This window comes from Bdellovibrio sp., assembly GCF_047637665.1.
Lineage (GTDB): Bacteria > Bdellovibrionota > Bdellovibrionia > Bdellovibrionales > Bdellovibrionaceae > Bdellovibrio.
In genome coordinates, this window is the sequence record NZ_JBLJBT010000018.1 from 1 (window position 1) to 57,671 (window position 57,671).

At 47.0% G+C, this 57,671-nt stretch carries 54 protein-coding genes (1 of these 54 running past the window's edge); 23 read left to right on the top strand and 31 right to left on the bottom strand.

The window, feature by feature from the left end:
• The coding region (locus ACM64D_RS05130) for a hypothetical protein (protein ID WP_415062114.1) at positions 1-1,969 on the top strand (1,969 nt) is incomplete at its 5' end.
• 73 nt (positions 1,970-2,042) lie between these two features.
• Here the strand turns inward: ACM64D_RS05130 and ACM64D_RS05135 are convergent.
• Positions 2,043-2,594 carry an adenylate kinase gene (locus tag ACM64D_RS05135; protein ID WP_415062115.1) on the bottom strand — a complete coding sequence of 184 codons (552 nt, stop codon included), beginning with the start codon at positions 2,592-2,594 and terminating at the stop codon, positions 2,043-2,045.
• A 160-nt stretch (positions 2,595-2,754) separates the two neighbouring features.
• Between ACM64D_RS05135 and ACM64D_RS05140 the strand changes: the two genes are divergently transcribed.
• Entirely contained in the window at positions 2,755-3,207 is a 453-nt protein-coding gene (locus ACM64D_RS05140; protein ID WP_415062116.1) for an OsmC family protein, read from the top strand.
• Here the strand turns inward: ACM64D_RS05140 and ACM64D_RS05145 are convergent.
• Positions 3,204-4,778, bottom strand: a complete 1,575-nt coding sequence (locus ACM64D_RS05145) for an FAD-dependent oxidoreductase (RefSeq protein ID WP_415062117.1) — start codon at positions 4,776-4,778, stop codon at positions 3,204-3,206. The genes ACM64D_RS05140 and ACM64D_RS05145 overlap by 4 nt on opposite strands.
• Before the next feature lie 235 nt (positions 4,779-5,013).
• On the opposite strand from ACM64D_RS05145, the gene ACM64D_RS05150 reads away from it, so the two are divergent.
• The 4 genes from ACM64D_RS05150 to ACM64D_RS05165 all read left to right on the top strand — a co-directional run bounded on the left by ACM64D_RS05150 (position 5,014) and on the right by ACM64D_RS05165 (position 8,469).
• On the top strand, positions 5,014-6,126 hold the full coding sequence (locus tag ACM64D_RS05150) for a diguanylate cyclase (protein ID WP_415062118.1): 1,113 nt from the start codon (positions 5,014-5,016) through the stop codon (positions 6,124-6,126).
• 176 nt (positions 6,127-6,302) lie between these two features.
• A complete protein-coding gene (locus tag ACM64D_RS05155; protein ID WP_415062119.1) occupies positions 6,303-7,220 on the top strand; it encodes a S8 family peptidase in 918 nt (305 codons plus the stop codon).
• Positions 7,221-7,258: 38 nt separating this feature from the next.
• Positions 7,259-7,762: a thermonuclease family protein gene (locus ACM64D_RS05160; RefSeq protein ID WP_415062120.1), complete on the top strand. Its 504-nt coding sequence runs from the start codon at positions 7,259-7,261 to the stop codon at positions 7,760-7,762.
• Positions 7,763-7,809: 47 nt separating this feature from the next.
• A complete protein-coding gene (locus ACM64D_RS05165; protein WP_415062121.1) occupies positions 7,810-8,469 on the top strand; it encodes an HD domain-containing protein in 660 nt (219 codons plus the stop codon).
• 2 nt (positions 8,470-8,471) lie between these two features.
• Here ACM64D_RS05165 and ACM64D_RS05170 read toward each other — a convergent pair whose 3' ends face one another.
• From ACM64D_RS05170 to ACM64D_RS05200, 7 genes are all read right to left on the bottom strand, one after another.
• The gene (locus tag ACM64D_RS05170) at positions 8,472-8,957 is read right to left on the bottom strand and encodes a MarR family winged helix-turn-helix transcriptional regulator (protein WP_415062122.1); all 486 of its coding nucleotides are present in this window, start codon (positions 8,955-8,957) and stop codon (positions 8,472-8,474) included.
• 77 nt (positions 8,958-9,034) lie between these two features.
• Positions 9,035-9,715, bottom strand: a complete 681-nt coding sequence (locus ACM64D_RS05175; RefSeq protein WP_415062123.1) for an RluA family pseudouridine synthase — start codon at positions 9,713-9,715, stop codon at positions 9,035-9,037.
• Positions 9,712-10,302 (bottom strand): RlmE family RNA methyltransferase, encoded by a 591-nt coding sequence (locus ACM64D_RS05180; protein WP_415062124.1) that lies wholly within the window; start codon positions 10,300-10,302, stop codon positions 9,712-9,714. Before ACM64D_RS05180 ends, ACM64D_RS05175 begins: the two co-directional genes overlap by 4 nt.
• 68 nt (positions 10,303-10,370) lie before the next feature.
• Positions 10,371-11,633: an MFS transporter gene (locus tag ACM64D_RS05185; RefSeq protein WP_415062125.1), complete on the bottom strand. Its 1,263-nt coding sequence runs from the start codon at positions 11,631-11,633 to the stop codon at positions 10,371-10,373.
• Positions 11,599-12,438 (bottom strand): ABC transporter permease, encoded by an 840-nt coding sequence (locus tag ACM64D_RS05190; protein WP_415062126.1) that lies wholly within the window; start codon positions 12,436-12,438, stop codon positions 11,599-11,601. Before ACM64D_RS05190 ends, ACM64D_RS05185 begins: the two co-directional genes overlap by 35 nt.
• Entirely contained in the window at positions 12,438-13,262 is an 825-nt protein-coding gene (locus ACM64D_RS05195; RefSeq protein WP_415062127.1) for an ABC transporter permease, read from the bottom strand. Before ACM64D_RS05195 ends, ACM64D_RS05190 begins: the two co-directional genes overlap by 1 nt.
• Positions 13,259-14,137, bottom strand: coding sequence for an ABC transporter ATP-binding protein (locus tag ACM64D_RS05200; RefSeq protein ID WP_415062128.1), 879 nt, complete (start codon positions 14,135-14,137; stop codon positions 13,259-13,261). Before ACM64D_RS05200 ends, ACM64D_RS05195 begins: the two co-directional genes overlap by 4 nt.
• Positions 14,138-14,166: 29 nt before the next feature.
• Between ACM64D_RS05200 and ACM64D_RS05205 the strand changes: the two genes are divergently transcribed.
• Positions 14,167-15,180, top strand: coding sequence for an ABC transporter substrate-binding protein (locus ACM64D_RS05205; RefSeq protein ID WP_415062129.1), 1,014 nt, complete (start codon positions 14,167-14,169; stop codon positions 15,178-15,180).
• A gap of 3 nt (positions 15,181-15,183) precedes the next feature.
• Here the strand turns inward: ACM64D_RS05205 and ACM64D_RS05210 are convergent, their stop codons facing one another.
• The 3 genes from ACM64D_RS05210 to ACM64D_RS05220 form a co-directional block, all read right to left on the bottom strand.
• On the bottom strand, positions 15,184-15,447 hold the full coding sequence (locus tag ACM64D_RS05210; RefSeq protein WP_415062130.1) for a hypothetical protein: 264 nt from the start codon (positions 15,445-15,447) through the stop codon (positions 15,184-15,186).
• 149 nt (positions 15,448-15,596) lie between these two features.
• The gene (locus tag ACM64D_RS05215; protein WP_415062131.1) at positions 15,597-16,388 is read right to left on the bottom strand and encodes an alpha/beta fold hydrolase; all 792 of its coding nucleotides are present in this window, start codon (positions 16,386-16,388) and stop codon (positions 15,597-15,599) included.
• Positions 16,388-18,019: an ABC-F family ATP-binding cassette domain-containing protein gene (locus ACM64D_RS05220; RefSeq protein WP_415062132.1), complete on the bottom strand. Its 1,632-nt coding sequence runs from the start codon at positions 18,017-18,019 to the stop codon at positions 16,388-16,390. The genes ACM64D_RS05215 and ACM64D_RS05220 overlap by 1 nt, the downstream gene beginning before the upstream one ends.
• Positions 18,020-18,259: 240 nt before the next feature.
• Between ACM64D_RS05220 and ACM64D_RS05225 the strand changes: the two genes are divergently transcribed.
• The 3 genes from ACM64D_RS05225 (at position 18,260) to ACM64D_RS05235 (ending at position 21,840) form a co-directional block, all read left to right on the top strand.
• Positions 18,260-19,087: a hypothetical protein gene (locus ACM64D_RS05225; protein ID WP_415062133.1), complete on the top strand. Its 828-nt coding sequence runs from the start codon at positions 18,260-18,262 to the stop codon at positions 19,085-19,087.
• Positions 19,088-19,178: 91 nt separating this feature from the next.
• Entirely contained in the window at positions 19,179-20,996 is a 1,818-nt protein-coding gene (locus ACM64D_RS05230; RefSeq protein ID WP_415062134.1) for a DEAD/DEAH box helicase, read from the top strand.
• A 277-nt stretch (positions 20,997-21,273) separates the two neighbouring features.
• Complete coding sequence (locus tag ACM64D_RS05235) at positions 21,274-21,840, top strand: hypothetical protein (protein ID WP_415062135.1); 567 nt, start codon at positions 21,274-21,276, stop codon at positions 21,838-21,840.
• Positions 21,841-21,873: 33 nt separating this feature from the next.
• Here the strand turns inward: ACM64D_RS05235 and ACM64D_RS05240 are convergent, their stop codons facing one another.
• Positions 21,874-22,524 carry a cytochrome b/b6 domain-containing protein gene (locus tag ACM64D_RS05240; RefSeq protein ID WP_415062136.1) on the bottom strand — a complete coding sequence of 217 codons (651 nt, stop codon included), beginning with the start codon at positions 22,522-22,524 and terminating at the stop codon, positions 21,874-21,876.
• A 62-nt stretch (positions 22,525-22,586) separates the two neighbouring features.
• Positions 22,587-22,952 (bottom strand): STAS domain-containing protein, encoded by a 366-nt coding sequence (locus ACM64D_RS05245; RefSeq protein WP_415062137.1) that lies wholly within the window; start codon positions 22,950-22,952, stop codon positions 22,587-22,589.
• Between the two features lie 250 nt (positions 22,953-23,202).
• Here ACM64D_RS05245 and ACM64D_RS05250 point away from each other — a divergent pair, with 250 nt between their 5' ends.
• A complete protein-coding gene (locus ACM64D_RS05250; RefSeq protein ID WP_415062138.1) occupies positions 23,203-24,543 on the top strand; it encodes a TolC family protein in 1,341 nt (446 codons plus the stop codon).
• 34 nt (positions 24,544-24,577) lie between these two features.
• On the opposite strand, the gene ACM64D_RS05255 is transcribed toward ACM64D_RS05250, so the two are convergent.
• A complete protein-coding gene (locus ACM64D_RS05255; protein WP_415062139.1) occupies positions 24,578-24,883 on the bottom strand; it encodes a hypothetical protein in 306 nt (101 codons plus the stop codon).
• 246 nt (positions 24,884-25,129) lie between these two features.
• Between ACM64D_RS05255 and ACM64D_RS05260 the strand changes: the two genes are divergently transcribed.
• Positions 25,130-25,621: a hypothetical protein gene (locus ACM64D_RS05260; RefSeq protein ID WP_415062140.1), complete on the top strand. Its 492-nt coding sequence runs from the start codon at positions 25,130-25,132 to the stop codon at positions 25,619-25,621.
• Here the strand turns inward: ACM64D_RS05260 and ACM64D_RS05265 are convergent.
• Both ACM64D_RS05265 and ACM64D_RS05270 read right to left on the bottom strand, forming a co-directional pair.
• Positions 25,618-26,541 carry a hypothetical protein gene (locus ACM64D_RS05265; protein ID WP_415062141.1) on the bottom strand — a complete coding sequence of 308 codons (924 nt, stop codon included), beginning with the start codon at positions 26,539-26,541 and terminating at the stop codon, positions 25,618-25,620. The two genes, ACM64D_RS05260 and ACM64D_RS05265, sit on opposite strands and share 4 nt — an antisense overlap.
• 114 nt (positions 26,542-26,655) lie before the next feature.
• Positions 26,656-27,492 (bottom strand): S1 RNA-binding domain-containing protein, encoded by an 837-nt coding sequence (locus ACM64D_RS05270; RefSeq protein ID WP_415062174.1) that lies wholly within the window; start codon positions 27,490-27,492, stop codon positions 26,656-26,658.
• A 175-nt stretch (positions 27,493-27,667) separates the two neighbouring features.
• On the opposite strand from ACM64D_RS05270, the gene hflX reads away from it, so the two are divergent.
• On the top strand, positions 27,668-29,086 hold the full coding sequence (hflX, locus tag ACM64D_RS05275; RefSeq protein WP_415062142.1) for a GTPase HflX: 1,419 nt from the start codon (positions 27,668-27,670) through the stop codon (positions 29,084-29,086).
• A gap of 52 nt (positions 29,087-29,138) precedes the next feature.
• Here the strand turns inward: hflX and ACM64D_RS05280 are convergent, their stop codons facing one another.
• The gene (locus tag ACM64D_RS05280; protein WP_415062143.1) at positions 29,139-30,575 is read right to left on the bottom strand and encodes a nitronate monooxygenase; all 1,437 of its coding nucleotides are present in this window, start codon (positions 30,573-30,575) and stop codon (positions 29,139-29,141) included.
• A gap of 146 nt (positions 30,576-30,721) precedes the next feature.
• Positions 30,722-34,708, bottom strand: a complete 3,987-nt coding sequence (locus ACM64D_RS05285) for a DEAD/DEAH box helicase (protein WP_415062144.1) — start codon at positions 34,706-34,708, stop codon at positions 30,722-30,724.
• Positions 34,709-34,897: 189 nt separating this feature from the next.
• On the opposite strand from ACM64D_RS05285, the gene dbpA reads away from it, so the two are divergent.
• Together dbpA and ACM64D_RS05295 are read left to right on the top strand one after the other, a co-directional pair.
• A complete protein-coding gene (gene dbpA, locus ACM64D_RS05290; protein WP_415062145.1) occupies positions 34,898-36,289 on the top strand; it encodes an ATP-dependent RNA helicase DbpA in 1,392 nt (463 codons plus the stop codon).
• A gap of 117 nt (positions 36,290-36,406) precedes the next feature.
• Entirely contained in the window at positions 36,407-36,598 is a 192-nt protein-coding gene (locus tag ACM64D_RS05295) for a hypothetical protein (RefSeq protein ID WP_415062146.1), read from the top strand.
• Positions 36,599-36,601: 3 nt separating this feature from the next.
• On the opposite strand, the gene ACM64D_RS05300 is transcribed toward ACM64D_RS05295, so the two are convergent.
• The gene (locus ACM64D_RS05300; RefSeq protein WP_415062147.1) at positions 36,602-38,257 is read right to left on the bottom strand and encodes a methyl-accepting chemotaxis protein; all 1,656 of its coding nucleotides are present in this window, start codon (positions 38,255-38,257) and stop codon (positions 36,602-36,604) included.
• Between the two features lie 460 nt (positions 38,258-38,717).
• Here ACM64D_RS05300 and ACM64D_RS05305 point away from each other — a divergent pair, with 460 nt between their 5' ends.
• From ACM64D_RS05305 to ACM64D_RS05320, 4 genes are all read left to right on the top strand, one after another.
• Entirely contained in the window at positions 38,718-39,419 is a 702-nt protein-coding gene (locus ACM64D_RS05305) for a pseudouridine synthase (protein WP_415062148.1), read from the top strand.
• 108 nt (positions 39,420-39,527) lie between these two features.
• Positions 39,528-40,376 carry a hypothetical protein gene (locus ACM64D_RS05310; protein ID WP_415062149.1) on the top strand — a complete coding sequence of 283 codons (849 nt, stop codon included), beginning with the start codon at positions 39,528-39,530 and terminating at the stop codon, positions 40,374-40,376.
• 85 nt (positions 40,377-40,461) lie between these two features.
• Positions 40,462-41,052: a TetR/AcrR family transcriptional regulator gene (locus tag ACM64D_RS05315; RefSeq protein WP_415062150.1), complete on the top strand. Its 591-nt coding sequence runs from the start codon at positions 40,462-40,464 to the stop codon at positions 41,050-41,052.
• A 94-nt stretch (positions 41,053-41,146) separates the two neighbouring features.
• On the top strand, positions 41,147-42,337 hold the full coding sequence (locus tag ACM64D_RS05320) for a hypothetical protein (RefSeq protein WP_415062151.1): 1,191 nt from the start codon (positions 41,147-41,149) through the stop codon (positions 42,335-42,337).
• Here the strand turns inward: ACM64D_RS05320 and ACM64D_RS05325 are convergent, their stop codons facing one another.
• The 3 genes from ACM64D_RS05325 to ACM64D_RS05335 all read right to left on the bottom strand — a co-directional run bounded on the left by ACM64D_RS05325 (position 42,338) and on the right by ACM64D_RS05335 (position 44,738).
• Complete coding sequence (locus tag ACM64D_RS05325; RefSeq protein WP_415062152.1) at positions 42,338-42,796, bottom strand: hypothetical protein; 459 nt, start codon at positions 42,794-42,796, stop codon at positions 42,338-42,340. It abuts the gene before it with no gap.
• A 124-nt stretch (positions 42,797-42,920) separates the two neighbouring features.
• On the bottom strand, positions 42,921-43,862 hold the full coding sequence (locus tag ACM64D_RS05330) for a 1-phosphofructokinase family hexose kinase (protein ID WP_415062153.1): 942 nt from the start codon (positions 43,860-43,862) through the stop codon (positions 42,921-42,923).
• Positions 43,863-43,880: 18 nt separating this feature from the next.
• Positions 43,881-44,738 carry a class I SAM-dependent methyltransferase gene (locus ACM64D_RS05335; protein WP_415062154.1) on the bottom strand — a complete coding sequence of 286 codons (858 nt, stop codon included), beginning with the start codon at positions 44,736-44,738 and terminating at the stop codon, positions 43,881-43,883.
• Positions 44,739-44,889: 151 nt separating this feature from the next.
• On the opposite strand from ACM64D_RS05335, the gene ACM64D_RS05340 reads away from it, so the two are divergent.
• Entirely contained in the window at positions 44,890-45,483 is a 594-nt protein-coding gene (locus ACM64D_RS05340) for a hypothetical protein (RefSeq protein WP_415062155.1), read from the top strand.
• A gap of 107 nt (positions 45,484-45,590) precedes the next feature.
• On the opposite strand, the gene ACM64D_RS05345 is transcribed toward ACM64D_RS05340, so the two are convergent.
• Complete coding sequence (locus ACM64D_RS05345; RefSeq protein WP_415062156.1) at positions 45,591-47,768, bottom strand: hypothetical protein; 2,178 nt, start codon at positions 47,766-47,768, stop codon at positions 45,591-45,593.
• Positions 47,769-48,027: 259 nt separating this feature from the next.
• Here ACM64D_RS05345 and ACM64D_RS05350 point away from each other — a divergent pair, with 259 nt between their 5' ends.
• Entirely contained in the window at positions 48,028-49,455 is a 1,428-nt protein-coding gene (locus tag ACM64D_RS05350) for an alpha/beta hydrolase family esterase (RefSeq protein WP_415062157.1), read from the top strand.
• A gap of 44 nt (positions 49,456-49,499) precedes the next feature.
• On the opposite strand, the gene ACM64D_RS05355 is transcribed toward ACM64D_RS05350, so the two are convergent.
• Positions 49,500-49,940, bottom strand: coding sequence for a helix-turn-helix domain-containing protein (locus tag ACM64D_RS05355; protein WP_415062158.1), 441 nt, complete (start codon positions 49,938-49,940; stop codon positions 49,500-49,502).
• A gap of 116 nt (positions 49,941-50,056) precedes the next feature.
• Between ACM64D_RS05355 and ACM64D_RS05360 the strand changes: the two genes are divergently transcribed.
• Positions 50,057-50,728: a response regulator transcription factor gene (locus ACM64D_RS05360; RefSeq protein WP_415062159.1), complete on the top strand. Its 672-nt coding sequence runs from the start codon at positions 50,057-50,059 to the stop codon at positions 50,726-50,728.
• The gene (locus ACM64D_RS05365; protein WP_415062160.1) at positions 50,721-52,106 is read left to right on the top strand and encodes a sensor histidine kinase; all 1,386 of its coding nucleotides are present in this window, start codon (positions 50,721-50,723) and stop codon (positions 52,104-52,106) included. Before ACM64D_RS05360 ends, ACM64D_RS05365 begins: the two co-directional genes overlap by 8 nt.
• A gap of 81 nt (positions 52,107-52,187) precedes the next feature.
• On the opposite strand, the gene ACM64D_RS05370 is transcribed toward ACM64D_RS05365, so the two are convergent.
• The 6 genes from ACM64D_RS05370 to ACM64D_RS05395 form a co-directional block, all read right to left on the bottom strand.
• Positions 52,188-52,550, bottom strand: a complete 363-nt coding sequence (locus ACM64D_RS05370; RefSeq protein WP_415062161.1) for a KH domain-containing protein — start codon at positions 52,548-52,550, stop codon at positions 52,188-52,190.
• A gap of 137 nt (positions 52,551-52,687) precedes the next feature.
• On the bottom strand, positions 52,688-53,776 hold the full coding sequence (locus tag ACM64D_RS05375; RefSeq protein ID WP_415062162.1) for a hypothetical protein: 1,089 nt from the start codon (positions 53,774-53,776) through the stop codon (positions 52,688-52,690).
• Between the two features lie 46 nt (positions 53,777-53,822).
• Entirely contained in the window at positions 53,823-54,050 is a 228-nt protein-coding gene (locus tag ACM64D_RS05380) for a cysteine rich repeat-containing protein (RefSeq protein WP_415062163.1), read from the bottom strand.
• A gap of 22 nt (positions 54,051-54,072) precedes the next feature.
• Positions 54,073-54,318, bottom strand: a complete 246-nt coding sequence (locus tag ACM64D_RS05385; RefSeq protein ID WP_415062164.1) for a hypothetical protein — start codon at positions 54,316-54,318, stop codon at positions 54,073-54,075.
• 8 nt (positions 54,319-54,326) lie between these two features.
• On the bottom strand, positions 54,327-55,217 hold the full coding sequence (locus ACM64D_RS05390) for a hypothetical protein (protein ID WP_415062165.1): 891 nt from the start codon (positions 55,215-55,217) through the stop codon (positions 54,327-54,329).
• 92 nt (positions 55,218-55,309) lie between these two features.
• On the bottom strand, positions 55,310-57,671 hold the 3' portion of the coding sequence (locus ACM64D_RS05395) for a tail fiber domain-containing protein (protein WP_415062166.1). The gene runs 1,784 nt beyond the window's last position; only the last 2,362 of its 4,146 coding nucleotides appear in the window; the start codon falls outside the window, past its right edge; it ends in the stop codon at positions 55,310-55,312.

A 57,671-nucleotide genomic window follows, 5' to 3' on the forward strand; every position in this document is an offset into this window, starting at 1 on the left:
CGGCGGCGATAACGGCGGCGGCGATAACGGCGGCGGCGATAACGGCGGCGGCGATAACGGCGGCGGCGATGACGGTGGCGACGACAATGGTGGCGGTGATGACGGCGGAGATGACAACGGCGGCGGTGACGACGGCGGCGGTGACGACGGCGGCGGAAGCGACGACGAAGAAACACCAACCGATACACCTGCTCAAAAAGAAGAAAAGAAGAAAAAGAAAGAACTTAAAGCTAAGCTCTTACCTGCCTTCTACTTGGATTTTGATTCAGGAAATAAAATCATCAATAAGACTTCTCACGACGCAAGCCGTTCTGACAGAAGCCTTGTAAAATATGACTACAACTCAGCACGTGATACTTTGGTTTACGGCGACTATCGTTCTGGATTCCAAGTAACATCTTATAAGCGCTTTGAAGCAGGTCTTGGTGCTAACGTATTGTTCTTCTATGAAAATGCGACAGGACTTTCTAAGATCCTTTGGGCAAGTGTTGGATTGATCCCATACTCTGGAAGAGAGTTTGTATCTACACGTTCTGCAAACAGCCTTGAAGACGCTTATGCAAAACCAGCTCTTTCAATCCCTCTTGAAGCAGCTTCATTGGCAAAATGGACGCCTGGTGACAACGTAACTTATGCGTCTAAAGGTGGAATCATCTTCTTTGCTGGACCTGGTGTTGGACCTGCGGCTTTGAGCACTTCCTACGTAGCAACTGGTATCTACCAAACTTACGTAGAAAAAGTTGATAACGACAACGTCATTGTTCGTTTGACTGATATCAAAGTTAAAACTTTGAATCTTCAAGCTGGCGCGACGCTTGTGGCAACTGGAACTTCTAAGTACAGAAGCGTTTCTAACTCATTCTCATACTTGATTAACTTCAAGGATGCTGTGGGTGCACGTGCTTACAACGATCTTGTAAGAGGAAATATCGCTCCTATCCAAAAGATGGTGGCGCAAAAATCTTCTCCTGCAGTTCAAAAATGGGATAAAGTGACTCGCCAACAAGTTGGTCGTTTGACTCAGTTCTCATTCGGTTTGCCAGTTGTATTGAATACATCTTGGTCTTCTGGAAAAATCTATGAGCTTTCCAAGACTCAGACATTCTTCGACAACACAAACACGACTGTAAACTATGGTATCTACCTAAAAGATCGTCGCAACCGTGTTCTTAACAAACACTCTTCTATGACTGAAGCCTTCTACGGTGGAGTTATGAAGATTAAAGCGATCGGCGCGAAATCATCTACTAAAGCTTACTTCGGTCAATACAGCTGGAGCGCTGAAGATGATAGCACTAGCCACTCTGACATCCGTACGGACGTTAATGAGTTGATCCAAAAAACAGGTCTTCAAAAAGAACTTGCTGTGAACATTCCAAGCCTTAAAAACTTGGGCTTCTCAAGCGTAGCTTTGAAAATGAACCTGAGCGAAGATATGACTTTCAGATTGATGAAGAGAGTCTTGACTCTTTCTGCTGACGAAATCGGCAAAAAGGCTCAAACTAAAGCTGATAAGTACTTCAGCAGCAATGCGGATCCTTTGAATCTTTGCGGTACAACTGCTAATAGCGAAAACTTCAGCAGCTGTGTGAACACTCAGACTTCATTGGCTCGTCAGGCTGGTAAGGGTATCTTCAAAGCTATGGCTTCTATGGAGTACCACTATAAGAACAACTACGATAAAGAATTTGCTTTGGCATACGCTGACTTCGGTAAAGCGGTATTGACAAGCCCATTCGTGTTCCAAACAGTTTTGGATATCGCCGGTGAAGGTCTTGAGTTGGAGTACATCGTGAACAACACGTATTTCTCTTCATACCACATCAAGTTGTCTACAACGGCTCAACCTGGCGTGTTTGCGAAAACTTTGGTTCCTTACTATGACTTCATTGCTTTGACTCCTGCTGCGTCTGGAAGCAAAGCTGGTGTTATCGTTGGACCTGGCGTAAACCCACAAGTGACTCCGTAATTGAAGACTCGCAAGAGATTCTCTCAATAGCAAAAAGCCCGATCTAGTGATCGGGCTTTTGTTTTTTAAAGATCTACTCAATTCCTTTTCTAAATACCCTGTCCCAGTCCGCTTTAGTTCTTATATAGACCATCTTAGAACGAAGCTTTTCACGTCCAAAGATTCGCAGAAGCTCCGGTCTCATTTGCTTATGAACTCGCCATAAGGTTTTATACAACTTAAGAGTATGCGACAGATTCCGCTCTTCACAACCTTCAGGAAGCTCCTGTCTGCGTGACCACAGATTTTTAATCTGACGTTTGGTACACCACCAGTAATGACGCCATAGGGGAAAGTCGATAAAGACAACACGATCCGCCAAAAGAAAACGCTTTTCGATGATATCTAAAGGACCGTAGCCATCGACAATCCAAGAATCTTGAGTCTGAACTTGATTGAGAATTGCAATAGACTCGGCGTGAGGTCTGATTTTCATACCTGCAACAAACTGAATGGCATCAACATGAGTCAGAGGCAAACGATGAATTTCGGCAAGTCTTCGACTGAGAGTGGTCTTCCCCCCGCCCGCGTTGCCGACGACGGCGATTCTCTTCACAGCATTTCCCTTGGTTTCTTGATCTGTCATGGATTGATTCTATCCATTTATGCAAGAAAACATAAACATTTATTCAACGGAGGACGCTAACAGTTGGAGTCTTGCTTAAAAGAAACTTTGTTTTTTAGCGAGCTCCTGTCCTTACAAATTCCTTTCGGCATACAATCTCCTTCTAAAAAAGGAGGCATTCATGCAAAGAAAAGGATCCGCCATTTGGCGCGGGAACATGCAAACCGGAAAAGGAGAGGTTTCCACAGAAAGTGGCGCGGTAAAAAATGTACCCTACTCATTCGCAACACGATTTCTAGAAACTCCTGGAACCAACCCTGAGGAACTCATCGCGGCGGCTCATGCCAGTTGTTTCACCATGGCCTTGTCGGGGGCGCTCGCAAAAAAGGGTTACATCGCCGACAGTCTAGAAACATCGGCGACCGTCACCATCGACAAAAAGGGAGATGGATTTGCTATCGAGTCTTCCAGATTGAAACTCAGAGCGCAGGTCCCCGATATCGACGCCAAAACATTTCAAACCATCGCCGAAGATGCCAAGGCCAACTGCCCTGTCTCTAAAGCGCTGAACATCCGAGTGAATCTTGATGTCGACTTCCACTCGCCCCTCCACAGCACACGGGCTTCGCACTAAGCGAAGCCCTCGCGGCTGCGACGCTCGTATTCGCGCACAATTTCATGCACTTTCTTTTCATCAAAATGAGCCCAGGCTTCTTCAACACGAAGACTTTCTTGATCTCGCCCCACTGTTAAAAACGCGGCAATTCTTTGATCTTCATAATAGGCCACGGCGAAGCTTTCATGCTCCATATCTCCCAGCACTTCCATGCGATCAAAACGATCCGAATACCCCACATACCCTAAGGTCAGATCATAGTGTTGGGTCCAAAAAAAAGGTACCTCTTGAAAACGCTTCTGATCTCCCATCATATTGAGAGCCGCAACTTGTCCCTGCCGCTCGGCCACCTCCCAGTGCTCGACGCGAATGGCCCGTTGACTGTGGGGATCGGGCCATCGGGCAATATCTCCGGCCGCAAAAATTCCAGGCACACTGGTTTCGAGATATTCATTTACGAGGATTCCATTTTCCACCCAACATCCCGCTTGCTCGGCCAACAAAGTGTTAGGACGAATTCCCGCCCCCACCACGACAAAGTCACAATCAATACTTTTCCCGTCATCTAAGAGCACACTGCGATCGCGTATCTCTTTGACCGTATGACCTAAATGGAAATGAACCCCATGATGTTCATGCAGCTTTTTGAGGTGACTTCCTACATGCACCCCGACCACTCTCATTAAAGGCATGTCCTCGGGCGCAACCACATGCACTTCCATATTTCTTAGTCTTAAAGAGGCCGCCGCCTCTAAACCAATAAATCCAGCTCCGACAATGACCACCCGCGAAGCCCAGGAAGTTCTTGCGATAATACGTCGACAATCCTGCAAAGTCCTAAGAAGATAGACATGCCCCTTATCAATACCGGGAATTTTTGGCTTGATCGGATCCCCACCGGTTGCTAGCAAGCAACGATCATAACGCAAGGTTTTTCCATTCGACAAAAAGACGCTGCAACGGTGAGCATCCACCTTTTCCGCAGTCACTCCCAACTCCAAAGAAATTTTATTTTCCCGGTAAAATTCCTCTGAATAAAGAGGGATCCATTCTTCTGGAGCATTGCCTGCCATAAAATCTTTAGAAAGATTAGGGCGATCATAAGGCAAAGCTTTATCCTCGGAGACAAGCGTGATGCTGCCTTGAAAACCATGACGTCGCAATGAGACCGCGGCCGAGGTGCCCGCAGCGCCCCCTCCGATAATGACGAAACGCTCTGAGGCCGTCCCTTCACGAGGCTCTACCACAGGCGCTTTTTTACCGGCAACAAAGACATACTGATCTTTCACTTCCGTATACCAAGCTGAAATCGGATTCAAGGCCGGAGCTTTCAAAGCTTCCCCCGTGCGCAAATCAAAACAAGCGTGATGCCATGGACAATGAACTGTTTCCCCCACAACAAGACCCTCGTGAAGAGGCCCCCCATAATGAGAGCACTTTGCTCCCACGGCGAAGTATTCGCCATCCTGGCGAACCAACAAGACGGGCTCTGCCCCCACATGGCCTAAAAGACTTTCCCCGTCTTTAAGTAAATTCTCGGAAACACCTTTAGAAAAATCGGGCCCACTCAACTTTGCACTGACTGCCATGGGAAATCTCCTTGATGAATTCATCATAATGACAACCCTAAAGTCCTGCAGGTCGTGTCAGAAAGTTATGCATAAAAACATCAATGCGTCCTTGAGTCCACAGACGAAAAGTAAACATTCTTGTCAATTGTCTCAAGATGATACGAGATCTTCTTTAAAAATATTTGAACTGCCTTCACCGACGACGACAGAATTCCGATGAGAAGATGTTAGATTGTTTATCCAGGAGGAACACTTGAAGCAGTGGATGAAAAAACTTGTTGAGCAGTTTGATATGGATTGGGGAACAACTTCCCAGGACAGCGCCAGAAGCAACGAGACTCCCTCTTTGACTGAAGATCGTGCGACTCTTTTGTACATTTTGGATATTTACAATAAACACCTTTTTGAAATCCAAAATCATTCCGTGCGAAAAGTTCGCGCGAAGCTGGATGCTTTTGCCAAAGAACTCGTGCAAAAAGATACTGAAGCCACCGAAAAGACTCTTTTCAGATTGCGCCAGTTTATTTCAAGCTACCGCATTGATGAGTACACCTTCGTTCAAAATACTTTTGATGATTTTAAACGTATTATCTGGGACTTTGCCGATCACCTTAGCGAAGAGGCCCAAGTTGAAGACGCTGCTCAAGGAGACATCAATCAAAGCCTTGAACAGTTGCGTGAAGCTGTTGAGTCCAACTCTATTGACGAACTGCGCGCCAAATCCCGGGAGTTCATCAACTTCTATCTTAAACATCAAAGTTCTAAGAACGAACGACGCTCTAAACGAATGGAGTCGATCAAAAAGAATCTCACCACCGTTAAAAAGCAGCTCATGGAAGCGAATCAGACCATGCGTCGGGATCACCTTACGGGGGCTCACAATCGACGCAGTTACGATGAACAAGTCCGCCGCTACCTGCAACTGCACGAAATCGACAAAGATCCTATGACTCTGATCTTGCTTGATATCGACTTCTTTAAAAAGATCAACGATGCTTATGGACACGATATCGGTGACTTTGTTCTGCAAGAATGTGTGCGCCTTCTACAAGAAAGCTTTTCCCGCGAAGAGGACTTTATCGCCCGCTTGGGAGGAGAAGAGTTCGCAGTGATTCTGCCTGGCTGCAATGTCGAGGCGGCAATTAAGATGGCCGAAGAGGCCATGCAACGCATTCGCAAAGAGGTCTTCGTTCACGAGAAGTTCGAGATTCGCTTTACGGTCTCTCTGGGGATCGCCGAAATCTCTCCCAACGAAGGAGCCGACAGTTGGTATAAACGCGCTGACGAGGCCCTGTACGAATCCAAACAAACGGGCCGGAACAAGTACACCCTGGCCAAGTCTTCTCAGATCAAACGCGTCGCCTAAGCCTGTGTCGAAAGTTTAGACACCCGTCAATAAATAGTTAGTGACCAGAAAAGCCTGAACATTCGTTCGGGCTTTTTTGATGTTTAGAATTTTCTGATCACTCGCAGTGATTTTCTGATTGAAAACGATTTTACCTAAGCGACGCATTGGCTTCGCCTTTGCTTTGTGTGTTTGTCATGAAGACACGCGCACTTTCCCTAAAAATATTATTCTTGGTTTTGACTCTGACCCTTTCAGTTTCCGCGTTAGCCGAGGAACCTCGCGATATCGTGGTGGCGATCATCGACACCGGCGTCGACATCAGTCACCCCCTGATTCGCAATCATCTTTGGGTGAACCCTCGTGAACAGAAAAATGCTTTTGATGATGATGGCAATGGATATGCCGATGACCTCCATGGATGGAATTTTGCTTCCAACAACAATGACCTTTCCGACAACCACGGCCACGGAACTCATGTGGCGGGAATTATTTTACAAAAGGCCCGCTCTCAAAGAGTCAAATTCATGATTCTTAAGTATTATGATCCTCTTAAATCGGGTGACGACAATCTTTTAAGCACCGTGAAGGCCATTCGCTACGCGATCAAAATGAAAGCCGATATCATTAACTATTCAGGTGGTGGCGACGAAAGAAGCCCGCTGGAAGAAGCCGCTATTCGTGATGCACAAAAACAGGGGATACTTTTTGTGGCCGCGGCCGGCAATGAGGGGCGCAATACCGATCGCGTCGGCTTCTATCCAGCGGGCTACCGTTTAAGCAATATTATTTCCGTCGCGGCTATGGATTCTCGCAAACGACTTCTGGCCAGCAGCAATTATGGATCTCAATCCGTGGATATCGTCGCGCCAGGAAAGAACGTCTTTTCGTCCCTTCCCGGAGGCAAATACGGTTTTATGACGGGCACCTCTCAAGCCACAGCTTGGGTGAGTGGCCTGGCGGCTTCTTTACTAACCCAGTCCGACAGATCGTGGACCCCTGAGACGATTAAGAAGTTTCTAGAGCAAAATGCCGTCAGGGATCGCCAACTGTCTAAGAAAATTCGGTCTCAAGCTCGTATTTCGAATCTCGCCGCAATGACTTTCAATCAATAGCATTGACCGCCCTGCTATTGGACACTTATCCTGAGGGAATGAATCCGCACCTTCGAATCTTCAGACTCATTCCCTTGCTGTTTCTTTGTTCTTTGGCTTGCTCCGACAGATCTCAAGCGCAAAATACGCCCCCGCAATGCCATCACGACGACACCACCTTTCGCTGCGTGAAGGTTTTGAAAAACTATGATGGTGACACCCTGACAGTAAATATTCCCGATGTTCCCGCGCTGATCGGAAAGAACATCTCGGTGCGTGTCTTGGGGATTGATACCCCCGAGATCAAAACCAAAGATCGCTGTGAAAAAGAAGCCGGCCGCATCGCCCGCAACCTGGTGGCCAGCACCCTGAAAAATGCCCAGAGTGTGGAACTACACAATATTCAGCGAGACAAATACTTCCGAATTCTTGCGGATGTCATGGTGGATGGACGTTCGCTTAAGGAGATCCTGCTAAAAAACAATCTGGCTTATTCTTATGATGGCGGCACCAAAAAGCACCCTGATTGGTGTAAAGTTCTGCGCCAACCCGCTGGTCGCTAACCTGATCAATTTGCCAGAACCCGAATAAGTGGATTAAGCTAAGGGCTATGGAAAAAACCAAAGAACCCCTCGCCTCTTCTGAAAAAAAATGGTTTGAGCTTTTTAGCAATAAAGCCCGAGTTCTTTATCCACACACGGATCCTGCGCACGACTATCTACACATTATGCGCGTTGTGAATACCGCCAGGAATCTTTGCCTCGCTGAACACGGCAACTGGGCCGTTGTGATGCCCGCTGCCTTTTTTCATGACTACATCAACGTCCCGAAAGGGGATCCCCGTCGGCCCTATGCTTCCCAACTCTCGGCCGAAGCCACGGTTGAATATTTGAAACATGTTGGATATCCCGAAGAGCACTACGAAGCCATCCGCCACGCAATCGAAGCCCACAGCTATAGCGCGAACATTCCCGCCGAAACCCTCGAGGCGAAGATCGTACAGGATGCTGACCGCTTGGATAGTTTAGGAGCCATTGGTATCGCGCGCTGTTTTGCCACCAGCTCTATGATGAGCCGCCCTTTTTATTCCGAGGAAGACCCCTGGGCTGAATCCCGCGATCTGGATGATAAGAACTTCGGCATTGATCACTTCTTTCAAAAGCTCTTTAAGCTTGTTGAACACCTCAATACCGAGACTGCAAAAAAAGAAGGCGAGCATCGCATCGCCTTCATCAAAACTTATTTGGATCAAATTAAAAGAGAAATCTAAAGCTATTTTTCGTCAAACATCGAAGCCACAGGGCTATCGACAATTCCAGATCCAGTGACAAATTCTTTCATCAAGGATGCAAGCATAGCTGATTTTTCGGGAGTCATCTTTTGAAGAGTATCAATCATCTGTTCTTGGATCGTGCGGGGGATTTCTTTAAGTTTGCCTTCACCTTGAGGAGTCACAGATACGACTACGCGGCGGGAATCTTGAGGGTCCGTCGTGCGGCGAACCAACCCTTGCTCTTCAAGCTTTTTAACAACCACCGACACAGAGCTTTGATGAGTGGTGGTTCTTGCTGCCAGGTCGTTGATGGAAAGACCGGGCTCTTGGTAAACCTTTTTTAAAACGAAGATCTGAGCGGCGCTCAATCCCAATTCTTTTTCAAAGTGACTTGAAGAAACTCGGAGAGCCTTGAAGATGTAGCGAATGCAGTCCATGACTTCACTGACTTCCGAACGATACTCTGTAGCGGATTGTTTATTCATATTTTTATTAAGGACGATAGATTAAAAACATGCAACTCAATTTTTATATGTATATTCATATATGACGTTTTGCAGAGCTAGATTGAGGAAATCTCAAGCTCGGCGGGCAACCCTAGTGTCATTGCTCCAGGAGCCTGAGAGAAGTCGATTTTATAGGCGCGAAGGGCAATCCGATGCTCTCCCCACTCCACAGAAGATCCGTAGAGCTTGTCTCCGACAATGGGAAACCCATGGCGACTGAGGTCGAATCTCAACTGATGAGAACGTCCTGTGACAGGCTGCACATCCCACATACGATACCCTTGAGAATCAACACCCAAATACTTCGCCAAGGTTCGACTTGGTTTTCCTTGAGGGCTTTCGTAGGCCCTTCTTTTTCCTCTTAAGATACGTGAGTTCCACTCAAATTCACAAACCTCCTGCAGAGCGATCTGAATTCGAGGGTTCGCAATGTTTGCGGGAATGTGCGAGTAGTCTTGCCCCGTCGTGAGGGCGCGATAAGTCTTTGTGACCTGCTTATTCTCAAACCAAGCATTCGCCTTACGGTGAGCCTCTGCATTCTTCGCATACATCACCAGGCCTGAGACCTCATAATCCAAACGATGGACCGGATAGATCTGCATTTTGAGAACCCTCTGCAGCTCTGTCCCTAAACATGAGCGAGCATCGTCTTCTTCAAAACGACTGGGGGTCGAAAGAACTCCACTTTGTTTATCGCAGATAACGAAGTTGGCATTTTCAAAAACAATCTGAATCATTTTTTACTGAGACCTACTAAGAAAATCTCTTTTGAAATCTTACGTGTCGAATCCGGCTTCACGGCTTCGAATTTTTGGAAAGATTTTTTTATCTCGTCGCGCAACTTTGTGAAATCGTCGCTATGAAAAAGTTTGCAAACAAAGTGACCGTCTTTTTTCAAAAAGCGGCGCGCGACATCCAACGCCAGTTCACACAGTTCCATTGAACGAGCTTGATCTGTCATGCGAATCCCCGTCGTCTTCGGAGCCATATCAGAAAGAACCAAATCAAAGGGCGGCTCAAAACCATGCTCTTTAAAGATCTCTTCCAGATTCAAGTCACGAAGATCTGCCTGGATAAAAACGGCGTTCTTCATCTTGACCGTGACCGGACTGAGATCCACACCCAGAACACGTCCTTTTTCTCCCACTTTTTGAGAAGCATATTGGGACCACGACCCGGGAGACGCCCCCAGATCCAAAACCGTCTGGCCCGGCTTAAAAAGTTTGTATTTCTTGTCGATCTCTTCCAGCTTAAAAACTGAGCGCGCGGCGAAGTTTTCTTGTTTAGCTTTTCTGAAGTAGTGATCCCGAGGATTGTAAGTCATATCGGTGATTTATGTCGCTTTCCCCGGGCAAAGTCCAATAGAAATTTTTTGATGGAAAAGATTCCTGCTTAGGCGTGATTTGCGGGCTCTTTTACGAGAGCCAAAAGCCCCCCGCCGATTACAAATAGCACCAACAAACCAATCATTCCCAAGCGAGAGTTCCCAGTCACAAGAACACCCAAGGCCACCACCAAAGGGCCCAAAATCGAGGCAAAACGCCCGACCAGATTAAAGAGCCCAAAGTACTCGCCGCTTTCTTCCTTGCGAATCATGCGACCGAACATCGAGCGACTGAGGGACTGCACTCCGCCTTGCACCATCCCGATCACCGTCGCCAGAATATAGAAGTGCCATGCCGTTGCCATAAAGGTCGCCGCAACCACAGTGATTCCATAAATGACGATACAAATAAGAATCGGCATTTTCGTTCCCCATCTTCGCGTTAAAGTTCCAAAATAATAAGCGCAAGGGAAGCCGATAAACTGCGTAATCAGAAGGGCGGCGATCAGATCCTTGGCCTCAAAGCCGATCGAGATCCCATAATCAACCGCCATCGTCATGACAGTGTAAACTCCATCGATGTAAAGCCAATAAGCGACCATAAAAATCAAAAGATTGCGCTCTTTCATCAACGACGCCAGAGTTCGCTTCAACGTGTGCAAACTTTTTTGGGTCAGCTGCCAAATATTATGCGGGGAGGCCTCCACTGGAGGTTCGGGAACATTCTTTGCCAAGGGTAAAGAAAAGACCAGCCACCAAACAGCGACCATCACAAAAGAGATTTTGATAGCCGTCACGCCGTCAGAAATACCGAAGGTCGCCGGAAAGAGATACATTAAGACGTTGATAAGAAAAAGGACACCCCCACCCAGATAACCTAACGAATACCCCAACGAGGAGGCATAATCCATCCAACGGCCTTCAGCCACATAGGGTAGCAACGAATCATAGAACACACTGGCAGCGTTAAAGGCCATCATGGCAATTCCATAAGCCAACATCGCACTGGTCCAATCCCCGCCAGGAATAAAACCCATCCAAGCGCAAGACAGAACCCCCACCAAAGTGAACATCAAGCAAAAAAGCTTTTTAAAACCTTTGAGGTCGGCAATCACACCCAATGTCGGACTAAGTAGGGCAATCAAAAGACTTGAAACGGAAATGACTGTTCCCAGGCGCGCTGTTGTAATGACAGCATCCGTCCCCTGACTCCAATACTGCTTGAAAAAAATCGGAAAGAAACCAGCCATGACGGTCGTCGAATAAGCGCTATTAGCCCAGTCGTAAAAGGCCCAGCTAAAAATCTTCTTCTTTTGCGTTGGTTCCATCATTCCCCCGAGCTCCCTCAAAGAGAACACGGAACGCCGAGGAACGGAAGAAGAAAATCGAAACCAAAAGGGTCAATAAGAACATCATCGTCGAGAGCGCATTCAACTTAGGACTGACCCCCATTTTCATCGCCGCATAGAGCTTCACCGGCAACGTATCCTGCCCCACACCATTGACGAAATAGGTGATGAGAAAGTCATCAAAGGACAATAGAAAGCTCATAATGAAGCCACCTAAAATGGCGGGACTCAGCAATGGCAGCAGCACCGTTTTATAAACTTGCCACTCACTCGCACCCAAATCACGAGCTGCATCCTCTAAAGAGGCCTCCAAAGTCGCCAAACGCGCGCTCACGGTCATCATGACGTAAGAAATAGAAAAACTCACATGAGCCATCACCACCGTCGCCAATCCCAACTCGAACTTAAGCAAAAAGAACCAGGACAGCAGTGACAACGCAAAAACGATTTCAGGAAATATCAAAGAAGCCACCGATAAGGCATCAAGAGTCTTCACCCAAGCCCCGCGGTTTTTATAAAGCCCCAACGCCCCCAGGGTGCCCAGCACCGTCGCAATGCTCGCTGAACAGATGGCAACCACGACGCTATTAAAAAGAGCTCCCATCCAAGCCTCATCTCCTAACACTTCACGAAACCAGTGAAAGGAAAGTTGCAAACCCGTTCCCTCATTCCAAAGAAGGCTGCCTCCCATCATGACCGCGATGGGAAGGTATAAAAAGACGAGCGTACACCAAAGAACCACTTTGGCTGTTTTGGGAGCTGCAGGGCGCGATCTTTCTTGTTTCATCAAGACGTCCGCTTTCTTTTTTGGACAGCAAACACCACCAAAAGTAAAATCACCATCATCACAACCGACAACGCTGATCCAAAGGGCCAATCCCGCGATTTTAAAAATTGTTCGGTAATCAGGTTTCCATACAGCATGGTTTTAGCTCCCCCCAAAAGATCGGGAATCAGGAACTCTCCCAATGAAGGAATAAAGACCAGCAAGGACCCGGCCCACAGAGCTTTTTTTAGATTGGGCAAAATGACGGAAAACAAAATTCTCCAACTTCCCGCCCCTAAATCCTGAGCCGCTTCAACCAGATTAAAATCAAATTTCTCAAAGGCGCCATAAAGGGGCAACACCATGAAAGGAAGATAAGTCGTCACCATGCCATAAAGAACCAAAAACTTATTTTGGGTCCACGCGAATGAATCAAAAGACACGCCCATCATCTGCAGCGCCCCTTGTAAAGGCCCCTCCGCACCGACAAAAACACGGATGGCATAGATACGAATCACCAGATTTGTTAAAAACGGAAGCACGATCGCCATCACGTAGATAGGACGCATAGACCCGCTCGCCGTCGCCATCTCCCAAGAAATTAAAACTCCCAATATCAGACAAAGCCCGGTCGTCAAAGTCGCAAGCTTCAAACTTTCCCAAAGGACCCCTGCGTAAGCCCCCGAAAATGTTCTGCCATAATTTTGCAACGTCCAAGACCACTCGATCCCCCCATAAGTCCCCCGCGTTGCCAAACTCACCACCATCACAATCAAAAATGGCGCAAAGATAAAAACAAGGAACCACAAGAAGGTCGGAAGAAGGATATAATCGCGGAGCTTCATTTGCCGCGCTCTCCAAAGGCTATGGCTTTACGTACGTAGGCCTCAAGACTCATGCCCACGCGAATTTGATCTGCCGGGAGGTTGACCTTACCCGTGATCAAACTGCCATCGCCCAGGCGAATGGTGGCAAGATCTTGACTGATCTCCACAAGTTCGCCACGCAAACAACTGGTGGCTTCAATAAATTGAGAAGAAAAAATAGTTCCGGGAGATTCAAAGATCTCGCGAGGGGAACTCACCTGCTCTAAAACCCCCTGGTTCATAATGCCGATGCGATCAGAAAGTGCCAACGCCTCTTCCTGATCATGAGTCACACAAATAAATGTCAGCCCCAGCTTTCTCTGTAATGCGCGCAGCTCTTTCTGCATATGTTCTCTCATCCTTTGGTCTAAGGCTGAAAGCGGCTCATCGAGCAATAGGACCTGAGGCTCATTCACCAAAGCCCTGGCCACGGCCACCCGTTGGGACTGGCCCCCAGATAAAGTTTCTGGTTTGCGATCTTTGAATTCAGACATATCCACTAAAGCCAAAACCTCCATGACCTTGGCTTCGATCTGATCTTGAGAAAAAGACTTCAGCTTCAAACCATAGGCGATGTTCTGAGCGACAGTGAGATGGGGAAAAAGAGCATATTTTTGAAAAACCATATTAAAGGGGCGCTTCTGGGCCGGCAAATGGTCCACACGCTTTCCGTTCAACAAGATCTGCCCTGAACTCGCGCCTTCAAGGCCGGCAATAATACGCAAGAGCGTCGTCTTACCGCAACCGCTTGGCCCTAAAAGAGAGAAAAACTCTCCCTCGCCGATGGAAAGATTGATTCCCTTCAAGGCCGTTTGACTGGAAAAACTTTTACCTATATTCAGAAGCTCTAGCATGATTGGTACAATAAAAAGGATTTAAAAAAATGTCGAGAATATTGATCTGGAGTCTGTTTCTTTGTGGTCTTCTTGCCTCTTGCACTGAAAAGAAAACTGCCACCACGGAAAGCAAAGAGGTCAATCTGGCCATCTGGGGCAACTATCTTTCCGAGGAAATGCAGTCCCAGTTTGAAAAAGAAACCGGCATTAAGATCCATATTTCCAACTATTCCTCGAATGAGGAGCTTTTGGCCAAAGCCCAAATGGGTTCTTCGGGAATAGATGTGGCCGTGCCTTCGGACTATATGGTCGATATCATGACGAAGATGAATCTTTTGGAACCTCTGCAGACGACACTGATCCCTAATAAAGATGGCATCGCCGAACGCTTCCTGCGGCAAGATTTTGACCCTGAAAATAAATACTCTCTCCCCTACACCTGGACAACGGTGGGAATCGCCATCAATCGCGATCTTTACAAGGGCCCCTTGAAAAGCTGGAAGGATCTTTTCAACCACGAAGAGCTCAAAGGCAAAATCGCCCTTCTTGACGATGTCCGGGAAACCATGGGGGCCGCCCTGTTACTTCATGGCTTCAGCGTGAACTCGATTCAACCCGAGGAAGTCAAAAAAGCCAAAGAAACCCTGTTAGCCGCAAAAAAGAATATCAAAATGTTTTCTTCCGACACCGTCGACATTCTTAGCAACAAAGAGGTCATCGCGGCTCAAGCCTATTCGTCCGACGCTCAACAGGCTGCTACGAAAACTTCGGGGAAAATTGAATTTATCACCCCCAGCGAAGGAGCCACGATCGCTATCGACAATCTGGTTATTTTAAAGGGAGCCCAGAACTCACGGGCGGCTCATAAGCTGATCAATTTTCTTTTGAGTAAAGCGGCTGACAAAAGCAAGGTCACCGTCATTAAAAGCGGGCCGATTTTGAAGGAGCATCTAAGCCTACTGCCGTCTGCTGACGCTTTAAAAAAACTTGTTCGCATCCGCGATCTGGGAAAAGACAATCGCCTTTATGAAGAGGCCTGGCTTGAAATAAAAACTAAATAGCCTCTAAATTCTGGTCGACTCCACAACCGGAGATTCCTCTTCCACTTGCCGTTCCAGGGCTGGCCTTTGTTCCGTCTTAAACTCGGTATACAAACAAACAGCCCCAATCAAGGTGAAGAAGACCCCCGCAGTAAGATAAAGAACAATGCTTCGCCGATCTTGTTTGAAGATATAGAAACAAAGACCTATCAGGATAAGTATGGGTCCAACGACCGCCATGGATGCGAGGACTTGCTTGAGCGCAAAGACCCCTAACTCAGAATACATAACCACCACCTACGTTCAATATTTGGTTATTGTCTACTGAACTCTTCGGATGGACGCGCAAGAAGCATTAACAAAAAGAGGCCTTTCCCGAGGCGAGAAAACAAGATTTAATGTTGATAGATCAATTTGGGAATTTCCCTTTGAAGTCCCTAGAAACGCGCGATGAAGGCATCTGGATTTGAGACAAGAGTCAAATGATTGCACTTCTCAACGATCTCCACCGTCACTCCGATGGAACTAAAAAGCTCAAGATGTCGCGAGGCTTTGGCCACCTCGTCCTGAGCACCCGTAAACACTTTGACTGGCGGTTTTAAGCGATGAAGACGTTCGATCACATCCTCTGGAGGGGTCACGGCCTGAAGGTACTGAGAGCTGTAATGGAGCTTTTCTTGCCCCGTCTGAAAAACCTCGGGCATTTGAACACGAAACCCATCTTCATCGGGCACAATCCACCCGCCATAACTCTCCTGAAAGGCGTTAAGACTTGGGGGAAGATACGGCGCCAAGGCGACAAACTTTGCAAACTGAGAACGTAAATCAGAGACCGCCACACGAAGAGCGAATCCCCCACCCAAAGAGTGACCGGCGAGGGTGACTCGTGAAATCGATCTTTGCATTTTTAGATGAATCAAAAGTTCTTCGAGATCAATTTCAAGCTGGGAAGACGAGATTGAATCAGACAAGGAACGACTGACGCCGTGACAGCGAAAATCAGGAGTCACTACCATTCCCATACCAGAGGACGCCAACAAAGACGCTAAGACACACATGTATCGACTGTCACCGCCCACTCCATGATAGAGGACAATCAAATCCTCAGACCAGGCCGGATAAAAGCGATAGGACAACGAATCCCCTTGGCGCGTGCGAAAAGATTCCTGAGGGGCTAACTTCCCCAAAGGAATCTTAAAGCTTCTCAAGTCCAAGGTTTTTCCGTTCATCAGCCCAACTGCTCTTGATGCTTTTTATGCTGATAGTATTCGTAATCCCCCTCGTAAATACGAAGTTGATTTTTGTCGACCTCAAACACTCGTGTCGTCACCTCACGCAAGAAGTGACGATCATGGCTGACGATCATGACCGTGCCCGGGAAATTTTTGATCGCCTCTAAAAGAACCTCACGGGACTTGATGTCCAAGTGATTCGTAGGCTCATCGAGAATCAAAAGGTTTACAGGTTGTGCCAAGATCGTGGCTAAGACGACTCGAGATTTTTCACCACCGGAAAGAATCGAGATTTTCTTCTCTGCCTCTTCTCCAGAAAACTTGAAGGCGCCAAGCAAACTTCTTACAAACCCCATACCCGCATTAGGAATACGTGAATGAACTTCGTCTAAAATCGTCGCTTTAGGATCCAGAACATCCAAAGAGTTTTGACTGAAGTAACCTAAATTGATGGACGCCCCCAGTGTGACCTTTCCATCCGAAGGGTCCGCATGTCCCGCGATGATTTTTAACAGCGTGGATTTTCCAGCGCCGTTAACGCCGACCACGGCAATGCGATCCATGCGTTTCACCAAAGCATTGGCTCCAGAAAAAACTAATTTCGCCTGCCCGTCATCGCGACTCCAAACTTTACTAAGGCTTTCAAATTTGACCACCTCATCCCCCCCTCGCGGCGGAACGGGCCATTCAAATTTTATTTCGTCTTCTTCAGGAGGAACTTCAATACGATCAATTTTTTCCAACTTCTTCACGCGGGACTGCACTTGCGCCGCATGGGAAGCCCGAGCAGCAAAGCGTGCGATAAATTCTTCTTCTTTCGCCAGCATGTCTTCTTGACGTTTCGCCGCGGCAATCAACTGTTCTTTGCGAATGTCTCTTTCGCGCTCATAAAAGTCATAGTTTCCGCCATAGACTGTGATTGTCTTATTTGCGATTTCGACAATTTTAGAAACCAAACGATTCAGGAAGTCACGATCATGGCTTGTCATGAGGATGGCACCTTTAAAGTTCACCAACCACTCTTCAAGCCAGATGATAGATTCCACATCCAAGTGATTCGTCGGCTCGTCCATCAACAAAACTTCGGGATTCAATGCCAAAATTTTGGCCAGGGCAATACGCATCTTCCAACCGCCCGAAAAACTTTCCGTCGGACGATGATAGTCGTCGGGTCCAATTCCCAGACCCGTCAAGATCTCTGCCGCTCGCGACTCCAAATCATAGCCACCCAGGCGTTCAAACTCAGCTTGGAGTTCGCCATACTCTTCAAGAATCTTGGTCATGTCGTCGGCATCAAGATCTGGATCCGCCAACTTTGCTTCACATTCTTGCATGCGACTTTGCATTTCAGTGATGTTACCCACCGCTGATTTTACCTCTTCAAGAGCCGAACGCCCTTTCATTTCCTCGATGTTCTGCGAGAAATATCCAATTACAGTGCGATCGGATTTAGAGATAGTTCCACCATCGATACCTTCTTCGCCTGTGATAACACGAAAGATCGTCGTTTTGCCGGCTCCGTTAGGACCCACCAAACCGATTTTTTCACCGGCGTTAATTTGAAAAGAACCGTTGCGGTAAAGAATCTTATTACCGTGCTGCTTTGAAATATTCGATAAATGAATCATGTTTTCCCTAAACTCGAATTGAATAAATACCCGTTTTATATAGCTCGAAACTTCCCAACATGCCCGCAAAATTTTAAAATATTTTGCCTAGTTTTTTAGCACCCTTTGCAGTGTACACAAAAAAGGGGATTTTCGCGATTTTCCTCTCGCAAAAGATCCAGAAATATCAAGTACTTCGCGAAAGCTGGAATCCTCTCATATGGTCCCCTCGTTGCTTTGTTACCCTAGCGGGGGTAACAAATGACCACAACACCAAACCACAAGCTTATTAAAAACAATATATTCGCAGCGACGGTCGCTTTGCTTTTAGTCCTGTCGACAGGATGTGCGAAATCAGGGCAATTCCCTGCCGCCAGTACAGGGGACTCGAACCAAAGTTCAGGAGTTACGACCCCTGGCACAGACGATGGAACAGACAACAACACCGACAGCGGAAACACGGGAGGCACCACGCCCCCAACGACAGAACCGCCGACAACCCCAGAACCTTCTTACAAAATGGCACCTCTGGCTTGGGAAAGCACAAAATATCCTGAGCGCACCTCGTGGTCTCAACACTTGCAAAAAATTATCTTGGAAGACTGGAATAGTCTGTTGCCGGGAGCCAACGACATCACCAACTTCTGCCCTCGCTATAACTCGTTAGACAATAACGAGCGAGCCAACGTATGGGCCCAGCTCTTTGTCGCTATCGCGAAATATGAGAGCGCCTACAGTCCCACTTCGCGGATGCACGAGACCACCATGGGTACAGACCCCGTGACTCGACAGCCTGTGTATTCTGAGGGACTCTTGCAGCTATCTTATCAAGACATCCAGTGGGCTCCGTGGTGTAAGTTTGATTGGTCCAAAGACAAGAGCCTCTCTGCGACGGACCCTAAAAAAACCATTCTCGATCCCTATTTGAATCTGGATTGTGGTGTTGGTATCATGGCGAAACAAATCAAAAACAAAGGCTCTATTGTCGTTAGTTCCGGGGTTTATTGGGCAGTGATCAAATCTGGTGGTCGCTATCAACAAATCAGCAGTATCCAATCTATCGTCAAATCACTCTCTTTGTGCAAATAGTACACTGTACCTAAAAAGGGAAAAAATAGCGAGCTTTTGGGCCTGAGATCGTTTATCTTGGGCCCTTCTAATATCTGAAAGGTCCCTCTTAATGACTCCATTGACAACAGTCGATAATTTCGAAAGCTTCGGTCTCAGCGCGCCCGTTATGGCGGCTATGCAGGACATGGGCTTTACGACGCCTACTCCTATTCAACGCCAAGCTTTGCCTCTTTTGCTCGCCGGAGCTCAAGACTTCATCGGTCTTGCCTCCACCGGTACGGGCAAAACCGCTGCTTTCGGTATCCCTCTTATCGAGAACATTGATGGCACCCTCAAAGACACCCAAGCTCTTGTGATGAGTCCGACTCGTGAGTTGGCTCTGCAAGTGGCAGAACAACTGACCCTTCTTGGTAAGAAAAAAGGGGTTCGCGTTGTGACTATCTACGGAGGCGCCAGCTACCGTACACAAATGGATGGCATCAAACGAGGCGCTCATATCGTCGTAGCGACTCCCGGCCGTCTGGTTGACTTCCTGGAACAGAAAATCATCAAACTTCAAAAAGTAAAAACCGTGGTCCTTGATGAGGCCGACGAAATGCTTTCCATGGGCTTCAAAGAAGACATGGAAACGATTTTGAAAGCGACTCAACCTGAAGACTCGGACTCTCAACGTGCGGCTTGCCGTACCTGGTTGTTTTCCGCAACGATGAGTTCTGAAGTTCGTCGTTTGGCTGACACCTATCTTGAAAAACCAGAAACTGTTCAAGTGAATAAAGTTGGTGCTGCGGATACCATTGAACAGGTTTATTACACGGTCAAAAATTCCTATAAAACGGAAGTGATTGGTCGTTTGTTGCAAACTCTTCCCGAATTCTACGGCATTATCTTCTGCCAAACAAAAATGGAAGTGGCAGAGCTTGCAGACGTTCTGACTCAACGTGGATTCCCCGCCGACTCTTTGCATGGCGATAAGAGCCAGCAAGAGCGCGAGGCGACATTGAAGAAATTCAAACAGCGCCATGTGAAAGTGATCGTGGCAACAGACGTGGCTGCGCGTGGTTTGGATATCAAAGATCTTACTCATGTGATCAATCACTCTCTTCCTTGGGATGCTGAATCTTATGTTCACCGTATCGGCCGTACGGGTCGTAACGGTCAAAAGGGTGTGGCCATCACTTTAGTCAACCCAGAGCAATTGAACCTTCTTCGTCGTGTGATGATCACCACCAAAGCGGTATTAACCAAAGGTGTGGTTCCTTCGGCAGATGAAGTTGCTGGTCTAAAAATTAAAGACGTTTTAGACCGTGTTGGAACTATGGATGCAGAAGCCCCTGAGTTGCAACTAGCCGGTGATCTTATTCAAGATCTTATCCAAGCAGGCGACATCGATTTCAAAGAGCTTTCAAAAGAAGATCTTCTGGCTCGCTTTATCGTGGCTTACTTCCCGAACGTGTTCGTGAAGAAAGACATGATGCTTGATTACATGGGCGATCGTATCCCTCGTGAACTTTTACCTCGTGATCCTCGTGAAAATCGTTTCACACGGGGCCGTGACGACGGGGGCCCCCGTAGATCTTCTGGTGGTGGCCGTGGTGGCGATCGCGGTGGATATCGTGCGAGAAATTCAGATCGCTCTGAACGCCCTGAAAGATCTGAGCGTTCCTATGATCGTCCTGCTCGTTTTGATCGTGGTGGGGATCGCCCTACCGCCGAACGCAGTGAACGTCCCGCCCGCTTTGACAGAGGCGGAGATCGCCCTGCCGAGCGCAGCGAACAACGTCCTGCCCGCTTTGATCGTGGTGGCGGCGGTGACCGTCCTGAACGCTCAGAGCGCTCTGAGCGCAGCGAAAGATCCGAGCGTGGAGAACGCCGTGATCATAGCGGAATTAAGCGTTTTCGTGGTCCCAAGAGACCCTATCGCGATTAGCAGATCACCGCATTTTTTGTCATAAAATTGTAAGAAATTGAATAATGGGAAGGCCAAGCCTTCCCATTTTCTTTAAGAGGTCGGCATCATGATTGCTTTGTGAGCACGCATGGAGATGTCGATGACAAAATTTCTATTTACCTTAGTCTTATTCATATCTTGCAATTCCATAGCAAAACCCTATAGCGCCCTCCAAAATGAGAGCCGTCTTCAGGGGGCCGCCCCCTGCTCTACCTGTGCACTCCCTGCTGAGCGAAGCCTGGAACAGATCCGCGACATGCAAAATATCTTAACGATGGATGCCAGTGCCGAGAACATTTTCGACATTAATGAAGTCATGAACTTCGCAGACAAATGTGAGCCCTTTGCTGGTGAACAAGATCTCGGAAAATGGGGATTCATCATCGTGAATCAAATGCATCGCGAACGTTATGAAGAACTTTATAAAGGAAGTCCTGACCTTCTTCGCGTCTGTCCTAATTACAACGGTCTGAACGACGACGGCAAAGAGCTGGTATGGGTGATGATCTTAAATGCCATGGCTCACCTTGAAAGTTCTTGCGACAAGACTTCAAAGGCAAAAGGTCCTAATGGATCACTCGTCGGACTTCTGCAACTGCATAGAGGTCGAGAAAATGCTTATGCGGAAGGATGCCGCGTTGGAGATGGCAATACTCCGACGGGGACCTTTCGCTGCGCTCTTTCTATGATCAATGGACAACTTGAAAGAGATGATGCTCTTTTTAGCAGAAAATCTTATTGGGATGTTTTACGCCCTCAGGCCCGCTCTCAAAAATACCTCAAAGTACAAGCTGCCATTAAGAAGCTCTCTATCTGCAAGTAGGACAAAAAAGGGAGACTTGAGGTCTCCCTTTTTTTATTTGTTCTTAGGATCGCCCCCATGAACCATCTCCGAGATAAGACCAGGATCCTTGGTGTTCTCTGCCGCAACAACTCCCACAAGGTGACCGCCGACAAAAACCACAAAGAACCACATCATCAACTCGTGAATCTCTTTCACGGATCCGACCAGATCCTTGGCGAGCCCCAACTCCGTTTTGAAATTCAACATAAAGCCCGTTACTACCATCAACGCCGTCGCCAGATAAAATACTGCGTATCCCGTTCTGACCAACGTATAATGAACAGCCTCGCGCTTTTCTGAGGGGGGCACTTCTTTTAGCGCCAAGGCACTTTTAAGGGCGTGAACCCCAGGGCATCTCTTTTCAACAAAGAGAGCCACGAGAATACGTCCCACCAACAGAGCCCCCAAAGCAAACCCCAAATAAATATGCCAATCCCACATAGGATTACGGATACTGACCGCAATATCTTTCGCCAGATCCGGGGTGATCACCGTGCCCGCTTCTTTCAACTTCGTTTCAATCAGTGCAGAGTTCGTACGCCAGCTCAAAAAAGTTTTTCTTAGCAAGACCGTCCCCAGCAATCCCAAGATTGCAAGAGCATTGAGCCAATGCCAAAAACGAAGACTTAAAGGTTGGTATTTTCGGAAGCTGAATTTCGCCATAAAAACTCCTCTACAATTAAGAATAGTTTACAGCGAGCCCCCTCTAAAGAGTACAGTTCTCATCATGCAGCACGATTAAAAGATAACAGCGCAGACTTAAGATCCTCAGCGACTTCAAGACCCCGCACGACTCCCATTCTCACTAACTTTTCACGTAGCCCCAGAGGCAGGGCACAAAGACGCAGATCTGCGGGCTTCAAGCGGATCTCTCTTTGCATTTGTGCGATCAGTGGAATGGCGTCCATGCTGATGGACTCCACATCCTGAAAATATAAAACAACACAACGAACTTCCCGCTTGGAGAGCAGCTCCTGTCGGCAAGCCTCTAGGGCTGGCAGAACCTGCGCAGTAATTTGCCCCACTAAGGACACCACCAACATGTTGTTCTTCTGATTAAAGCTATACTGAAACGACTTCTGGTCTTCCAACGTTCCACTCCTCGAAATCGACATCTTCTATTCAAGATTTCCCTATTGTAACAATAGGGGCCCTTGCATTAAAGATCCCGCCTCCGTTCGTGTCATTTCAGCACAAAAACTGTCCCAAACGGGGGCACGCCGCACCGACGCCAAAATGAAGGTAAAAAAGAGCTAATTTGGGGGGCAAATTAAGACCTATTTGACAAGGGCTCCCCTTGCTAATAACTCTATGGGTCACATAAATGGGCGAGGGGTATTTATGAGATTTCTAACACTGCTTTTTACAGCCTTCCTGATGACTATGACCGCTTTTGCGGCGCCTAAGCCACAAGGACCTGTCGTTATCAACTCTCAGTCATTGAGAACTCTTTTCCTATCTCGAAACATCGATATCGCCGTGGCGCTCAACGAGGTTCAACAAGCCAAGGCTCAGGTCGGTCAAGCCCGCGGAAGCCTTCTGCCTTCCATCAACTTAGGCGGAGTGATTTCGAGTGGTCCCAGCTTTATGCTCACGTCCGTTTCTTTCTTGCTTCCTTTCCTCATGCCCAGCAAATGGATGGATCTTAAAGAAAGCACCTACCTGCTTAAAGCCCAAGGAACTTCCTACTACCTGGCGCAGTTAAATGGTTACGCCTCGGCTTACTCTGTGTACCTCACGGTTCTCGGTGATATGCAACTTCGTGATGCCCTTCAAAAGCAATATGAAAACTTCAAAGGCATTGAAGACAACCTTCGCTTGCCGGCTGAAGTCGGCATCATTCGCAAGGAAGACTATCTTCAAGCTCAAGCGCAAGCTCGCTTGGCCTTTGTTCAAGTTTCTCAATTGGATGAATTGCTTTTAAGAGAAAAAGCTTCCGTTCGCCAAATGCTGGGTCTTGAATTGGATCAAGAAATCGTCTTTGAACAGTCCCATGTTCCAGCGTCTCCGGTTGAGAGCATGAGCCCACAAGCTCTTCTTGATAAGGTTCATGAAAGCTCTCCTGAGACCGCGCAAATGAACGCGATGATTATGGCGGCTGAGTACGCAAAGTGGAGCAAGGCTTTTAGTTTCCTTTCCGGTAGTTCCCTAGGAGTCAACCGTCCGTCTTCTGGCGGAGCCTTTAGCTCTGTGACTCAGTCCGGTTCTGTGAATTTAGGATTCGGCTACTTCCCGGCCTTGGAAATTAGCAATCTCAACATCGAACAACTTCGTTTGCGCAAACAAGAGCTTCGCTATGATCAGGCTCAATTGATTGAAACAACTCTGGGCTCCCTAGAAGAAGCACAAAAGCAATACGAAGCCGCGGTTCTCGCCGAAGCCAACTTTAAAAAAGTCTATGATGCTGAGTATATGAGATATCAAGTGGGCATCACCGATATTCTTCACGTGTTACAAGCAGGAAACGCCATGACCACGGCGGTGACTAGCAAAGTGAAAGCGGCTACGGCACTTGATACTCTTCGCATCAGCCTTCATCGCCTGATGATCTCGGATCAATTTGCAGGAATTGAAAAATGTGAAATTGAACGCCGCAGTTCTGGCGGCATTCGCGGCAGACTCGGCCGAATCTTTAATCCAGACAAAGACAAAGTCTCCCTCGATCAAGTTTGCGGAAACTAACAAAAAGAGCACCCCCTGGGTGCTCTTTTTGCTTCTAACGTATTCCTCCGCTGTTTCCCTTCGGACCTCCACGACCAAACTTGGGTGGTTCAAATCCCTTCTCTTTGAGGCAAGCGTCTAATTTCTCTCGCATCTCTTCACTGGGAGTCTGAGGGCGTTCTCCTCGAACCGGTTTGGGGAGTCCCAACTCCTCAAGACAAGCATCAAAAGCGGCGCGATGCGCTTCGTGAGACCTTTCACGGTCGTCCTCCTGTGCCTCCGCTGTCGACGTCGCAAATACGATCAAAGCCATACAAACAAAGATCTTGTTATAAGTGATTCGTTGCTTCTTTAGGATCATAGACCCCTCCTCTTACTGTCTCTAAGAATAAAAATAGACTGTGGAGGCAAAATGGAAGCATCTCAAACCTAGACAACAACGAAAAAGCTCCATCAAAAGTTCGACACTTGGAGGGCTCTTTGAGTCCCGTCTGAAGGCTGTGGCATAATAATTAAGAACCCACTCAAGGATGATAACATGCGCTGGATTATATTATCTCTCACTCTGATTGCACTTGTAGGATGCTCCACCACTTCACCTCAAAGGATGAAGCCGAAATATGAAAAACCTCCCTCCGAGGCCATAACAGCCCCTCACTCCATCGACTATGAAGCTCTGAAGAACTCTCTACAGATGAGTCGTGAACGAGAACAGTTGGGTTTCAGTGAAAAACCATTTAATACCTGCGACGCGGGGTATGGATACTCCAAATCTCAGAACTGCCACAAAGAACATTTTGTCGTCATCCACTTTCGACTTCTGTGTCGAGATTCCGAGGGAACTATCTCGACCATTCTAACCGAAGATGATCTGCAGCCTCTAGATCGACGAACCGTCCGCTGGACGCTCCAAGGAGTTCAGGGCACTGTACAAACCGACAGCCAGGGATATGGACAAATCATCACGGCGGCAACGAACTCCCAGAAGTCTCAGCGAGTGAAGTTGGCCGTGGGATCTGAATTTTTATATATGCGCGCCAACGAGTTGCAACGAATCATCACACCGCGCCCCTGGTGCGACGCTGATAGAAACTATTAGCGAAGCAGATTTAACTCATCCGTTTTCTGTTGCAGCGAGTTTTCTAGAGAACGAATCACTTCTTGTAGCTGTTCGAAGGACTTCTGCGCCTGATTGATTTGCGTATTTAAAGAAAACTGACTGCTCCGAACCTGACTCTGAGCCTCTTGCAATTGCTCCAATTGATCACGTAAAGCAAGGACTTCGCTGCGTATATCTTCGCGATTGGCCGCAATATCACTTAGAGCCTGGTCCTTATCCATCTGCAGCGATTGTGAGTTGAGCAGCACCTGACTTGAGATCGCAAGCCGTTGTTGGCGCATCAGATCTAACTCCTGTCGTTGCGCTTCCAAAAGATTCTGAAGCCCTTCAAGACGTGCCTGCTGTTCGTTGACGTAAAGACTATTCAGTTGCCAATAGGTTATCTCGTCTTGAGTTTTACGTATCAGACTTTCTTGAACACGGATATTTTCATCAATCTGATCGCGGACCACCTGCGCTTGACTGTTTTGATTCCGTAAAGCATCCGCGGCCTTTTGATTAATTTCTGCCTCGAGAAGATCATAAGCATGAAGCTCGTCGGCAAAATCAAGAATCTGACTATTGACTGATTGAATCTGCGAGGAGTACGTCGTTGCGACTTGTTGCTGTCGTCGCGCTTTTAAATTATCCAGATTTTGCTTTTGTAAAGCTAGACGTAAACGTTCTTCCGCAATTTTTTGTTCTAAACTTTGCGCTTCAGAAATAAGTCTCGCACGAAGGGCCGAGTTCTCAGGGACCATGACGGTCGTGGGGGCCGCAGCCACTTTTCTTGTCGGACGCTCCGCCTGCTCAAGAAGAACTTCCTGGGTCTGTTTCAAACCTCGATTCACGTAGAAGATCCATACAGAGACCCCCACGATAAAGGCTATCACAAGAAAGAAAAGATTTTTTCTTGTCATAAAAACCCCTGTTATAGACTAGGAGTACTTACAAGGCTTCTCAAGTAGAACCCTGCGCTTATGACCTATAACAAAGCCTTCAACAAGAGGTCGTCAAAAATCCCTACGGAGAGGTTAAGGCTTTCTGACAAGACGAATGCCGTCCTCATTGACGGTGATGATTCTTTGCTTATAAAGACCACCAAGAGCCATTTTATATTTCTTTTTACTAACACCAAAAAGATCATAAATTGTTTCGGCAGAGGTCTTATCATTGATCGGAAGATAGCCACCTTTATCTTGAAGCACTTGCAAAATTTTTTCGCCGATATCTTCCGCAGCTTTGTAACCCGCTTTTTGCAGACTCAAATCAATTTTTCCGTCAGGGCGGATTTTCTTAATAAAACCCTTCACTCGCTGTCCATAATCTAAGGGCTCGAAAACCTCATTGGAATAAAGAACACCCCAATGTCTTCCATTGATGATCGCTTTAAAGCCAAGTTCTGTCTTGGCCGCTATAAATAGATCCACCGCAGAGCCCTCTTCATAGTTTCCGGGCTCTTTATCCATAAAACGATCCAGGCGCATGGACGCTGAAATTCGATCACTTTTATCCAAGTAGATATATACAACGGCGTACTGCCCGACACGCAGTTCTCGCGTTTGTTCACTAAACGGAAGAAAAAGGTCCTTGGGAAGTCCCCAATCTAAAAAAGCCCCCACTTTTTCCAAGGCTTTTACGCGAAGATGGGCAAATTGACCTACCATAGCAAAGGGCATCTCGGTGGTCGCCATCAACCGGTCGTCAGAGTCATAACAGATAAAGACCTCAAGGAGATCCCCGACCTCACATTGCTCTGGCATATATCGCAAGGGAAGCAGGATTTCGCCGTCATTGCCCCCCTCCAGATAGACTCCATGAGCCACATGTTTAAGAACTTTAAGTTTGTTGAGTTGGCCTATATGAATCACAGCGGACTTCCTTGGTACAGCTCGAAGAAATGCCATAGTTAGCCCCAGAACTCAAAGAAAAACCATTTCATTTCCAGGGCTTAGAAATAACCCTGTAACTATTTTTTCCTTACTGCGAACTTTCCACGCTCGTGCTATAGACAAGACCGTAAATTTAACAAAGACCGGTGACCCCATGGATATCTTTAATGAAAGCAAGCCTCTGAACGCCCTCCTCGTCGGAGTTCAACTTCCTAAAGTCTCAGATCAAGAGACCGAGGGCTCCTTGGCGGAACTCGCCCGGCTGGTCACCACTTTGGGCTACAACGTCGTAGGCCAAACGTCACAAAAAAGAAGCTCCCAACGAGGCGCTACAGTCTTAGGGGATGGAAAGCTGAAAGACGTCGCCACCTGGACAGGCGGCACGGGCGTCGTGGGCCCCATGGTCGTAAAGAAAAAGCATAAAGCGGCTTTGCGATTTAAAAATAACGAAGACGAAGAGGATGACATCGAATTCGATGAGGACTTTGAATTTGAAGAGCCGACCGAGCCTGAAGAGTGGGAAAAAACAGCCCCCCCTCAAGCCAAGGCGCAGATCGTGATCTTTGACTGCGACCTTTCGCCTTCTCAACTGCGCAATCTTGAAAGTGCGTTGGGGGTTCCCGTTTTAGACCGCACCGGCGTTATCATTGAAATCTTCAGCCGCCATGCCAGAACCAAGGCCGCTCGTTTGCAGGTTGAAATTGCTCGACTCACTTACGTCGCTCCCCGTCTGCGTGAAACCAGTGGCGGCGAGGATCGTCAAGGCGGAGGTATCGGCGGCAAAGGCGCGGGAGAAACAAGTATCGAATTAGATCGTCGTAAAATCCGCGATCGCGTTAAAGAACTCAAAAAAGAACTGGCTGATATCGCCCAAGAACAAGATCTGCGTCGCGCCCGTAGAGGTCAGGAAATCTCCGTCGCCTTGGTCGGATATACCAATGCCGGGAAGTCCTCCTTGATGCGTGCCTTGACTGGCAGTGAAGTGTTAGTTGCCGACAAACTTTTTGCGACCCTGGATACCACAGTTCGTATGCTGTATCCCGAATCACGTCCAAAAATTTTAATTTCTGACACTGTCGGGTTCATTAAAAAACTTCCTCATGATTTGGTGGCCTCATTTAAATCGACGCTCGATGAGGCGTTGAGTGCGTCGCTGCTTTTATATGTCGTGGACTCTTCAGATCCCACTTTCCATTCGCAGTTGGCGGTGACTCGATCCGTTCTGGCGGAGGTGGGCGCAGGAGAAATTGAAAGTCTTTTAGTGCTAAACAAGGTGGATCGTTTAAATCCTGAGGAACTCGAGAATTTGAAAAATGAATTCCCTGAGGCCGTGTTTATGTCGTCATTAAATCCCGAGGATGTGGCGTCATTACGCCTTCACCTCATCAAACATTTTGAGAACGCCATGGTCGATCAGGATCTCTTTATTCCCTATGATGTCCAAGGGGCGATCGGGGAAATTCGTGGGAAGATTCGTGTGCTGGGAGAGTCCTATGATAATCGCGGCGTGACTCTCAAGGTTCGGGCCCATATGGAGGATATTGCCCGCATCAGAACTCGCTATGGTATTTAGCTGAGCAAGTTCGCGAGCGCAGACCTCCTTAGAGGAGGTCTTTGGAAAAACTCTAGCTCAGAAGGTAAGAAATCACTTCCGTTGCTGAATAGCTCATCTGCCCCGGCTTCAAGATACGTCCCAAAAGATTGAGATCATCACCGGCCGTCAACAAAGGCTGCTCCACTTCACCACCCGCTTGCACTTGTGGCATTCCAATGTCTGCCATCAGAGCGTTGCAAAGACATTTACGTCCCACAGTCTCTTCGCGCTTGCCGCCCTTTTTAACGTAGTCCTCAACAGGCTCGGCGGGACATCTTTGCCCAATAGTGCCGTCCTCTTTTTTGTACGCGTGACGAAGATAACCCAGATCGCAAATTCTTTTACGTTTTTCGTAAGTTTCTTGATCGGCGACGGTTTTTCCCAAACGAACGGCTTTAAAAGGAAAGCCTGTCGGAGAAGACAAAGGATCCGTAAAAATCAAACCCTGAGGAGGCACGTCGTTGTTTGCAATACGACGAATCACTTCACTGCGAACTTCATGGGTCAATCCAGACTCTTGGCTGAATGCAAACAAGGTTCCCACTTGGATTCCGTGAGCGCCTTGAGCTTGAACTTCGGCCAGCTTTTCTGGAGTCGCATAAGAACCCGCCATCCAGAAAGGTAAACCCAATTCGGCCATTTCTTTTAGATCCACAACATCGCGAGGACCGTAGATAGGCTCCCCTTTTTCATCGAGTTTCATCGGTCCACGAGGTGGCGCATTGTGACCACCGGCCAAAGGACTTTCCACGATAAAACCGTTGATCTCGCCGGTCGCTTTCTTTTTTAAGTTCGCAGCAAGAATAGAAGAAGAAACAATCGGGAAGAAATAAGGTCTTTTTAAATTTTGCGGAAGAACACCGTTCATGACTTCAGCAGGATCAAAGGTCGTGAGGGTCTCTTCACCTGAGGCCGCACCATCAACAGTCACCTTAAGACTGGCCGCTTTGCTCTTGCTTAGTAAATCCAAAGCCCCTGGGATTTCACGGGGAATGCCGGCTCCCATAATGACATAGTCCACACCTGCCAACAAAGCCCCATAAAGACAAGACAGATTGGGCAGCAAAACTTTCTCAAGCACGTTGATACCAACAGGATTGTTATGCCCTTCCTTTGCGAGAAAAACTTCTACAAAGGCGGCGGTGACATTCAACTGCAACAGAGCTTTGGGGGACTGAATTCCAAACAGCGCTGGTCTTTTATAAGGTTTCATCGGCTCTTTGCCGCCCTCAATAAAATAGCTTGCTAGAATCTGTTCTGCGATTTCTTGAGAAGGAAATGCTCGCAAGGCACGACGGACATGCCCCTCTTTATCTCCATCTTGGAGTCGACGCACCAGAACCGAATTGATCGCCGTCCCAGAGACCACGCCCAATTGACCTGTTTGCGAAACTGTTTTTGCGAGTTTCCAATCGGAAACCGCGATTCCCATTCCACCTTGAATAATGACCGGATGCTTCATGTTCATGACAAATCTCTTAATTTGGGGGCCAAGCTATTACAACTGTTTAAGGTTCTTGTCTGAATTTTAATCGAATTTTCTGCGGCGCTTCCACTCAATATGGAGCTAATATGGAAAGTCTCGACCTATTGAACTGCGCGAAAAAACAAGTATCACTTTACTCCGAGAAGCAAATCAAAATCTTCCTTAGATAAAGCCCCCGTCCCCGGACCAAGATCAGACTCCTTTTCAGGAGTGGCAAAAAGAGATTGGAATTTTTTATCTTTTCGATCTTTAAGAAGTTCAATTTTTTCTTCTAAAGACTCATGCATGATGTAGCGAAACACTTGCACGGCCTTGTTTTGCCCTAAACGATGTGCGCGATCGGTGGCTTGATTTTCAACTGAAGGGTTCCACCACGGTTCCAAATGGAACACGTAACTGGCTTTGGTGAGATTCAAACCCACGCCTCCGGTCTTCAAGGTCATCACTAAAACAGCGCCACCCTCCGTCTTATTGAAATCGGACAGAATCTTCTGTCGCTGTTTGGTGGGAATCCCGCCGTGCAAAACAAAAACGGGAATCTTCGCTGCACTTAAAATCTTCGCCGTATGTTCTAAAGTCTGTAGGAACTGAGTGAACACCAAAGCGCTTTCCCCAGATTCGACAATCTCCTGCAAGGAATCCTTCAGCGCCTCTAATTTGGGAGGCACTTTTTCATAGCGCACATTAGGCAGGGCCCCCGGGTCAGAGCACGCCTGACGAAGTCGCAACAGGGCCGTTAACATTTGCAATTGGACCCGAGCTTCCCCTTGCGCCAAAATTCCTTCTTGGACTTTTTGATTATACGCTAAGGCGATGTCGCGATAGATCTCTTTCTGACGCTCTTCAAAAGCAATGCTCACCTTGGTTTCTTGTTTTTCCGGCAACTGATCCAGAATCTCTTTTTTGGTGCGCCGTAAAAGGAGTGGTTTCATCTTAAGTTTAAGATCTTCGATCTCTTCGCGCGACACCAAATCCGTATTCACGAACTGACGACGGAAATCCTCAATCTTACCAAGACTTCCAGGCACCAGGATGTCCACCAAAGAATAGAACTCACCATAGTGATTTTCCATCGGCGTGCCGGTCAGACAGATTTTAAATTGCGCCGTCAAAGCCCGAGCCGCGCTGGTTCGTTTGGTCGTAATATTTTTCAGATTCTGAGCCTCGTCAAAGATCAAAACTCTCCAGCGATACTGACTTAAAAAACTCTCTTGCTCCATCAAAAGACCGTAGGTCGTAATCACCACCAGATCTTCTTTGCCTTCCAGGCGCTTTCCAATACGGTCCATGTCCTTACTGGTGAAGACCGTGAGAGGAAGTTTCGGCGTGAACTTTTCGATTTCACTTTGCCAGTTAAAGATCAACGAAGATGGGACGACAATCAGTACCTGCCCTAATTCTTTTTTATCACGAAGATCTTCAAGAAAGGCCAAGGTCTGCAGAGTTTTCCCCAAACCCATATCGTCCGCCAAAAGAGCGCCGAGCTTCAAGTTATAAAGATCTTGAAGCCATTGGACTCCCAGGGTTTGATAAGGTTTAAGCTCCGCCTTCACCGACTTCGGCAAAGACAGCTCGCGATTTTTAGTTCCCAGGCCATCATAAAATTCGCAGAGTTTCTTCCACTCTTCGTCGCCGCGGATTCCATAACCCGAGGCTCGCAACGCCAAAAGTTCCAAAATTTGATGCCGAGGCAAGTGATAAATCTTATCGCTGCCCTTTTTCTGTCCCGACTCTTTCTTCCCTTTTTGCAGTTTGAGCCAGAAGTTTTCAAGTCGTCTTAACGACGGCATTTGTTTGCGGGGAACCATATACAGTCGCCCCTCATACTCGATCACACCGCCACTGCCAAAATTTCCCATATCCTGAGGGTCAATTTCTTGACCCTTTAAGAAGAAACGCGGGTTGAGTTCAAACCAATTAAAGTCCCGGCCCGACCCATCACTTTGCAATGAGAAATCGACCATAAAGTCATCATCGTTCAGCTCTTGCAGGGGTTGGCCTTTATAGTAAATCTGAAAACCTACGGGAATGAGTGACTGCAACACTTCCAGCGTTTCATGCACTTGAGATTCATTTTTTCCGGACTTGGGGAGATGAAAAACACCCCCCTCAAGATAGAAGTCTTTACTTAAATCGCCCGTCCAAATTTTTGACAACAACGGAGTTCGTGCTTTTTTAAATGCCTCGCCTCCTGTGCTCAGCGCCAAATGTTTGAGAATCTCAAAGAGCAAGCGGAACTCGCGCGCCACCAAACCTTCTAAGATCACTTCGCCCTGTTCAGAATAAAAGGACTCACTGGCGTCGAGGACTTTGAAGGTTCTGGAAACAAAATCATCGAAATTGGCGAGAACCGTTTTGGAACAGAGTTCCGTCAGGGCCATGTCACGCGCCAAGACCACACCCGCACCACTCACTAAAAGAGTTTGGACTTTTTCGTGCAGGGCTGAGAACAAAGCCTCTTTATCGACAGGCCGTCCGTCCGTCAAAGTCCCTTCAAAGTGCAAAGACAGGACTTCCAAGAAGACATACTGAAGAATCCCCAGGTGTTTGAGCAATTTGAGATCCCATTCACGATTGCGTCGCGAGCGTGTTGCCACATCACGAGCCTCGCTGTTTAGCAAAAACGGCAAACCTTCGGAGAGCGTTCTTAGATATACGACCGAGCGAGGGCTCCACCCTTTACGCTGCAAATCTTTTTGTCCTAAAATTCGTGCGCGATGCTGCAGATAAAAAGAGCCCTTTTCATCAAGTTGAATTTCCGTCACGCTTTGCTGAGGCCCCAGCGTCGTGGAACCACCCGTGATCTTCACCGGAATTGCCCGAGTTCGAAGATGCTTTAAGATTGCTTTTGCTTCAAGCTCCCCTTCGCTATGCAAGGAGGGCATTTCGCCAGCGCGAAAGGTCCAATGAGTTTGATCTTCGGAAAGACCAATAAGAACTTCCTCGAGACGGCGCCACTCATTGTACCAAGGGTGAACCAAGAGCTTCCCGGAGATGGGTTCTAGAGCAAAGGAATCAAAAAAGTAAAACGGTTGTTTTTGCGCGCATACCAATTTGAATTCAGCTTCAAGATGCTTTTTCTCGGCGAACTCAACTCGCCAATCCAAATCTGTCGTGGGATCAAAATCAATATCTTGAATCAACAAAGCCTTCGCTGGCTGCATTTTTGTCTGCACATAGAGCTTTATTTGTCGTTGATTTACTTTGGTTGCCAGAGTGGCTAAAAGTGCTTGAATGATTTCTTCCAGCTCCTTCAAGTTTTGACTGACAAAGAGTTGCTCTTTTTGTTGCGCCAAAGGCCATTGCGCAAAAACAGAGCTGACCTTTTTCGGCTGCGGCAGTAAGTCCCGCGGAACTTGCTTTTGCAAGGAATGTCGCAAAATTTCTTTAGCCGATATCTGCACTCCGTTACTAAAGTTATAACGGATAATCCCGGCCAAACGATTTTGCTCATTGACCTCATTAAAATAGAATTCGGAATAGGCGGTCAGCTTTTTGCGAAAAACCTCCGGCATATTCCATAGAAGCGGCGACAGCAATTCCTTGTCTTTCGAAACCTCTTCCTGTCGGTATCCCCGCAAGTCCTCCTGCAGCAGACTTCCTAACGTGGCACCCTTTAGAATAGGCGCATCTTCCAGAAAAAGACTGATGGACTCTAATTCCGCCTCAGGATCTAAGCCTTTTTTTCCACTCCATTGGTTTTTGAGTTGAAGTTGCCCCTTACAGTCTTTGCTAAGGCGAGCGATTCGTTTGTCGGCAATTTCATCTTCTTCACTGGAAAGGGCCTGCCATAAAATCGTAAAGGCCGCCCATTGATGGCGACAGGAATGGGACGATTCTTGGGAGGTTTTGCAATAGTTACATACAAAATCCACACTTCCCGACTCGGTTTCAGTCACTTGCAAAGTCAAGGGCTTTGCCAACTCGGGGTCTTTCAAAAACAGACGAACCTGAACCTGCTCTTGCTCTGAAAACAGAACCTCATGTCCCTCAAAACCCCCTTCTTCCAAGAGCAGAAGCCCCTCTTGAAAGGACTGCTGTTCACTCAGAGGCACTTTCTCTTGAGGATGACGAAGCTGAGCAATGTTTTGGATCGTGAGGGGTTGAAGAAACACTCTTTTTATTCCTTTGGTCGCGTCTTTAAGGGCATCAAACAGAATTCCTTAATTAGGCAAAAAAGTCACTAAACATCCTTAAACCCAAGCTTAATTTTTATATTGAAGACTCAAATCTAAGACATTTGCATGGAAGCTCTGGATAAAGTCTGCTACAAGGGGAGTTCCCATAGAAACTGAGGTCTTTTTGTGAAACCCGCTGACTTTAAATCTTTGCCTTTGAGCCCTGAAATTCTGGCTGTCGCTGAAGAGCTTGGTTTTAAAGAACTGACTCCTATTCAAGCAGAAAGTATTCCTCACTTGTTAGCGGGCAAAGACCTTGTTGGACAGTCTAAAACAGGAAGTGGCAAGACGGCGGCCTTCACACTTCCCTTGCTGAGCAAAATCAAATTGAACGAAAAACGACTGCAAGCCGTAGTTCTATGCCCCACTCGGGAACTGGCCACTCAAGTCGTCACGGAAATGAGAAAGTGGGGGCGTCGTTACGAGGGGCTGCAAATTCTTCCCCTCGTCGGCGGGCAACCCGGAAGGGCTCAAAGTGAAGCCCTTGAACGAGGCGTACAAATTGCCGTGGGCACCCCAGGGCGCGTTCTGGATCTCATTGAACGACAAAGAATAGATCTTGAATTTGTGACGACGTTGGTTCTGGATGAGGCTGATAAAATGTTGGATCTGGGTTTTGAGGCGGAGCTTCGTGCGATTCTTAAAGCCCTTCCTACACAACGGCAAACGGCCCTTTTTTCGGCGACCTTTCCTGATTCCATTCGCGGACTCAGCCAGAAATATCAAAAAAATCCAGTTCAAGTCACTGTTTCCCAGGAGTCCCCGGGAGACCTGATTGAACAATGGCTGTATGATGCAGAAGGGACCGAGAAAGCTCACACCCTGATGAGAGTTCTGCAACAACACCCTTCAGAGTCCACCCTGATTTTTTGCAATATGAAATCAACAGTCGATGAACTCGCAGGCATGATCGCAAACCAAGGCGTGAGTTGTTACGGCCTTCATGGTGATCTTGAACAACGCGAACGTGAACGCGTCCTCACAATGTTCCGCAATGGAAGTTGTCGCATTCTTGTTGCCACAGATGTGGCGGCCCGTGGCTTGGATATTGAGCACCTTGAACTTGTGATTAACTTCGATCTTCCCACTCAGGCGGAAACTTATGTTCATCGAATTGGGCGCACGGGGCGCGCTGGACGAACCGGCGTCGCTGTGACCTTGGCGTCCCCGCGAGATTCCTTAAAAATCCTTGAGCTTGAGAATCTTGCCAAATCGAAGTTCTTAAAGCAGGCCTTGGGCTTTAAAAACCAACATGGCCTTGGCAAAAGCTTCCGCGAAACCCGCATGCAGACCCTCTCGATTTCGGGAGGGCGTAAAGATAAATTGCGACCGGGCGATATTCTGGGGGCCCTCACGGGGGAATCCGGAGGATTGAATTCTGCGGACGTGGGTAAAATTGAAATTCATGATAATTTCTCTTATGTCGCCATTTCCTCAGCTCAAGCGTCCACCGCTTTGGAGCGATTGCGTGCTCGTGGAATCAAGGGCAAGAAGTTTCAAATCAAATTTATGAAATAAGCTTTAAACCTAGCCACTTCTCTTTTCAAAAAAAGAGACTCTTGTGCTATGCTACACAAACTCCATCCGTGGATTCACAAGGATTTTTGGTATAATTTAAAAGTGTAAGGAGATTCTATGGGTACGGAAGTATGGATTATCGGTGGCGCGGTCGTCATTTCTATTATAAGCTTTTTGGCCTATGCGATTTTAGCTTTCTTCTTTCCAGAATGGGTTGGTATTACGGGAAAGGTCGCTCGCTCGGCAGAGCAGAGTCATGTTGAGGGAGCCGAAGCACCTCAACACGCCTTTGATAAGCTTTCCGAATAAGGACTAAAATCCGTCTGTCGTGCCCACTTTTCTGAATGAATCACCGTCGTCATCAAATGGAATCACAGTGGAAGCTTCGCTTTTTTTGCTAGGAGCCTTCGCCACCAACGACTTCACTGGTTTGCTGAAGTTCACAACTTGAGGGCTTTTCGCCGGAGCAGCTTTCTTCTCAGCAACGGGCACGAACTTCGTGGGTGTTGGTCCCTGCGTCTCAACACCTCCGTGAATCACATGCTCCAAGGATCTCACCCCAGCCTTTAAGTTCTCAGATTGGGCTGACAACTCTTCTGCCGCCGCCGCTGCTTCCTCTGAAGCTGCCGCATTGGTCTGAGTGACTTGATCCAGTTGATTCATGGCTTTACCAATTTGCGTGATACCATTACTTTGTTCTTCGCTGGCATTTGAAATTTCATTATTCAGATCCGCCACCTTTTTGACGGAACTCACGATCTCAGTCAAAACCTGACCGCCTTGTACGGCCTGCCGACTGCCCACTTCGATTTTTTGCACACTGTTTTGAATCAACTCGGCGATATCCTTAGCCGCCAAGGAACTTCTTTGCGCCAAGCTACGAACGGCCTCCGCCACAACGGCAAATCCTTTTCCTTGTTCTCCTGCCCGAGCAGCTTCCACTGCGGCATTCAGAGCCAGTAAATTTGTTTGAAAGGCGATATCATCAATGACGGTTGTAATTTCTTCGATCTTCTTGGAGTCTGCGGAAATGCTTTGAATAGATCCAATCAATGTTTTGATCTCTTGTTCGCCCTTCACCGCGATGTCTCTTGTTGAGGAGGCCAAGCTTGCCGCTTGCTTTGCATTGTCCGTATTTAGGCGCACCATCGAAGTTAGCTCTTCCATCGTTGCGACAGTTTCTTCCAGCGACGAAGCCTGTTCTGTCGAAGATTGAGAAAGACCTTGAGACGATTCTGAAATTTGATTTGCCGCCTGAGACACCTGGTCAGCACCTTGCGCCAAATCTTTGGACACGGTCGAGATGATCTTGGTGATTTTAGTCGCAAGAATATATCCAATACTCAAACCGGCGATAAGACCCGCTAAGATGATGAGCACAATAATATTGTTCCCCGAGGCCGCTGCGGCCTTCGCATCTGCAGTTCTAGAATCCAAAATCTTTTGATGGAAATTAATGAGTGCGACGACAGCCTCTGTATAGACCCGAGCCTTTTCGGGGCACTCTTTCAAGAAGATCTGGTGCATTTTGGCTTTATCTTCGGGCCGGCCGGAATGATAAAGTTTTTCAACCTCAGATCCCAACTGTTTAAAGCTCGTCCACGCCGTATTCACACGATCATAAAGCTCTTTTTGACCTGGCACAAAACCGTACTTCACATATTGTTCGTTATACTTTTCATAGTCAGCAGCCGCTTCGGTCGCACCTTTTAAGGCCTCTTCCGCATCAGCGGGAGAGAGTCCCTCAATACCCAAAGTTCTTAGTGTGATGCGCACCCGGCGATAGTTGAGCATCATTTCGTAACTCAACTTCATCTTTGGAACGGAGATTTCAACGACCCCATCATAATTGCTGGTAACTTTCTGAAAAGAGGTATAGGCGGTGACACCGACAGCCACTGTGATTGCACTTAAGAATCCACATAGAAGCAGCATCTTTGCTTTCAGGCTCAAACTTTTCTTTCTCATCGTACCTCCCAAATGGTCCCATTTCTCAATAAACAACCCTTAGTCATAATTAATATGGCCATGCGTTTACGCTTGTCTTATTCCTGATTGATTCCAACTTTAGACTCTGACGTTCACCATCACGTTCAACATATCATGAGAGTCTCTACGGAATTTTGCGAGTATGACTTGAGTCACATTCGACAATTTAAAGGGTCTTCTCCGACTCAAAGAACACTCTGGACTAAATGAAAGATTGTATTGCTGGACCTCTCATATAAATCTATTTATCGAGAAAGGTTCGAAATTTCGAAAATGCCAAAGAAAAAATAAACTGATCTGAATTTTATATTTTTCTGGACCGTGTGGAGCAATTTTTAGTGATTTTTCCACTAAAAAAAAGAGGCCGAACCCTCAATCCCGTGACCTTTACTGGTGACCCCCGTCACACCCTATGCGATGATGCTAGGACATCGACGTTATGAATATTCTTTATCAAGACCAACACTTTTTTGCCATCGATAAACCAGCAGGTCACTTCGTGCATCCGCCGGAGCGATCTCCCTACCCCGTCCCTCGAGAAAAAATCTGCCTGTATACTTTGCGTGATCTGATGAAGCAAGACGTCTATCCAGCACATCGCCTGGACGCCCCCACAAGTGGGGTCGTTCTTTTTGCCATGAGCAAAAATGCAGCTGCGGAACTGGGGCGTCTTTTTATGGAAAGACGGATGCGGAAAACATATCACGCCGTCGTTCGAGGTTTCGTGGATGAGGTGGGCTCTATTGACTTACCTCTGGAGGTGGCTGGCTTTGGGCAGGTCGACGCAAAAACTCTTTATAAACGTCTTGGGACCGTTGAATTTCCCGTTTCCGTTGGGAAGAAATATCCCACCTCCCGCTATTCTTTAGTGGAAGTATCCCCGGTCACAGGGCGTTGGCACCAGATCCGACGTCACTTCGATCGCATTGCCCATCCTCTTTTGGGTGACATCGAACACGGCGATTCTCATCACAATCGTTTCTTCCGAGATACTCTAGATATTCGCGGACTCTGCCTTAGGGCCACAAGTGTCGAGTTTCAACACCCTTGGAGCGGAGAAGACCTGAAGATCACGGCTCCTGCCTGCGACAAATGGCAGAAAATCTATGCCCTTTTCAAGGGAGCAAATCACGATGTGTAGATCTTTAGTGTAAAACAGTTCGACAGAATTATTTGAATTCAAATTTTCACCTCTGAAAAAATCCAAATTTATTTAGAATCCTCCCCGACCATGGTACCATGACCTGGTATGATCAAAGAGTTATTGCATTCATTCCCACGTTTGTTGGAGCAAAAAATCGATGCACTTCTCGATGAAGCCGAGCCTTCGCCGGCGAAGGCCTTCCAACTTTACAAAGCCTGCCAAAGAGAAAACCTTTGGATGGATTCTTTTGAAAAGTTCTCGGAACATCTAAATCATTTCTTCGGTCTTCCAAAATCTGAACGCCGCAAAAGTGACCTGGATCAGTTTTTGGATCGCCCCGCGCACGCCGCTCTCTATGAAGACTTTCAACTTAACTTTCGCAATGCCCTGGTCGACAGCCGGGCTGTTCTCGACATCGCCAGTTGGGCCCATCATCTGATGAGAGTCAGTTATAAATCCGAGAGCGCCGTAATTTCTTCTGAGGTCTTATTGAAGACTCTGCACTATATTACCAATCCTCCCCTGTTTGAAAAATCTCAAGACATCAAGTTTGAAGACTTCTGTTCCGCCTGGAAAAAGATCGTCTTCAAACTTTTTGGAAAGAAATATGACTCCGAACTCCATCGGATTCTGAATGAACTGCAATGGTTCAACACTCAGATTAAAACTGAGGAGACAACTCAAGAAAGATTCATTCCTGGGATCTATTTAACTCAAACAGAGATTGACTGGACAACCGCCGTCCAGCAAGCCGTCTTCGAAAATGCGCCCATCCCAAAATTTCCCTTATCTAGGGGACCTCAAAAGCAAAGACTGATTGATCTGGAAAGAACCATCAGCCTTTACAAGGTGGTTCAAACCACCAAACTTCCCGAATTCATCAAACATCGGGATAACATTCGCGCCACCATCTTAGATCGCTGCCAGAGTTTGCTACGGGAACGGGCTCGTTAAAAAAAGATTTGTTTTTTTATTGCACCCTTCTTTGAAAGTTATAGGATATAACTTATATCGATACCCCGACGAGAGGCAAAAGAGATTGAAAATCAGCAAAGGTGAACGCACCAGAGAAAACATCTTACTCAAAGCTTTAGAACTTTACGCCGAAAAAGGCGTACAAAATACTCCTTTTCAAAATATTGCAGATGCGGTTGGTATCACGCAAGCGGCTCTTTATAAGTACTTTTCCGATCGTGATGAGCTTTTAAAGGAAGCCATTTTATTAGGAGCGCAAAGAGGGCGTGATTTTTTCGCAAGCAAGGTCCCAGACAACCTCAATGCCAAAGAGAGCTTACTTATCTATGTCGAAAAAAATCTGGAATGGTGCTCGAAAGGACAACCCTTTCACGTGGCCTTTCTGTCGTTACACTATTTTGCCACTCAAGTGCCCTCAATTAAAAAGGTTCATACCGAGGTCATGCGGGCTCGACTTGCAAAAATTCAGGAACTTCTTCTGGCCGGACAAGAAGCTAAGGTCTGGAAGCCCCAGGACCTTGAGTCTACAGCGATGAGCATCCATAACTATCTTTTGGGGGAGATGTTCTCAGTAATAAACAACCCTCAAATGGAGACCAAAAAAGCACGAAACGAAAGGGTCTCGACAGCCGTCTTGAAGTTGGTAAAAGATTAAGAGGTCTGAAAACCAAGACCTCGAACTGGACTTAGTCCCGCTTGGACTGTCACGTCCTTGTCAAAGAACTGATCTCGACACTAGAATAAATTCCATGAAAAATACATTTATCATGGCAGTTACTATTGTAACTCTTCAATCTGCTCTTATAGGCTGTACGACTTCAAACTCCCACCCTCAGAAAAATGAGCCCCCGGCTAAGAAAGAAGAAGGCATACAGTTTTCTTGCCGTCCGGAGCAACTCCCCACGATCGAATCGGAATTGGCGGCTTATTTCGGGTCATTAGGCATCACTCCCGACCTCTATACGCTGAAGAAAAGTACTGCGGGAACTTTAGTCTACACTCTCAACACACCTCCGACAGACACCAACACACTGGATTTCAGTCGTCGACCTGAAATGAATATCAAAGATGAAGTGATTGAACTTCCGATGAAGAATAAGAAAACTCGCAAAGTCAGCACTGTTTCACGCAAAGAGATCGTGCTGGCTCTGATGCAGCATGGTCGCCTCTCTGAGTTTTCAAATGAACACTGTACGGCTTCCGCCTTGATCGACCACGTCGGAGTTCGTCAAAGTATCGTCGTCTGGACAGAAAAGCTGAGTTGGGTATGGCCCGATGGAGGCCCCGCCTTCTGGAATAAGAAGTACTGGAAAAAGGGCACGCCCATCACTCAGGATCCCCCGCATATCATCGTCAACGATATGTTCATGAATCAGAAAAAATATGCGATCGGTTGTTACACCGCTTCGAAGGTTGTGATCATCCAAGGGGTTCTGGACTATTACCATCGGATTAAGAAGGACCCAGAAACTCTTCGTCGTATTGAAGCGCGTTTGATGGCAGATGGAGAGCCTTTGGTTCACATTGAGCCCGGAAAAATGTGGAGCTTTGAAAGTGATTTCAAACCACAAGAAATGGGGCACTCTGGAAAACTTCTCACTATTCAATATGGAATTGCTCCTCGTAATATCGTCCCGGGTGATTGGATTTATCTTCTTAACACCGATGAGAAAACCAAAGACAAGACAGGTTACGAAGGCTCCAATGCCATTTATCTTGGACGAAATAAACTCGATGATTATTATGAGGATCACAATCACAGCTATCAGTTCGATGAAAAGATGGATGAAGTCTATCAATGGCGGAACGGTGTTTTCAGTCGTTCTCGACACTTTAAGAAGATCAAGTACCTGACTCCTGAACAAAGGGAAAACCTGTACAAAACTCCTGCCGAGGGCGGGCTCTTAATGGACTTCAGGACTTTCCCCTATTTTTTTTAACTAACCGCACTCATCACCCCAGGCCGCCTTCAATGTACAACGAGGATTGATGGCGGTCCCACCGGACCCGTCTTTGTTTACTTTACACTTGATGGTTCGAGCTGTTTCATAAACATGCCCGGCAGCCCCATCTGGAAGGACTCCCAGCTCTGACATCGCATCAAAAAGGGCTTTGGCAGTGATCGGTCCAATGCCAGACGGTGTTGAACAACTATAGGCTGGCATCAAGTCTGGCAAAACCCCTCGATTTGTCTGTTTGCAGACAAGCTTGGCCAATGACCACGTCACGGTCACACCCGATGTGCTCTTACTAGCGATGGCAGAGTTCTTCAAAATATAAGTCAGGGTGATTGCCTCATCACCATTGAATGTCCGACTTGATTCATCTCCACAAGCGGCTTTAGCAAAAGAGTTGCTCAGCAGTATCAAAATAAGCGCAGACAATAATTTAGTTTGCATCTCCAAACTCCTTTTCTGAGATAAAACTTCTGCCCTTTAAGGTGAGCCAAGAATCAGTAATTGCAACGGAATTTCTCAAAGTCTGCTGAGACTCACAGGGCATGAATGACAGCACAGCCCAAACTTAACTTACAGCTTCAACATGGATTTTCTTGTAGAGGTGAATAATATTCTTCGCCTGTCCCAAGGAAGTTCCTAGCTCACCTAAGGTCGCCGCCGCCGCCGCGAGTCCCCATTTTAAAATTTGCTCTGGGGACCTGTTACCTTGGAATATTTGCGCCGCCATCGCACCGACCATGGCATCCCCGGCACCGACAGAAGATCTAATCTTAATATCAGGAATCTTACCAAAATATGACCCCTCCCGTGTGATCAACAACGCCCCACCTTGCACTGAAGAAACGCAGATGTAGGGCACCTCTGTCAAAAGACTTTGTGCCTTCTTAAGCACCTCGGCGATCGTTTTGACTCGACTCTTTGTCAGGGCCTGAAATTCTTCAAGGTTCGGTTTTATTAGAGTAGGGTCTCCCGCAAGAAGTTTTGACAAAATATTTCCGGGACAATCGACAATGCACTCAATGTTCTTTTTTTTTGCAAGACGCATAAGACGAAGAACATCCTCGACCATAAATCCCGAAGGAAGAGAACCCCCAAGAATAAGCATCGCAAGATGGTTCTGTTTTTTTACGAAATCAAAAAGCTGCTGCTTCTCACTCTTCTTAATCATGGGCCCCTGAAAACTCAGTCGCGTCTGCTGATGATCAAAAGAGTTTGAGACTGTCACATTGATTCGCGTGGACCCCTGAACTTTGATAAAGCGTGGTCTTAAGTTTTCCTTCTTGAGAAGATGCTCCACCTCCTGCCCTACACTGCCCCCTAAAAAACCAGTGGCAACAACCGGGATCTGGAGACGACTCAGGATCCGGGCACAATTAATAGCGTTCCCACCGGGAGCCCTCTGCTCGCTGAAAACATAAGTCTTCTCATTAGGTTTCAAATTTTTGACGATCCCACTAAGATCTAGCGCGGGATTGGGAGTGATGGTCAAAATGATTTTTTTCATCATTCATCCCTTCAGTGCGGGTTAAGTCCTCACAACCAAAAAGGCTTCAGCGGTTCCTGCATTTAGTCCGTCAGTGCGCTGAGCGAAGTAACGTTGGTAGAGATCATTGGCTGAAACGTATTGCGACGTTTTAATTCCCGCCTCGTTCGCCATCGCCAACATCTCGCCTGGAGAAAAGAGACTCAAAAACGGAGTTCCCGCCTCTTGCGCTCTCTTCATCACAAACTCCATGCTGGCTCTTTCTGCAGACTCAAGCAGATCCAGAGACAGCATGAACGTCATAGCAAAGGTTGAGCCTGGCGCTAACTTTGTCATCTGCTGAAGCAGAGATAAGTTCGCCTCTTTTGTGAGATACATCGAAACACCTGTCGAAACAATGACGGCGGGTTTCGTGCTATCAAACCCTGAGGCCGTCAACTGCTCCCACCAAGACTGTCCAGCCTCAAAATCAACGGGCACGAAATGCAACCACGCCGGCGCAGAAAGCCCAACTTCATGAAGTCGCTTTTGTTTCCAGGCCTGGGGCCCTGGCTGATCAACTTCGAAGATTTGCAGACCTGAGCCGATATCGGGACGACGTTGTGCGAACGTGTCCAACCCGGCCCCCAGAATCACATACTGAGTGACGCCTTGCTTTATTTGTTCTTCCACCAGGTCCTCAATAAAACGAGCGCGTCCAACGATGGACGCACGCATGCTCTTTGAAAACTCTGGGTTCATATCAGGGCGACTTTGCCAATCATCTTCGCCAACGAGTTTTAGCCCGATCTCGTCAGTAAATACGTGGGGCTTCGGGTCTATTCGAACATGCAGGGCGCGCCATAAAGCGACTCGGACTGCCGTATGCTCTGGCGCTATCATTCGTTTTTCTGAAGCCATATAAAATAACCTCTTGAGGTGAGTCCTACCCGACTGAAATCACCTTCATTTATAACGCAAATCTTAACCAAAAGTAAGGCCGTACCTCACAAATTTATCTGTACAGAGCGGAAGCGGTTTGTTAGTCACAACTCTAAATATGGGAGAATTTATGAAGACGTTCGCTGTGTTATTTTGCTTATTTACTTTGACTGCGAAAGCGCAAGTTCTTGGGGAGCTCAAGGGAGAGGGCACCATTCAAGCCAGTTACGCGAATTTTGACGGCTCTAAAAATCTTCGTCAGGGCACATGCCGTGTGGCGATGAATATTCACCAAGAGCCCTCGTCGTTTAATTTCGACTTCTCTGTTTATGAGTGTTCTTTCTTAAGCCCCTGGAATGACACCCCTCTATCTTATAAAATCGTCGACGGTCAGTTGATTGACAGTAAAGGCCAACAGAAAGGTTCAATCCTTGCGGATGGGACCATTCATTTTTCTGAAACATCTTATTCCGTCGAAAAGTACACAGAGGAAACTTATGATCTGGACTGTCGTCGCATGTATGTGGAGTGGAAGACATTAAAGTTAAATAATAAGTTCGACTATTTCTTCAAACGCAATGAGGATGGCTCTTGGAATGTTCTTCGCCAAACTTCAGAAGATCGTTTGGCTTGGACTAGTCGTCGAAGCGTTCCCCATTGCCCCGCAACTATGATCCCAGTAAAGCTGGGTTCCACTATAGAAATTAAAGCTGTCGTAAAATAGAAAGTCAGCCTGGATCGCCATGTCTTCGCCCTCTAAAAAGAGGTTATCAAGCCATACGATCCAGCCCCACTGCGCGCCGAGGGCGCATTCATCAGCTTCACATCTCTCTACTCCACAACAACGCCATCAAACTTCAGGTAAGAATTTCCTTGAGTGTAAACTCTTGTTTCAATTAAATGCGTTTCCCTTCCTGCTGTAGAAAATGACACACTAAAGGCCCCATAGACGAATGGCCCTGGAAACTCCTTGCGACGTATCTCCTTCTTCGCAAGAATTTCCCCCGTCGTTGCGTCTCGCACGTCAATCACTGCAACGATCAGATTATCAGCGCTGTTATTATCAACCGCAAGATAGAAGTCGGCACGACTTTTACCAGGCAAGGCCACATAGGGACCATATGCCAGGTAACCTGATCGAGGTTTAGACGCAGTATTCGCAGCCCAACCGTTGCCTTCCGCATAGCCTAATTGGTGTTGAAAATCAGCCCCCTCCCCTTCAAACACCAATCGGGAAGATGGTGTTGGCGTCGGAGGCGATGGGGATGGAGCAGGTGTGGCGATCTCGCCAGAACTGAACACGACGCCATCTAAATTCAAATAGGAGTAACCGTAACTATAAGTTCGAGCCTCCATCAGATGAGTCTCTCGCCCCTGGAAAGAAACGGGCACCGAAAACTTTTGATACTGCATCGGAGCAAGAAACTCTTTTCGCGTGATATCTTTCTTTGCCAAAACTTGTCCTGTTGTTGAATCGTGAACATCAACGGAGGCAACAACAAGGTTGTCAGCACTGTTATTATCAATCATCAAATAGAAATCCACCGAAGTCACCGCTGCAGAAAAGGATTTATAAGGACCATAACTCAAATATCCTTTGCGGGGATTAGAGGCTGTATTCACCGCCCAACCAAGACCATCAAGATATCCAATTTGATGATTTAGTTCAGCTTCAGCCTGGAATACAGATTGAGACCCCGCACTGCCTCCTCCAGAAGAAGATCCCCCCGACTCTCCACCAGAGCCACCACCGGAACCTCCGCCGCTGATATCAACACCCAAAAAGCGTATTTTTGTAAGTTCACTCAAATAAGGAATTTCCTGAATAGGAGCAGAATTCCACTCTAACTTATAAAGTCCATAAGGATACCACTCCCCGGTGTCCGTGTAGTAGCTGAGTCCCAAATAGATCTCAGACCCATCCTTGAAGAGATGCGCATACTGAATATGACAACCGATGGGACCGGCGATCGAGTTCTCCAAAAACGCCTTATTTCCCAAAGTTTGCCAGGTCACCGATTGAGAAAATAGGTTTGTTGTCCTCGTTAAAAGAAAGGGCCAACGCTGCCCATTTGTACACGCAAGACTGACCGTCGGCGTTTCAATAAGCTGATAGTTGTAGGAGCCCTCGTTCATGATCGACGCATATCCCGCACCGATACAACCGGGCACAGCCCCTTGGCAATGACTTGATTTATAAAGAGGGCCCCTCGGAAGATCAACATCTGCGGTGACCCAAGTAGAAAAGTCTTGGGTTTTTGCCATTCCTCGATAACCCATCCCATCTTTGAATCCATGGAAGGTAATATAGAACCAACCTCCCGTGCGCGTAACAATCTGCGGAGTCCCCTCTTCACCGGTACTGGAAGGGCACGCTCCTGAGGTACGGCAGATCTGTGACCACAAATCCTGACTCTTAACCACAGGATTCCTGGTATTCGCCTTCCAACTCCCCATGGGGTCCGTGGCATTTCGTGTATACAAACAAAGATCCCACCGTTTTTTTACGGAAAGACATTGCCCAAGATAATACCACATCTTTTCAGTTGAGTCGTAAAAGACTGATCCATCCACATGAGCACACATTGAGGATTGATCGCCAGGATCTGCGATCACCTGCCTTTGAGGCCACGTCTGTCCTTTATCATTGGAGGCATAAAGAACCGAGGCAATACGAGTCCCACAGGAGGCGTTGGATGAATGATACTGACTCCTCACCACAGCATACCAGACACCATCTTTGACATACACTTTGGATGGATCGCCATCCGCAAATTCAGAATTGAAGGTAAATACTTTCTTCCCGTAGGGTCGAAAATAAGCTTCTCCATTCCACAAGTTTTCGAGCGTTGGAAAAGATGACGATGCCATTGTTTTTACGGTGATCTCTTGAGAGTCCACTCCCTCGAGAAAGGTGGCTCCATTAAAACCCTGACCACAGTTCTGGAAAGACATGACTAAACCAGTGAGAACAGTCCATGCTGACAAAGAGAATAAGAATGATTTCATGAGGCCCCCTCAAAGAACATATCGGATGCCGCAAAAAGCTGAACGAGAGGGGGCATCGTGATTCTGGGGCTCCCCTAGGAGACACACAAAATCTCATCTAAAAATGGGGATCTATGCATTTATCCCAACTAGAGATCCTCACCGTGTCTCAAGGGGGTATGTGTCGCCCCCTAAGAATTGGTCGACTCAGTATCTCTCCCCAAACTCTTGAGAGCCCCCAAGTGGACGCCGATATGACTTAGGTCTACAGGGGGAAGAAATGTTCAAGTATTCAAAGAAATCGACAATCTTTTTGGCGATGAGTGCCCTTCTTATTATTGCCTTCCAAAACTTCACCGCCTCAACGTTGCCCTCCAAGGATCTCGTTGCAAAAGCGGGAATACAGAAGATCTTTCTGCAAACCTCCCAGGGAGTTCGCACTTTTTCGATATATGTTCCAAGCACTTTTTCGAAAAATACAGCCTTGAAAAATCCTTTGCTCTTAGCATTTCACGGCGGAGAAGGCACCGGCGAAAATCTCATGGATCAACTCGGGTCATTGAAAGTTCTTGCTGAAAAAAGCCGCATCATTGTGGTTTATCCGGATGGACTTCATAAAAATTGGGCGGATGGGCGAGGAGTTACTGAGCCTGACGTCAAAGGCATTAATGACGTGCAGTTTGTCCGTGAACTCGTGGCTTATATAAAAACTAAGTTTATTATTTCTCAGTCCCAAATCTACGCAATGGGTATGTCGAATGGAGGCATCTTTTCACATCGTCTTGCCTGTGAAGCTTCTGATATCTTTGCAGCTATTGGATCGGATGTCGGTCCTATGGCACTCAATCTGCGCGATATATGCAAAGCCTCTTCGCCAGTCTCTGTGGTCGCAATTCAAGGTCTCGATGATCCACTCATTCCGTACGTTGGCGGAGAAAATACAAATCCTCTGACTAAGAACCTCGGTGACGGGGGAAGTTTCTCCTCTTGGAACCAAACGCTCACGACTTGGAAAGCAAACAATGGATGTCTCGGTGAGCCTCAGACGTCCTATCTTCCCATCAAAGTTCAGGACGGGACAGCTGTTCAAAAGTGGCGCTATGACTACACTCAGTGCAGACAGAATGCTGAAATTGATTATTATCTAGTAAAAGGCATGGGGCATGTTTGGCCTCCGGGCGCCCCTCCCCTCAAGCTCCAGGGGAATACTTCAGGAAATATCGATGCAACTCAGGTCTTTGTGGACTTCTTCTTAAACCACAAAAAAGTCTTTCCAGAGATTGTGCTCCAGTCCGAAGTTAACTTCTTTCACCAGGTCGGATACTTAGATAAGCTGGGATGGTCGACCAACAAAGTCCGAGACACTAGAACGGGATACTTAAACTACGGTCCCTATATGGATGTGGGTCGTAACAAATCTCAAGCATTATTCTATATGATGATCGACAACCACCTTGGCGTCCTCGGTGCTCGCAACATTGTCATTCCTTCCAATGAAGTTGTAGCTGTCATAGACATTTACGATGCTACCCGTGGCGAAGTGCTTGCCATTCAACAAATCAAGCGTCGCGATTTCAAAAGTTCCATGAACTATCAGGCTTTTGTACTACCGTTCTCATCGGCGGGGCGAGAATCCAACGCTATTGAGTTCCGCGTTTATAGCTACGCGAATGCCTACCTAAACGTTGATGGTGTCATCGTTAAGTAAATTGAATAACAACCCTCTCTTGTCTTCCAACAGGAGTGGGCTCTTTAATTTTGGGGTTCTTTATCTTCAAGATAGACCAAACTGACGACACAAAAATCTTCTCCTCGAGGATCAGATTCTGTGCATTCCGCAGGAAGCACCGCCCGAATGCGGTCTAAATTATCTAAAAATTGTGACATCGAATTCTTATGGATACGGAACTCTTGTATGGTTGCTCCGGAGGCGACTCGCTTGATAAGTCTTTTTTCCGCTTCATCCGTCTGCTGATGAATCTGAGTTTTTAAATAGTCATTTATTTGTTCTTCAGAAAATCCCAAACCTTTGCATAACTTAAGCAAATTTATTCGCGAGATCCCACGATCACCGCGCAGAATTTTACTCAGCACGGAAGGGTCCATTTTGAGATCTCGTGCAAAGGCTCGCAAAGAGTAGCGATGATTCACTTCTCTTCTTTTATCTAGAATGTCTTGTAATTCTCTGACCATCTGCCTTTTCATTTTTCCGTGTCCTTAAGTTCTGACACAATAATAGAACGCAATTCTTGCGAAATTATTGCAAGGAATGATATCTTTGAAATCCACCTAGGTAGGGGGCTCAGACATTGGCACGAATCGGTATCGTCGAGGATGATAAAAGTATTGCAGCAACGTTGACCATAAATCTACAAAGCTTTGGTCACACGGTGGATCACTTTGATTCAGCTGAAGCATTTCTTCATGACGGTCTCGCCAAACATTACAACCTTCTTTTAATCGACTTTAATCTTCCACGCATGAACGGTCTTTCGTTGTGCCAATATTTACGTGATTTATTTCAAGATCTGTTGCTCGTGGTTTTAACGGCAAAAACTGACGAAAAGACCGCCGTTGCGTGCTTGCAGGCCGGAGCCAATGATTTCATAAGGAAGCCCGTAGGTTTTCATGAACTTCGTGTTCGGATTGAAAAACTACTAAAATCGCAGAACAATGTCGGATTCGAAAGAAAAGGTCTGCTGCTTAACTCAGATAAATTCATTTGTACCTATAACGGAAAAGAGATCCCACTTACAATCACAGAGTTTAGGATCTTGGAGATTCTCCTTAGTCCTCAAGATGGACTCGTCAACAGAGCAGATCTTGCCGCAAGATTGGATCCTCATGGACATATTATGGACCGCAGCCTTGACTCCCACATCTCACGGCTTCGAACAAAGCTAAAATCTGCCAAGGTTGATCAACTCGAAATATCAGCGGTCTATGGCATCGGCTATAAAGTTGAGTGGGTCAATGATTAAGTTGAGAGCGCCGACACTGACTATTGGGATGCTCCTCTCAATCCTTGTATCCATCGTATTTTCGCTATTAACCGGTATCATCGTAAACCGACTTCTTAATCAACTTCGTGAAAGAACCTACCTCGCAGTTGCCAAAGTTCTGACTGAAAGCCCCGACTTTGAGCAAAATCTTCTAAAAGTCACTCAGTACATCGTCCCTTCCTCTCGCTCCGAATACCCGATGTGGGTTTTGGATTCCCGAGGCGGTCTCAAATTCTCTAACCGAGACGCACCACCTCCAGCCCAGGTCACCGAACATTTCAATGAAATGCTCGGCACTCCAAAAAATACTTACAATGAAATTATCCCCAGTCTTAACCCCTTCTCTACTAGATATATCTTGGTCAATCCCGCAGACACCGATCTGATAGTTGGTTTCCGGGATGATCGTAAAGGACCTATTGTTCGTCTTAGTATCATCATAATTACTGCGGTCTTTATATCATGTTTTTTTGTCTATCTGGCTTCGATCAGTGCGATGATCTTTTACCTGAAACGAAAGACGTTGGTCATCGATGAGACGCTGATGGAAATTGAAAAAGGCCATCTCTCAAAGCGGGTCTCCCTTTCAAGGCTCGACAAGGCGACCGGGATTATTCCCGTCTTCAATCAAATGGCAGATAAACTTCAAATTGTGGGTGAAAAGCTTCAGTCCTACGAAAAAGAACGTCTACAAGTTCTTCAGGAGTTGGCTCACGATTTAAGAACTCCCCTGACTAGCCTCACTGGTGCTTCCCAAACGTTGATATATGCTGAAAATCTCCCCCAGGAATCTCGACAAAATCTTCTTCAGGTGATTTCCAGCGAGTCGCAGTACCTGAATAAACTCATTGAAGATCTCTTTTTCCTTGCCGAAATCCAAGCTCGACGCGGATCTTTATCTGAAAAAGTCAATCTGGTCGAGGTAGCCTCATCTGAGGTACAAAAGATTTCAACGACACATGAGAAAGTTCCGTCGGTCAGCCTTAACAAGGATCGCTACTCAGGACACCTTTTAGAAATTGACCCCATCTTCGCTAAGCGCCTAATTTCAAATCTCTTGGAAAACGCCATCAATGCTCATGCAAAATCAATTCAAATTGAGATCGCAGACACCACAGACCATATAATGTTGAAAATATGGAATGATGGGATTGTTCCGACTCAAGAACAGATTCTTCAGTATGGTCAGAAGAAGAAAAGCCGCTCTTTCAACGGAAATAATTTCAAAGGATCTCTGGGATTAGGAACGGTCATCATTCGCTCCATCGTGGAGTCTCAAAAAGGACGACTTGATCTGAAGCTCACCGAGTCCCCTCCGGGCTTCGAAGTTTGTATCATGTTTCCTTTTGTGAACTAAGATGAATAAGCCATCTTGAATGTGACCTTCAATGGCAAAGCCCAACAGATTGTCGAGCCTGGCACCTCCATCATCCGTTAATCAAAAATATGGAATTTCGATGACCGATCGGAAGCCGTTACGGATTGTGATTGTCGAAATGACCTTTCTTAGGGCATCAATGGTCTTCCCTTGCTTCCCCAGAATATAGCTAAAATTATTCTTTGAACAATCCACCTTATAAACGGTCGTGCGTTCACCTTTAAAATAGGAAACACTGACTTCGTTTTCATCAGGCACCATTCGTCGAATTAAGAGTTCAAGAAGCTGACATGTTTCCTCTCGAATGACTTGCTGAACTTCCGGGCTCACTTCAACGTCGGTATTATTTGATCTATCAAAAGAAGATTCCGAGGAGACATTTTTTCTAACTTTAACAACATTCAACTTTCCAAAATCTGACATAAAGGCACTCCCTTTCTTTTGAGATTAATAATCCCCGGGAGGTCCGCATAGGCCAATTTTGAAGATTTCCTCACTTTCTGTGTCTTAGATATCGATGCCGACATATGAGTCGCAGAAAGTTTCCTTGAGACTCACTCCTATTGAAAACATGCTTCCGCACGAACGACTTCAAAGCGAAGATCCTGAATAATAGCGCCATGCCCATTGATTTCCTCCCCTTGCGGATTTCGATAAGGGGCTCCAGACACTTCGACCCAATGGACGTTCTTAGTAAGTCCCATATATTGAAAGCTCGACACAAATTTACTGTATGAGGCATCATCAATCGACACAGCAGCCCTCATTCTTGAGATCGGTGTTGTCGGGCTGACTCGTTCAGTAAACCAGTCCGCAATTGGATAGCTGTACCCAACAAGATCTGGAATGTCATAGGGGCCACCTAAAAAGCAAGCCCGACGAACCTCAACCCATAAAGCAATAAAATAAGCATGCCCAGCCCCTTGTGAATGTCCGCCAATATTCAATGCCGAATAATTGATAACATTCCCCGTGGCCAGTGAAATTGGCATCTTAACATTCTTTGCTTGGAAATAGCTGCTCAACTTACGAATGCGTTCTTCAATGCTATCCGCCACTGGAGTCGCGGCATAGGGAAAAACGTCCTGCCCCGTGATTTTTTCTTTTCGTAAAAGACCCGCACAATTATTAAAGCTATTATAGGTCATACATACGTCTTCATTGATCTGAAATCGATTGTCATAAGCAAGCTGCACGACCACAAATCCTTTTTTCATTCCCTCTTCAAGTAAAATATCATTGTCAAAATTGGCCGTCGTTGGATTGTAAGGTCGCCCATAGGAGCCGACAAAGTGAAGATAAATTCCTTTTATCTTAGTTCCTGTTGGTGGAAAACCAATAGCATGGTAACCAAATCCAAATCTCTGCTCGGCGATCGTAGAAGTTCCATAAATATCTCTGGCTGCGGAATCCAGACGACTGGGTTTTATTGCACAAAACAATCCATAGCTTCCAGATTTCGAGACATCACATATCCCCGCTGAAGGTTGCACATAAGAAGCCTCTGAAGGTGACGAAGGTTGAGATCCGTTGTTTTCATCTGAACCCGGCTCTTCGCTATCATTATTCTCTCCAGCAGGAGTCTCATCGACCACTGAGGAAAAACCTCCTGGGGAACAGTTCGTAAACCCCAGCAGTAAAAAACTCATAACAAGAATGGAGGAGCCAATGCCCCTCCAATGTTGCAGATTCATCTTATTCCGCACCTTTTCTTTTTTTCATCGCCTGTATGATTTTTTCTTTGCAAGCTTGAGATAAATTTTCCCTATTATCTCTAAGACATTTTTTAATTCGTCCGCCCCCAGGCTCTACATCAGGGCAAAGTTTTTTCACATCCTCTTGACAGGGCCCCTCTGATTCCGCAAAGGCCGCTCCAGCCATCATCAGGATCACTGCCGTAGAAATCAAAAATAATTTTTTCATAAAATACCCCCTCTGTTTAATTTTATTTATAGAAAACGGCTTGCACTTCATATGTGCCGGACGCGCTTCTATTTTCTGAAATCTCTCCAAAAGCCGCTCGAACCTCATAATGGCCGGAGTAACTTTGCACGGCCTCCCCAGCCACAAAATCAGGGCTCACACGATGCTCGTCCGTCACCACCGAGTTCCCATCAAAAATATGGGCCTCCATCGAGCACGCTGTCAGCCCCATCAGAAATCCAAAGATTGCAATCCATCTCCACTTCATACCGCCTCCTACTTAAAGCATGTGCATCGGATGGACGGAAGGCCACTGACTGAGTTACACTCTGATAACACCCCGGTCGTAAATCGAAACATGGGATATTCAGGGCCCGCATTCGTAGATTTACAGGCACCGCTAGCGGCCCCCTCGGGAGAGCAATCTTGACGACACCATCGCGAGCATGCGGTGTTGGCAAAAAAGTAGTGAGGACCATTAGCAACATCTGAACAACTGATGGAAGGCATCGATGCCGGCAGATACTGATTCAAAGTTGTGATTTGCACGACATAACCAACGACACTTGCATTGGCAGAGACACAGCTACTGACCGTGCGGGCAATTTTGGGTTTGCTGGTGTTCACCTGCACAGGAAATTCAAACGATATAGGCTTCAACGCTCTTCGACTTGATTCGGGTTTAAATGAAACCGTGAGTTTTGCCATCCATTCAAGTTTATTTCCCGCCAAATCAACATAGCTTGTCGGGCGCAGTGATGTGACTTGAACCTTGTCGACAATCAGCCCCGACGGGAGTACCTGATTTTCACGAACAATAATGCTATCTGTAGGATTGCACCCGGCCCGAAGACGTCTTAAGTCCATAGCCTGGCTTCCATCTTCCCGATTCGCGTTGAAGCGAAGATTGGCATCATTCCAGTTGTCCGCAGTTAAATCCGGGTTCAACTGGCAGGTACATATATCTGGGTTCTGAAACGTTAGCATAAGCTGATTTTTAAGGTCCAAAGCGTTGGCTTTTTGCTCTAAGAATTGAAACTCTTTTTGCTGATTGACCACAACAGAAGCAGAAACAGTCGCCAAGAAACCAAGAAGTCCGAACGCCACCAAGAGTTGGACAACCCCTTGACCATTTTCATCCTCAACTAAAGAAAAAAAGCCTGCCATACGCTACAACCTTATTTTTGATTTATTACTTTCAGATTCTGCATGATAAATTCCCTTGCACTTGCGCTCTTCTCTCTTTATTTAAACTCAAACTACTTTTTGCTCAGTGATTTCTCAATCCTCTCAAGGCGAGCTTTCATCTCTTCAAGTTCTTTGGTTTTGACGGCGTTTTCTTGTTCCAGAGCTCTCACTCGAGAATCCAACCCCAGCACTTTGTGATAAAGCTCTTTGACCGAGTTGATGACCAGATAGATCAAGCCGTTGTAATTTACGATTTTGATCTCGGTGTCATTGACGTCGTTGGGATGAAGTTTGATGGATTTTTTTAGGACCAACTCGGGCGCCGTTTTCTCTACGTCTTGAGCGATGACTCCGAGTTCAAGATTCTCACTTGATGGCTGGCCGCCAAGGCCGTTGTAGCGATAGTACTTGGGTGCCACTCCTTCCAAAGCCTCAAGACCCAATTTGAAAGGCTGGATATCTTTTTTTAAGCGTTCATCCGAAGCACAGGTTCCACCGACAATGCCGGCACCGGCGCGATAGCAAGTGGTAGTGTGAATATCCCCGTCAACATTAAAAGCATAGGTTGCTGAGAGCTTTCCGACAGCAACATTGCCCCCGTTAGGATTCAAAAATAGGGGATAGTTCGAGGAGAGATCCGTTGACATCACATTTTGAATCCAAGCTCCACCTGTTCCTGCATAGCCAAAGTCCAATGTGGTGGTGCCGATGGCGGATAATCTTAAAAAAGCACCGCTCTGAGTAGTCCCCGAGGTTGCGGGAGCCGCATAGCTTCCACTTGTGACCTGGAGAGGGGCCGTAGGAGCCGTCGTGCTTACGCCCACCCGACCACTAGGATCGACTGTCAATGCGGCTTTGGTAATTCCAGAGGCATAATTGTTGGAAGTTCCTAAATGCATATAAGAACCCGCGCCTGAGAATACGACACCAATTCTTGCCAAAGGCGCGGTGCTTGTATTCGCCCGAAAGTCGATCCCGCCAAAATCATTGGTGGACGTCGGACCGCGAACTGTCACTCCCAAAGGAGTCGTCCCGATAAAACTCGTAACTCCCGCAGGGCCTGTCACATCAAGCTTGGAAGCTGGAGAAGCTGCGCCTATCCCGACATTTCCTCCAGAGCCATTCAGAATGATAGATCCCTTTGTGGCATGCGAGGTAGATTCTAACGTCAAATTTTCTGAAGCAGCCGTTCCGCCATTAAGTGTTTGTCCTCCGGCACGTCCCGCAAGGCGCGCGTATTGAGTGAACGTATCATTCGACAAAGCACTCCATATGGGGACGCCAGAGCCATTTGTTGTCAGTACTGAACTGTTTGCTGTCGCTAAGCCCGCCACGAGATTATTTCCCGACGAGTAAAGCAATTGATTAATCGTCGTCGTCGCAGGATAAGTAGCTGTTGTCCACGCAGGGCCCGTGACGGTCCACTGCAAATGTGATCCCGTGGCCGAGCCACCGAGAGCCGTTAAGACGCCTGAACTATCTGAAGTGATAACGCTGTTATTACTCCATCCACTACTGGAAGTTTTACTATCTAGCTGAGTTTGTACGCTGGAACTGACGCCTGATAAATAACCTAGTTCTGTCTCTGTCACCGTGGAAGCCACCGGAAGACCGCTAGCATTCGAGATAAGGGCCTTACTTGCTGTGATTGCCGCATGCTCAACAATCGCACCAGAACTGGAAATCATGACTCTATTGTTGTTCAATGCCGTCGTGGAATTTGTACCTCCGCGAGCAATCGCCAAAGTTCCGGTCGTTAACTTCGAGACGTCCAAACTTGGAATCATCGCCGTCGTTAAGAGACCGCTGGCATTTAGTTTGGCGACCTTGTTGGCATCGGTAGCTCCGCCAGTAGTCCCTGAATTCAAGGTCAAGGTCGGCGTTGTCGAACCATTGGCAACAGAGATATCCGTATTCGCGGAACTAACGTTGGTCACAGATCCTGTGGCCACACTGACCCAACCCAAATTTCCAGATCCATCAGTCTTCAAAACTTGCCCATTTGTTCCATCGCCATTTGGCAATACCCATACTTTGGTTGCTGCTACTAGGTCGGGAGCTTTAAAACCCACGTAGTGAGATCCATTAGCCCCCAGTTCCAGGAATCGCACTTCGCTAGTGTTGCCAGCTGCAGCTCCATAGGGATTCAAGCTCAGTCCCCCTGCCGCAGAAGGACTGAGGGTCATGCCCGCAAAAGTAGGAGTGGCTCCGGTATGAATATTTTGAGGGGTGCTTAAAGTGACAGAACCCGCTCCGCTTGTCACAACGACTTGATTAGTGGTTCCTGTTAAGTTTGCCTTTGTAAAACCGGTGCCATTACCGATCATCAGTTGACCGTTACTCGCAGACTCTAATTTCGCTGCTGTGACTGAACTGTTGGCAATCTCTGCTGTGCCTACAGAGCTATTTGCAAGACTCAAAACACCGGCAGAG

What these genes read in the sequence shown, in the direction of transcription:
- ACM64D_RS05155 (WP_415062119.1), top strand. Translation starts at nt 6,303, where the DNA reads ATGAAGACACGCGCACTTTCCCTAAAAATATTATTCTTGGTTTTGACT.
- ACM64D_RS05200 (WP_415062128.1), bottom strand. Translation starts at nt 14,137, where the DNA reads ATGCTAGAGCTTCTGAATATAGGTAAAAGTTTTTCCAGTCAAACGGCC.
- ACM64D_RS05380 (WP_415062163.1), bottom strand. Translation starts at nt 54,050, where the DNA reads ATGAAAAAATTATTTTTGATTTCTACGGCAGTGATCCTGATGATGGCT.
- ACM64D_RS05240 (WP_415062136.1), bottom strand. Translation starts at nt 22,524, where the DNA reads ATGGCGAAATTCAGCTTCCGAAAATACCAACCTTTAAGTCTTCGTTTT.
- ACM64D_RS05135 (WP_415062115.1), bottom strand. Translation starts at nt 2,594, where the DNA reads ATGACAGATCAAGAAACCAAGGGAAATGCTGTGAAGAGAATCGCCGTC.
- ACM64D_RS05160 (WP_415062120.1), top strand. Translation starts at nt 7,259, where the DNA reads ATGAATCCGCACCTTCGAATCTTCAGACTCATTCCCTTGCTGTTTCTT.
- ACM64D_RS05235 (WP_415062135.1), top strand. Translation starts at nt 21,274, where the DNA reads ATGCAAAATATCTTAACGATGGATGCCAGTGCCGAGAACATTTTCGAC.
- ACM64D_RS05215 (WP_415062131.1), bottom strand. Translation starts at nt 16,388, where the DNA reads ATGAACGGAAAAACCTTGGACTTGAGAAGCTTTAAGATTCCTTTGGGG.
- ACM64D_RS05180 (WP_415062124.1), bottom strand. Translation starts at nt 10,302, where the DNA reads ATGACTTACAATCCTCGGGATCACTACTTCAGAAAAGCTAAACAAGAA.
- ACM64D_RS05320 (WP_415062151.1), top strand. Translation starts at nt 41,147, where the DNA reads ATGAAAAATACATTTATCATGGCAGTTACTATTGTAACTCTTCAATCT.
- ACM64D_RS05210 (WP_415062130.1), bottom strand. Translation starts at nt 15,447, where the DNA reads ATGTATTCTGAGTTAGGGGTCTTTGCGCTCAAGCAAGTCCTCGCATCC.
- ACM64D_RS05325 (WP_415062152.1), bottom strand. Translation starts at nt 42,796, where the DNA reads ATGCAAACTAAATTATTGTCTGCGCTTATTTTGATACTGCTGAGCAAC.
- ACM64D_RS05390 (WP_415062165.1), bottom strand. Translation starts at nt 55,217, where the DNA reads ATGGCAGGCTTTTTTTCTTTAGTTGAGGATGAAAATGGTCAAGGGGTT.
- ACM64D_RS05145 (WP_415062117.1), bottom strand. Translation starts at nt 4,778, where the DNA reads ATGGCAGTCAGTGCAAAGTTGAGTGGGCCCGATTTTTCTAAAGGTGTT.
- ACM64D_RS05335 (WP_415062154.1), bottom strand. Translation starts at nt 44,738, where the DNA reads ATGGCTTCAGAAAAACGAATGATAGCGCCAGAGCATACGGCAGTCCGA.
- ACM64D_RS05375 (WP_415062162.1), bottom strand. Translation starts at nt 53,776, where the DNA reads ATGAGTTTTTTACTGCTGGGGTTTACGAACTGTTCCCCAGGAGGTTTT.
- ACM64D_RS05225 (WP_415062133.1), top strand. Translation starts at nt 18,260, where the DNA reads ATGACCACAACACCAAACCACAAGCTTATTAAAAACAATATATTCGCA.
- ACM64D_RS05330 (WP_415062153.1), bottom strand. Translation starts at nt 43,862, where the DNA reads ATGATGAAAAAAATCATTTTGACCATCACTCCCAATCCCGCGCTAGAT.
- ACM64D_RS05140 (WP_415062116.1), top strand. Translation starts at nt 2,755, where the DNA reads ATGCAAAGAAAAGGATCCGCCATTTGGCGCGGGAACATGCAAACCGGA.
- ACM64D_RS05250 (WP_415062138.1), top strand. Translation starts at nt 23,203, where the DNA reads ATGAGATTTCTAACACTGCTTTTTACAGCCTTCCTGATGACTATGACC.
- ACM64D_RS05370 (WP_415062161.1), bottom strand. Translation starts at nt 52,550, where the DNA reads ATGTCAGATTTTGGAAAGTTGAATGTTGTTAAAGTTAGAAAAAATGTC.
- ACM64D_RS05190 (WP_415062126.1), bottom strand. Translation starts at nt 12,438, where the DNA reads ATGAAACAAGAAAGATCGCGCCCTGCAGCTCCCAAAACAGCCAAAGTG.
- ACM64D_RS05280 (WP_415062143.1), bottom strand. Translation starts at nt 30,575, where the DNA reads ATGAACATGAAGCATCCGGTCATTATTCAAGGTGGAATGGGAATCGCG.
- ACM64D_RS05220 (WP_415062132.1), bottom strand. Translation starts at nt 18,019, where the DNA reads ATGATTCATTTATCGAATATTTCAAAGCAGCACGGTAATAAGATTCTT.
- ACM64D_RS05230 (WP_415062134.1), top strand. Translation starts at nt 19,179, where the DNA reads ATGACTCCATTGACAACAGTCGATAATTTCGAAAGCTTCGGTCTCAGC.
- ACM64D_RS05170 (WP_415062122.1), bottom strand. Translation starts at nt 8,957, where the DNA reads ATGAATAAACAATCCGCTACAGAGTATCGTTCGGAAGTCAGTGAAGTC.
- ACM64D_RS05260 (WP_415062140.1), top strand. Translation starts at nt 25,130, where the DNA reads ATGAAGCCGAAATATGAAAAACCTCCCTCCGAGGCCATAACAGCCCCT.
- ACM64D_RS05350 (WP_415062157.1), top strand. Translation starts at nt 48,028, where the DNA reads ATGTTCAAGTATTCAAAGAAATCGACAATCTTTTTGGCGATGAGTGCC.
- ACM64D_RS05355 (WP_415062158.1), bottom strand. Translation starts at nt 49,940, where the DNA reads ATGGTCAGAGAATTACAAGACATTCTAGATAAAAGAAGAGAAGTGAAT.
- ACM64D_RS05175 (WP_415062123.1), bottom strand. Translation starts at nt 9,715, where the DNA reads ATGATTCAGATTGTTTTTGAAAATGCCAACTTCGTTATCTGCGATAAA.
- ACM64D_RS05185 (WP_415062125.1), bottom strand. Translation starts at nt 11,633, where the DNA reads ATGATGGAACCAACGCAAAAGAAGAAGATTTTTAGCTGGGCCTTTTAC.
- ACM64D_RS05345 (WP_415062156.1), bottom strand. Translation starts at nt 47,768, where the DNA reads ATGAAATCATTCTTATTCTCTTTGTCAGCATGGACTGTTCTCACTGGT.
- ACM64D_RS05295 (WP_415062146.1), top strand. Translation starts at nt 36,407, where the DNA reads ATGGGTACGGAAGTATGGATTATCGGTGGCGCGGTCGTCATTTCTATT.
- ACM64D_RS05195 (WP_415062127.1), bottom strand. Translation starts at nt 13,262, where the DNA reads ATGAAGCTCCGCGATTATATCCTTCTTCCGACCTTCTTGTGGTTCCTT.
- ACM64D_RS05365 (WP_415062160.1), top strand. Translation starts at nt 50,721, where the DNA reads ATGATTAAGTTGAGAGCGCCGACACTGACTATTGGGATGCTCCTCTCA.
- ACM64D_RS05300 (WP_415062147.1), bottom strand. Translation starts at nt 38,257, where the DNA reads ATGAGAAAGAAAAGTTTGAGCCTGAAAGCAAAGATGCTGCTTCTATGT.
- ACM64D_RS05265 (WP_415062141.1), bottom strand. Translation starts at nt 26,541, where the DNA reads ATGACAAGAAAAAATCTTTTCTTTCTTGTGATAGCCTTTATCGTGGGG.
- ACM64D_RS05165 (WP_415062121.1), top strand. Translation starts at nt 7,810, where the DNA reads ATGGAAAAAACCAAAGAACCCCTCGCCTCTTCTGAAAAAAAATGGTTT.
- ACM64D_RS05340 (WP_415062155.1), top strand. Translation starts at nt 44,890, where the DNA reads ATGAAGACGTTCGCTGTGTTATTTTGCTTATTTACTTTGACTGCGAAA.
- ACM64D_RS05205 (WP_415062129.1), top strand. Translation starts at nt 14,167, where the DNA reads ATGTCGAGAATATTGATCTGGAGTCTGTTTCTTTGTGGTCTTCTTGCC.
- ACM64D_RS05310 (WP_415062149.1), top strand. Translation starts at nt 39,528, where the DNA reads ATGATCAAAGAGTTATTGCATTCATTCCCACGTTTGTTGGAGCAAAAA.
- ACM64D_RS05255 (WP_415062139.1), bottom strand. Translation starts at nt 24,883, where the DNA reads ATGATCCTAAAGAAGCAACGAATCACTTATAACAAGATCTTTGTTTGT.
- hflX (WP_415062142.1), top strand. Translation starts at nt 27,668, where the DNA reads ATGGATATCTTTAATGAAAGCAAGCCTCTGAACGCCCTCCTCGTCGGA.
- ACM64D_RS05385 (WP_415062164.1), bottom strand. Translation starts at nt 54,318, where the DNA reads ATGAAGTGGAGATGGATTGCAATCTTTGGATTTCTGATGGGGCTGACA.
- ACM64D_RS05305 (WP_415062148.1), top strand. Translation starts at nt 38,718, where the DNA reads ATGAATATTCTTTATCAAGACCAACACTTTTTTGCCATCGATAAACCA.